The organism is Brevundimonas sp. M20 (assembly GCF_006547065.1).
Classification (GTDB): Bacteria; Pseudomonadota; Alphaproteobacteria; order Caulobacterales; family Caulobacteraceae; genus Brevundimonas.
Genome location: NZ_CP041243.1, coordinates 277,824 through 334,234 on the forward strand (window position 1 = coordinate 277,824; position 56,411 = coordinate 334,234).

At 65.9% G+C, this 56,411-nt stretch carries 50 protein-coding genes and 1 tRNA gene (1 of these 51 only partly in view); 33 read left to right on the forward strand and 18 right to left on the reverse strand.

What is annotated here, in order from left to right:
• Nucleotides 1-6: 6 nt before the first annotated feature.
• Entirely contained in the window at nt 7-1,326 is a 1,320-nt protein-coding gene (locus FKQ52_RS01460) for a sorbosone dehydrogenase family protein (RefSeq protein WP_141625533.1), read from the reverse strand.
• Nucleotides 1,327-1,336: 10 nt separating this feature from the next.
• Nucleotides 1,337-1,885, reverse strand: coding sequence for a lipocalin family protein (locus FKQ52_RS01465; protein WP_141625534.1), 549 nt, complete (start codon nt 1,883-1,885; stop codon nt 1,337-1,339).
• 106 nt (nt 1,886-1,991) lie between these two features.
• On the opposite strand from FKQ52_RS01465, the gene FKQ52_RS01470 reads away from it, so the two are divergent.
• The 3 genes from FKQ52_RS01470 (at nt 1,992) to FKQ52_RS01480 (ending at nt 4,796) form a co-directional block, all read left to right on the forward strand.
• Complete coding sequence (locus FKQ52_RS01470; protein WP_141625535.1) at nt 1,992-2,930, forward strand: ABC transporter ATP-binding protein; 939 nt, start codon at nt 1,992-1,994, stop codon at nt 2,928-2,930.
• Complete coding sequence (locus FKQ52_RS01475) at nt 2,930-3,697, forward strand: ABC transporter permease (protein WP_141625536.1); 768 nt, start codon at nt 2,930-2,932, stop codon at nt 3,695-3,697. Before FKQ52_RS01470 ends, FKQ52_RS01475 begins: the two co-directional genes overlap by 1 nt.
• Nucleotides 3,698-3,782: 85 nt before the next feature.
• Nucleotides 3,783-4,796 (forward strand): hypothetical protein, encoded by a 1,014-nt coding sequence (locus tag FKQ52_RS01480; RefSeq protein WP_141625537.1) that lies wholly within the window; start codon nt 3,783-3,785, stop codon nt 4,794-4,796.
• 12 nt (nt 4,797-4,808) lie between these two features.
• Here FKQ52_RS01480 and FKQ52_RS01485 read toward each other — a convergent pair whose 3' ends face one another.
• A complete protein-coding gene (locus FKQ52_RS01485; RefSeq protein WP_141625538.1) occupies nt 4,809-5,186 on the reverse strand; it encodes a hypothetical protein in 378 nt (125 codons plus the stop codon).
• Between the two features lie 113 nt (nt 5,187-5,299).
• Between FKQ52_RS01485 and FKQ52_RS01490 the strand changes: the two genes are divergently transcribed.
• The 3 genes from FKQ52_RS01490 to FKQ52_RS01500 are packed head-to-tail and all read left to right on the forward strand — an operon-like array spanning nt 5,300 to nt 6,791.
• The gene (locus FKQ52_RS01490) at nt 5,300-5,641 is read left to right on the forward strand and encodes a helix-turn-helix transcriptional regulator (RefSeq protein WP_141625539.1); all 342 of its coding nucleotides are present in this window, start codon (nt 5,300-5,302) and stop codon (nt 5,639-5,641) included.
• Nucleotides 5,641-6,135 carry an SRPBCC domain-containing protein gene (locus FKQ52_RS01495; protein ID WP_141625540.1) on the forward strand — a complete coding sequence of 165 codons (495 nt, stop codon included), beginning with the start codon at nt 5,641-5,643 and terminating at the stop codon, nt 6,133-6,135. Before FKQ52_RS01490 ends, FKQ52_RS01495 begins: the two co-directional genes overlap by 1 nt.
• Entirely contained in the window at nt 6,135-6,791 is a 657-nt protein-coding gene (locus FKQ52_RS01500) for a glutathione S-transferase family protein (RefSeq protein ID WP_141625541.1), read from the forward strand. Before FKQ52_RS01495 ends, FKQ52_RS01500 begins: the two co-directional genes overlap by 1 nt.
• Here FKQ52_RS01500 and FKQ52_RS01505 read toward each other — a convergent pair.
• Complete coding sequence (locus tag FKQ52_RS01505; protein WP_141625542.1) at nt 6,788-7,258, reverse strand: PaaI family thioesterase; 471 nt, start codon at nt 7,256-7,258, stop codon at nt 6,788-6,790. The two genes, FKQ52_RS01500 and FKQ52_RS01505, sit on opposite strands and share 4 nt — an antisense overlap.
• Nucleotides 7,259-7,373: 115 nt before the next feature.
• Here FKQ52_RS01505 and FKQ52_RS01510 point away from each other — a divergent pair, with 115 nt between their 5' ends.
• Entirely contained in the window at nt 7,374-7,700 is a 327-nt protein-coding gene (locus tag FKQ52_RS01510; protein ID WP_141625543.1) for a zf-TFIIB domain-containing protein, read from the forward strand.
• Nucleotides 7,701-7,724: 24 nt separating this feature from the next.
• Here FKQ52_RS01510 and FKQ52_RS01515 read toward each other — a convergent pair whose 3' ends face one another.
• Nucleotides 7,725-9,440: a methylamine utilization protein MauJ gene (locus tag FKQ52_RS01515; RefSeq protein WP_141625544.1), complete on the reverse strand. Its 1,716-nt coding sequence runs from the start codon at nt 9,438-9,440 to the stop codon at nt 7,725-7,727.
• Between the two features lie 176 nt (nt 9,441-9,616).
• Between FKQ52_RS01515 and FKQ52_RS01520 the strand changes: the two genes are divergently transcribed.
• From FKQ52_RS01520 to FKQ52_RS01540, 5 genes are all read left to right on the forward strand, one after another.
• Entirely contained in the window at nt 9,617-10,321 is a 705-nt protein-coding gene (locus FKQ52_RS01520) for a response regulator transcription factor (RefSeq protein WP_141625545.1), read from the forward strand.
• Complete coding sequence (locus FKQ52_RS01525) at nt 10,290-11,927, forward strand: HAMP domain-containing sensor histidine kinase (protein ID WP_141625546.1); 1,638 nt, start codon at nt 10,290-10,292, stop codon at nt 11,925-11,927. Before FKQ52_RS01520 ends, FKQ52_RS01525 begins: the two co-directional genes overlap by 32 nt.
• Nucleotides 11,924-12,349 carry an HPr kinase/phosphorylase gene (locus FKQ52_RS01530; protein WP_141625547.1) on the forward strand — a complete coding sequence of 142 codons (426 nt, stop codon included), beginning with the start codon at nt 11,924-11,926 and terminating at the stop codon, nt 12,347-12,349. Before FKQ52_RS01525 ends, FKQ52_RS01530 begins: the two co-directional genes overlap by 4 nt.
• Nucleotides 12,350-12,438: 89 nt before the next feature.
• The gene (locus tag FKQ52_RS01535) at nt 12,439-12,843 is read left to right on the forward strand and encodes a PTS sugar transporter subunit IIA (protein WP_141625548.1); all 405 of its coding nucleotides are present in this window, start codon (nt 12,439-12,441) and stop codon (nt 12,841-12,843) included.
• Nucleotides 12,840-13,118 carry an HPr family phosphocarrier protein gene (locus FKQ52_RS01540; RefSeq protein ID WP_141625549.1) on the forward strand — a complete coding sequence of 93 codons (279 nt, stop codon included), beginning with the start codon at nt 12,840-12,842 and terminating at the stop codon, nt 13,116-13,118. Before FKQ52_RS01535 ends, FKQ52_RS01540 begins: the two co-directional genes overlap by 4 nt.
• A 10-nt stretch (nt 13,119-13,128) precedes the next feature.
• On the opposite strand, the gene FKQ52_RS01545 is transcribed toward FKQ52_RS01540, so the two are convergent.
• From FKQ52_RS01545 to FKQ52_RS01555, 3 genes are all read right to left on the reverse strand, one after another.
• On the reverse strand, nt 13,129-14,067 hold the full coding sequence (locus tag FKQ52_RS01545; RefSeq protein ID WP_141625550.1) for a rhodanese-related sulfurtransferase: 939 nt from the start codon (nt 14,065-14,067) through the stop codon (nt 13,129-13,131).
• A gap of 183 nt (nt 14,068-14,250) precedes the next feature.
• On the reverse strand, nt 14,251-16,878 hold the full coding sequence (locus FKQ52_RS01550) for an N-6 DNA methylase (RefSeq protein WP_141625551.1): 2,628 nt from the start codon (nt 16,876-16,878) through the stop codon (nt 14,251-14,253).
• 199 nt (nt 16,879-17,077) lie between these two features.
• Nucleotides 17,078-20,047 carry a DEAD/DEAH box helicase gene (locus FKQ52_RS01555; protein WP_205750820.1) on the reverse strand — a complete coding sequence of 990 codons (2,970 nt, stop codon included), beginning with the start codon at nt 20,045-20,047 and terminating at the stop codon, nt 17,078-17,080.
• A 362-nt stretch (nt 20,048-20,409) separates the two neighbouring features.
• Between FKQ52_RS01555 and FKQ52_RS01560 the strand changes: the two genes are divergently transcribed.
• Nucleotides 20,410-21,027, forward strand: a complete 618-nt coding sequence (locus FKQ52_RS01560) for a recombinase family protein (protein ID WP_141625552.1) — start codon at nt 20,410-20,412, stop codon at nt 21,025-21,027.
• On the opposite strand, the gene FKQ52_RS01565 is transcribed toward FKQ52_RS01560, so the two are convergent.
• Entirely contained in the window at nt 21,024-21,341 is a 318-nt protein-coding gene (locus tag FKQ52_RS01565; protein WP_141625553.1) for a hypothetical protein, read from the reverse strand. The genes FKQ52_RS01560 and FKQ52_RS01565 overlap by 4 nt on opposite strands.
• 85 nt (nt 21,342-21,426) lie before the next feature.
• Here FKQ52_RS01565 and FKQ52_RS16850 point away from each other — a divergent pair, with 85 nt between their 5' ends.
• Nucleotides 21,427-21,672, forward strand: coding sequence for a helix-turn-helix domain-containing protein (locus tag FKQ52_RS16850; protein WP_141625554.1), 246 nt, complete (start codon nt 21,427-21,429; stop codon nt 21,670-21,672).
• A gap of 489 nt (nt 21,673-22,161) precedes the next feature.
• On the opposite strand, the gene FKQ52_RS01575 is transcribed toward FKQ52_RS16850, so the two are convergent.
• Both FKQ52_RS01575 and FKQ52_RS01580 read right to left on the reverse strand, forming a co-directional pair.
• Nucleotides 22,162-23,754 carry a DUF6538 domain-containing protein gene (locus tag FKQ52_RS01575; protein WP_141625555.1) on the reverse strand — a complete coding sequence of 531 codons (1,593 nt, stop codon included), beginning with the start codon at nt 23,752-23,754 and terminating at the stop codon, nt 22,162-22,164.
• 91 nt (nt 23,755-23,845) lie between these two features.
• A tRNA-Ala gene (locus tag FKQ52_RS01580) sits at nt 23,846-23,921 on the reverse strand.
• Nucleotides 23,922-24,092: 171 nt separating this feature from the next.
• On the opposite strand from FKQ52_RS01580, the gene FKQ52_RS01585 reads away from it, so the two are divergent.
• The 5 genes from FKQ52_RS01585 (at nt 24,093) to hisS (ending at nt 28,834) form a co-directional block, all read left to right on the forward strand.
• Nucleotides 24,093-24,410 carry a YggT family protein gene (locus tag FKQ52_RS01585; protein WP_141625556.1) on the forward strand — a complete coding sequence of 106 codons (318 nt, stop codon included), beginning with the start codon at nt 24,093-24,095 and terminating at the stop codon, nt 24,408-24,410.
• 128 nt (nt 24,411-24,538) lie between these two features.
• A complete protein-coding gene (locus tag FKQ52_RS01590; protein WP_141625557.1) occupies nt 24,539-25,417 on the forward strand; it encodes a 3-hydroxybutyryl-CoA dehydrogenase in 879 nt (292 codons plus the stop codon).
• A complete protein-coding gene (locus FKQ52_RS01595; protein WP_141625558.1) occupies nt 25,414-25,995 on the forward strand; it encodes a phthalate transporter in 582 nt (193 codons plus the stop codon). Before FKQ52_RS01590 ends, FKQ52_RS01595 begins: the two co-directional genes overlap by 4 nt.
• A 74-nt stretch (nt 25,996-26,069) precedes the next feature.
• On the forward strand, nt 26,070-27,317 hold the full coding sequence (locus tag FKQ52_RS01600; protein ID WP_141625559.1) for a DUF418 domain-containing protein: 1,248 nt from the start codon (nt 26,070-26,072) through the stop codon (nt 27,315-27,317).
• Between the two features lie 38 nt (nt 27,318-27,355).
• Nucleotides 27,356-28,834, forward strand: a complete 1,479-nt coding sequence (gene hisS / locus FKQ52_RS01605) for a histidine--tRNA ligase (RefSeq protein ID WP_141625560.1) — start codon at nt 27,356-27,358, stop codon at nt 28,832-28,834.
• Nucleotides 28,835-29,301: 467 nt separating this feature from the next.
• Here hisS and FKQ52_RS01610 read toward each other — a convergent pair whose 3' ends face one another.
• Nucleotides 29,302-31,437: a M13 family metallopeptidase gene (locus tag FKQ52_RS01610; protein ID WP_141625561.1), complete on the reverse strand. Its 2,136-nt coding sequence runs from the start codon at nt 31,435-31,437 to the stop codon at nt 29,302-29,304.
• 155 nt (nt 31,438-31,592) lie between these two features.
• Here FKQ52_RS01610 and FKQ52_RS01615 point away from each other — a divergent pair, with 155 nt between their 5' ends.
• Both FKQ52_RS01615 and FKQ52_RS01620 read left to right on the forward strand, forming a co-directional pair.
• Nucleotides 31,593-33,452, forward strand: coding sequence for a cation:proton antiporter (locus FKQ52_RS01615; protein ID WP_141625562.1), 1,860 nt, complete (start codon nt 31,593-31,595; stop codon nt 33,450-33,452).
• 192 nt (nt 33,453-33,644) lie between these two features.
• Nucleotides 33,645-34,310 (forward strand): TetR/AcrR family transcriptional regulator, encoded by a 666-nt coding sequence (locus FKQ52_RS01620; RefSeq protein ID WP_141625563.1) that lies wholly within the window; start codon nt 33,645-33,647, stop codon nt 34,308-34,310.
• Nucleotides 34,311-34,477: 167 nt separating this feature from the next.
• Here FKQ52_RS01620 and FKQ52_RS01625 read toward each other — a convergent pair whose 3' ends face one another.
• Nucleotides 34,478-35,596: an aromatic ring-hydroxylating dioxygenase subunit alpha gene (locus FKQ52_RS01625; protein WP_141625564.1), complete on the reverse strand. Its 1,119-nt coding sequence runs from the start codon at nt 35,594-35,596 to the stop codon at nt 34,478-34,480.
• A 115-nt stretch (nt 35,597-35,711) separates the two neighbouring features.
• Here FKQ52_RS01625 and FKQ52_RS01630 point away from each other — a divergent pair, with 115 nt between their 5' ends.
• Together FKQ52_RS01630 and FKQ52_RS01635 are read left to right on the forward strand one after the other, a co-directional pair.
• Entirely contained in the window at nt 35,712-36,653 is a 942-nt protein-coding gene (locus tag FKQ52_RS01630) for an alpha/beta fold hydrolase (RefSeq protein WP_141625565.1), read from the forward strand.
• 121 nt (nt 36,654-36,774) lie between these two features.
• Complete coding sequence (locus FKQ52_RS01635; RefSeq protein ID WP_141625566.1) at nt 36,775-38,886, forward strand: transglycosylase domain-containing protein; 2,112 nt, start codon at nt 36,775-36,777, stop codon at nt 38,884-38,886.
• Here the strand turns inward: FKQ52_RS01635 and FKQ52_RS01640 are convergent.
• The 3 genes from FKQ52_RS01640 to FKQ52_RS01650 form a co-directional block, all read right to left on the reverse strand.
• Nucleotides 38,883-39,611, reverse strand: coding sequence for a M48 family metallopeptidase (locus FKQ52_RS01640; RefSeq protein WP_240811706.1), 729 nt, complete (start codon nt 39,609-39,611; stop codon nt 38,883-38,885). The two genes, FKQ52_RS01635 and FKQ52_RS01640, sit on opposite strands and share 4 nt — an antisense overlap.
• Nucleotides 39,565-40,845, reverse strand: coding sequence for a polyhydroxyalkanoate depolymerase (locus tag FKQ52_RS01645; protein ID WP_141625567.1), 1,281 nt, complete (start codon nt 40,843-40,845; stop codon nt 39,565-39,567). Before FKQ52_RS01645 ends, FKQ52_RS01640 begins: the two co-directional genes overlap by 47 nt.
• Nucleotides 40,846-41,087: 242 nt before the next feature.
• Nucleotides 41,088-41,705, reverse strand: coding sequence for an SCO family protein (locus tag FKQ52_RS01650; protein WP_141625568.1), 618 nt, complete (start codon nt 41,703-41,705; stop codon nt 41,088-41,090).
• 53 nt (nt 41,706-41,758) lie between these two features.
• Here FKQ52_RS01650 and FKQ52_RS01655 point away from each other — a divergent pair, with 53 nt between their 5' ends.
• The 5 genes from FKQ52_RS01655 to FKQ52_RS01675 all read left to right on the forward strand — a co-directional run bounded on the left by FKQ52_RS01655 (nt 41,759) and on the right by FKQ52_RS01675 (nt 46,474).
• Entirely contained in the window at nt 41,759-43,240 is a 1,482-nt protein-coding gene (locus tag FKQ52_RS01655) for an ActS/PrrB/RegB family redox-sensitive histidine kinase (RefSeq protein ID WP_141625569.1), read from the forward strand.
• Nucleotides 43,241-43,319: 79 nt separating this feature from the next.
• Nucleotides 43,320-43,874, forward strand: coding sequence for an ActR/PrrA/RegA family redox response regulator transcription factor (locus FKQ52_RS01660; protein ID WP_141625570.1), 555 nt, complete (start codon nt 43,320-43,322; stop codon nt 43,872-43,874).
• Between the two features lie 55 nt (nt 43,875-43,929).
• Nucleotides 43,930-44,373, forward strand: a complete 444-nt coding sequence (locus FKQ52_RS01665; RefSeq protein WP_141625571.1) for a hypothetical protein — start codon at nt 43,930-43,932, stop codon at nt 44,371-44,373.
• Nucleotides 44,374-44,529: 156 nt separating this feature from the next.
• A complete protein-coding gene (locus tag FKQ52_RS01670) occupies nt 44,530-44,952 on the forward strand; it encodes a DUF2141 domain-containing protein (RefSeq protein ID WP_141625572.1) in 423 nt (140 codons plus the stop codon).
• Between the two features lie 55 nt (nt 44,953-45,007).
• Nucleotides 45,008-46,474, forward strand: coding sequence for a carotenoid oxygenase family protein (locus FKQ52_RS01675; RefSeq protein WP_141625573.1), 1,467 nt, complete (start codon nt 45,008-45,010; stop codon nt 46,472-46,474).
• A gap of 34 nt (nt 46,475-46,508) precedes the next feature.
• Here the strand turns inward: FKQ52_RS01675 and FKQ52_RS01680 are convergent, their stop codons facing one another.
• Together FKQ52_RS01680 and FKQ52_RS01685 are read right to left on the reverse strand one after the other, a co-directional pair.
• On the reverse strand, nt 46,509-47,288 hold the full coding sequence (locus FKQ52_RS01680; RefSeq protein ID WP_168196759.1) for a LytTR family DNA-binding domain-containing protein: 780 nt from the start codon (nt 47,286-47,288) through the stop codon (nt 46,509-46,511).
• A 3-nt stretch (nt 47,289-47,291) separates the two neighbouring features.
• Nucleotides 47,292-48,020 (reverse strand): TetR/AcrR family transcriptional regulator, encoded by a 729-nt coding sequence (locus FKQ52_RS01685; RefSeq protein WP_141625574.1) that lies wholly within the window; start codon nt 48,018-48,020, stop codon nt 47,292-47,294.
• Between the two features lie 178 nt (nt 48,021-48,198).
• On the opposite strand from FKQ52_RS01685, the gene FKQ52_RS01690 reads away from it, so the two are divergent.
• The 5 genes from FKQ52_RS01690 to FKQ52_RS01710 all read left to right on the forward strand — a co-directional run.
• Complete coding sequence (locus FKQ52_RS01690) at nt 48,199-50,397, forward strand: TonB-dependent receptor (RefSeq protein WP_141625575.1); 2,199 nt, start codon at nt 48,199-48,201, stop codon at nt 50,395-50,397.
• A 127-nt stretch (nt 50,398-50,524) separates the two neighbouring features.
• Nucleotides 50,525-52,048, forward strand: coding sequence for an MFS transporter (locus FKQ52_RS01695; protein WP_141625576.1), 1,524 nt, complete (start codon nt 50,525-50,527; stop codon nt 52,046-52,048).
• Nucleotides 52,049-52,180: 132 nt separating this feature from the next.
• The gene (gene sucC, locus FKQ52_RS01700) at nt 52,181-53,371 is read left to right on the forward strand and encodes an ADP-forming succinate--CoA ligase subunit beta (protein ID WP_141625577.1); all 1,191 of its coding nucleotides are present in this window, start codon (nt 52,181-52,183) and stop codon (nt 53,369-53,371) included.
• 43 nt (nt 53,372-53,414) lie between these two features.
• Nucleotides 53,415-54,317 (forward strand): succinate--CoA ligase subunit alpha, encoded by a 903-nt coding sequence (gene sucD, locus FKQ52_RS01705; protein ID WP_141625578.1) that lies wholly within the window; start codon nt 53,415-53,417, stop codon nt 54,315-54,317.
• A 187-nt stretch (nt 54,318-54,504) separates the two neighbouring features.
• A protein-coding gene (locus FKQ52_RS01710; protein ID WP_141625579.1) for a 2-oxoglutarate dehydrogenase E1 component crosses the window boundary here: on the forward strand, nt 54,505-56,411 show its 5' portion. Its footprint extends 1,108 nt past the window's final position; the window shows 1,907 of its 3,015 coding nt (coding positions 1-1,907); the start codon lies at nt 54,505-54,507; its stop codon lies off the right edge, out of view.

The following is a 56,411-nucleotide window of genomic DNA, read 5'->3' on the forward strand; positions in this document are numbered from 1 at the left end:
GCCGGATCAGGCCGCGGGAGAGACCCGCCAGATGACATTGCCGACGTCATCGGCGACCAGCAGGCCGCCAAGGGCGTCGAACTGAACCCCAACCGGACGGCCCATTGCCTGACCGTCCTCGTTCAGGAAGCCGGTGAGGACGTCCTGCGGCGGGCCGTTCGGCGCACCGTTCGCGAAGGGCACGAAGATCACCTTGTAGCCGTTGCGCGGGATGCGGTTCCACGATCCATGCTGCCCGACAAAGGCGCCGCCACGATACCGGGCGGGGAACAGACTTCCTTCGCCGAAGGTCAGGCCCAGCGAAGCGGTGTGGGCGCCCAGCGCGTAGTCCGGCCGGACGGCGCGGGCGACGAGGGCGGGATCCTGCGGCTTCACCCGCTCGTCGACCGTCTGGCCGTAATAGCTGTACGGCCAGCCGTAGAAGGCGCCGGGCGTGACCGAAGTCATGTAGTCGGGGACCAGATCGTTCCCCAGTTCATCCCGCTCGTTGACCGCCACCCACAGCTTGCCGCTGTCCGGCTGCCAGGCCATGCCGACCGGATTGCGCAGGCCCGACGCATAGATGCGACGCGCGCCGGTGGCGGGATTGATTTCGAGAATGGCCGCGCGCTCGACCTCCTCGTCCATGCCGTTCTCGCCGATGTTCGAATTGGACCCGACGCCGACATACAGCCGCGAGCCGTCGGCGCTTGCGACGAGGCTCTTGGTCCAGTGATGGTTACGTCCGGCGGGCAGGTCCGCGATCTTGCGCGGGGGGGCGGCGATCCGCGTCTCGCCGGCCCGATAGGGGAAGGCGACGACGGCGTCGGCGTTGGCGACGTAGAGGGTGTCCCCGACCAGAGTCATGCCGAAGGGCGACATCAGGTTTTCGAGAAAGGCGGTCCGGGTCTCCGCCACCCCGTCGCCATTCGCGTCACGCAGCAGGGTGATGCGGTCGGCGCTGGCGGCGCGGGCGCCTGCACGGCGCATTATCAGGCCCTGCGCCCACGCCCGGAAGCCGCCGCCAGCGCCGTCATCCAGTCCCTCGGGCTTGGGCGGGGCGTTGCTTTCGGCGACCAGAATGTCGCCGTTGGGCAGCCGGTATAGCCAGCGGGGATGGTCCAGCCCGACTGCGAAGGCCTGCACGCGGAAGCCTGCGGCGGGAACGGGCATGCGCCCCTCGGGCCAACGGGTCGCCTCGGCGATGTTGACCGTCGGCAGCAGGGTCGTGCGGGGCGCCGGCAGCGTAGGGTTCGGGCCGAAGCCAACGGAGGGATCGAGCTTCGATTCCGTGCTGCACCCGACAAGGGTCAATACGGCGACGGCAGCGAGGGCGGCTATGCGCATGCGGTCTCTTTCACCTGGGGGGCAGGGCGGGAAACTCCAGACGGCTGACATCATAGCCCAGCGCGCGGGCGCGGCCAGTCAGCTGTTCGATCTGCGCCTGGGTCGGAACCTCGCGGGTGAAAATGAACAGCCGTTCGAAGGTCGGATCAGCCGAGATGAACCAGCTGTAGGCGTCGTCATGGTCCAGCACCCAGTAATCCCAGGTCACAAATCCGCCGAGGTAACGGACCCGAAGCTTGGTGTTGGTGCCGGGATCGAGGATCTCACCGCGTCCGCCGAGGGCTTTCTCGCGACCGCCCGGTTGGCCCTGCTCGCAGGTGTCACGGACGTCCACCCGGGTCGGCGATACGAGCACATAGTTCGACGCGCCTGCGACACAGCCGTCGGTCAGACGGTCGGGCAGCCGCGCGACCTCGATCCACCGACCGGACCAAAGGCGTTCGGCATCGACGGGTTTGAGCGGCTGGGGCGCCCGATATTCCGAGGGAGAGGGGGCGGTCACACAGGCCGAGAGGCCGGTGGTCAGCAGCAGGGTGACGGCAAGTGAACGCAAGGTCATGATGGTCTCCGCGCGATTTCAACACCGCTGATACGCCGCTGTTCCCGGATTGGACTTGTGGGGCGGCGCCGTCGCGCATATCTGCGGCGCCCACGGGAGAGGGCGTATGCAGCCGGCCATCGTTATTGAAGGTCTGACAAAGACCTATAAGTCGGGCGTGCAAGCGCTCAAACCGGTCGATCTGACCATCGGCAAGGGTGAGATCTTCGCCCTGCTGGGGCCGAACGGCGCGGGCAAGACCACGCTGATCTCGATCATCTGCGGGATCGTCAACGGCTCGACCGGCCGGGTGCTGGCCGACGGTCACGACATCCGCAAGGACTACCGGAAGGCCCGGACGGTCATCGGACTGGTGCCCCAGGAACTGACCACCGATGCCTTCGAGACCGTGCGGGCGACGGTGACCTTCAGCCGCGGCCTGTTCGGCAAGGCGCCGAACCCGGCCTACATCGAACAGATCCTTCGCGACCTCAGTCTCTGGGACAAGAAGGACGCCAAGATCATGACCCTGTCCGGCGGCATGAAGCGCCGGGTCATGATCGCCAAGGCCCTGAGCCACGAACCCGATATCCTGTTCCTCGATGAGCCGACCGCCGGCGTGGATGTTGAGCTGCGCAAGGACATGTGGGCCATGGTTCGCAAGCTGCGCGAGCGCGGCGTGACGATCATCCTGACCACCCACTACATCGAGGAAGCCGAGGAGATGGCTGATCGCGTGGGGGTGATCCTGAAGGGGCAACTGATCCTCGTGGAGGAAAAGACCGCCCTGATGAAGAAGCTGGGCAAGAAGACCCTGACCCTGCAACTGCAGGAGCCGGTGACGACGCTGCCCGCCGAACTGGCTGACTGGAAGGTCGAGCTGAAGAATGACGGCGCGGAGCTGGAATACGTCTTCGACGCCAATGCCGAGGACACCGGCGTGCCGGGCCTGCTGCGGCGGCTTGAGGCGATCGGGGTCGGCTTCAAGGACCTGTCCACCCGCCAGAGCTCGCTTGAGGACATCTTCGTGGGTCTTGTGCACCAGTCAAAGGCGGAGGCGGCGTGATGGCGTTCAACGGTTATGGCGTCTGGGCCATCTATCGTTTCGAGATGGCGCGCGCCCTGCGCACCTTCTGGCAGTCGATCATCACGCCGGTGGTGACGACAGCACTCTATTTCGTGGTCTTCGGCACAGCCATTGGCGGCCGGATCGAACAGGTCTTCGGCGTGCCGTACGGGGCGTTCATCGTTCCGGGCCTGATCATGCTGAGCCTGTTCACCAACTCGATCTTCAACGGGTCATTCGGCATCTACTTCCCGAAGTTCACGGGCACGATCTACGAGCTGCTTTCGGCGCCGGTTTCGCCGTTCGAGACCGTGCTCGGCTATGTCGGGGCGGCGGCGACCAAATCCTTCATTCTGGGGCTGGTCATTCTGGCGACGGCGGCCTTCTTCGTACCTTTGCAGATCCTGCACCCGGTGGCGATGCTGGCCTTCCTGATCCTGATCTCGGCGACTTTCAGCCTGTTCGGTTTCATCATCGGTATCTGGGCCCAGAGCTTCGAGCAGCTGAACTTCATCCCGATGCTGATCGTGACGCCCCTGACCTTCCTCGGCGGCGCCTTCTATCCGACCATCTGGCTGCCGGACGGCTGGCGGCTGGTCAGCCTGTTCAATCCGGTTGTCTATCTGATCTCGGGTTTCCGCTGGGCCTTCTTCGGCGTGGGCGATGTTTCGCTGGCTGTCAGTCTGGGCGCGACGCTGGGCTTCTTCTTCGTTTGTCTGGGCGTGGTCTTCTGGATGTTCCGCACCGGCTATCGCCTGAAGAACTGACCGGTCACGAAACCGGCCAGATCGGCCGCCACTTTCTGCGCGCGTAAGCGTTTGAAGGCGCGTCGGCCACGGCGCGGGAGGCGGTATGACGGACAACAAGACCCCCGAAGCGAACGGTGCCCCGATCAACGGACAGGCCCGGCCCGAGCCCTACCGGCGCGCCGTGACCTGGGGTCGTCCGCCCGAGACGGTTTTCCGTGCAGGGCCGCTTCCGTCCGGCGGCGTATCCCTCGCGCAGCCGCCGGCGTCGGCGCCGCGACCAGTTGTGACGCCCCCCGCCGCCCAACCGGTCGCCCCGCACCGCCCCTCGGCCATTCTGAGCGGCTCCCTGATCCCGCGCGCTGCGCCGCAAGGGGCCGCTCCCCAGGCCCGGCCGGCGCCCGCGACGCCGGTCGATCCCGATGCGCCGCGCTTCGTCGTGCCGGATGCGCCGCTGGTTCCGGCCGAGCCGGACCTGACGGTCAGGCCCCTGCCGGAGCCCGAGCCGCTTCCGGAGCCGGTAGTTGAGACGCCTCCCCCCGTTCACACGGCTTCGGCCGCGGAGCCTGTCGTCGCGGCTGTGCCGGATGCCGCCGCGCCACGGCACGAGCCCAAGGCGCTTTCGCGAGCGCGACCGGGTGGACGCGCGCCGCTGTTTGCAGGCGCAGCTATCGCGATCCTTGCCGTCGCCGCCGCCGGTTGGTGGCTCCTTGGGCGGTCGCCGGAGGCCGCCGCTCCGGCTGGGGCTCCTGTCATCAATGCGCCTGCCGAAAGTCCGGTCGAGGCGTCGGCGGTTCCGGATGCTCCGGCTGTGGCGCAGACCGTTGAGCAACCGACGTCTGCAGCTGAAACGCCTTCGCCTGTGACGCCCGCCCCCGTCGCGCCGACTGTCGCTCCGGCTCCCGCCTCTCGCGCGGCCGCGCCAGCCGTGACCACGCCTGCACCGACGCCGATGCGTCCGACGCCCGTTCCGGTTGAGCCGACGCCCGCGCCGCCTGCTGTGGTGGTGACCGCTCCGCCTATCGAGCAGGCGCCGGCCAGTCCGCCTCCGACCGCCGCCGAGCGGCCGTCGAGCGATCCGGACGCGCCGATCACGACGCGCCCACAGAGACTCGACTGATCCGGCTGGGCCTCAGCGCAGGGTGATGTAGCCGCGTTCCACCATCCGACGCAGGCCTTCATAGACCTCGGCCAGTTCTTCATAGGCGATCCGCGCCGCGGTCAGGCGCGCCACCTGGTCCGCCGTGGCCGGGGCTCCGGATTCGGACTGGCGCAGTCCCTCTGACACCCACTTGCCCCGGGCGGTGGCGGTCATGACCGCCAGTCTCTGGAAGGTCGCGGGGTCCAGCGCGGGGACCATCTGGCCCAGCACTTCGCGGTTGGCGATGAAGGCCGAGTAGTCGATCTGCTCCAGCAGGCCGCGCAGGCGGCGCTGTTCCTGCGGATCGATGTCCTGCGGCTCGAAATGGTCTCTTTGCCGACGATAGCTGCCGGTCTGCATGGTCGACATCGCGCTTCTCCCAACACGATCGGGTCTGAAGCCTGCGCTGCGTCGATTAACGGGGCGTTGCACTGATGGCGGGAGACGCTTGCCATCGCCGCTTCGGGGGGATACTTAAGTACATGCTTCAGTATCAGGAACCGCTTGATCTCGCCTTCCAGGCTCTGTCGGATCCGACCCGCAGGCGGATGGTCGAGCGGCTGTCGGCGGGGCCGGTGTCGGTCAGCGCCTTGGCCGATCCCCTTCCGATGTCGTTGTCGGCCGTGATGCAGCATCTGAAAATCCTTGAGGCGGCGGGGCTCGTTCGCTCCGAAAAGGTCGGACGTGTCCGCACCTGCCGGGTCGAGCCCGATGCGCTGACCGCCGCCGAACGCTGGCTGAACGCCCGGCGCCAGTCCGTCGAGCGCAGCCTCGACGGGCTGGGCGTCTTTCTGGACGAGACCAAACCCGAGGAGGACTTGTGATGACCGCTGAAACCCCGAGTGTCGCCCATGGAACTTTCGTCCTGAAGCGCCGCTATGACGCCGCCGCTGAGCGGGTGTTCCGTGCCTGGGCCGATCCGATCTCCTTCCGCCGCTGGTTTGTCGAGGCGCCGGGCGCGACGGTTCATGAGTGGCGGCATGACTTCCGCGTGGGCGGGAAGGGTGGCGGTCGCTATCGTTTCGGAGGACCCCAGAATGTTGATGGCTTCAACGACACCCTCTTTCTGGACATCGTGGAGAACCGTCGGATCATCCTCAGCTACGTCATGGGCACGGAGGTCGGCGGTGAACGGACGAGGTCTTCGGCCTCGCAGGCGACCATCGAACTGGTTGCGGACGGCGCGGGCGTGCTGCTGACCTACACCGAGCAAGGCGCCTATTTCGGAGAGGACGGAGCCGCCCACATCCCGCTTCGCGAGGAGGGGTGTGCGCAGATGCTGGAAAACCTCGCCCGATTTCTGGAGGGCGTCGCCTGATGTCCCTGATCCTGTGGTCTCACCCTTATTCCGGCTACGGCCAGAAGACGGCCGTCGCCCTGTATGAGCTGGGCCTTCCGTTCGAACTGAAGCTGGTCGACGGCTCGCCGGAGGTCATGGACGGTTTCCTCGCCGTCTCCCCTTTCGCCAAGATGCCGACCCTGATCGACACGGCGGCGGGCCGGACGGTGATCGAGTCCAGCATCGTGATCGAGTATCTCGACCGGCTGGCGGGCGCAGGGCGGTTGATCCCGGATGACCCCGAAGCGGCGCTCGAGGCGCGCTTCATCGACCGGGTCCTGGACACCTACGTCGGCGGCAACATGAACCGGATCGTGTTCAATCGTCTGGGCCGGGCGGGCGCGCCGAACGAGACGGCGATGGCGCAGGACGCGAAGGAGCTTGAGACCGCCTGGGACATGCTGGAGACCAGGCTGGCCGATGGCCGCACCTGGGGCGCGGGCGAGAGCTTCACCCTGGCCGACTGCGCGGCGGCGCCCCTGATGACCTATGCGCGACGGCTGGTTCCGTTCGGCGACAGGCCACGGATCAGAGCCTGGCACGCGCGGTTGATGGCGCGGCCGTCCTTCTTGCGGGCGCTGGAGGACGCCGCTCCGTTCGGTGACCTGATGCCGGCGCCTCCGCCGGAAGATTAAGGCCGGGGCTGAAGGACCATCAGAGTCGACTGGCCGTGAGCCAGAAGACGACCTTCGCTGTCCTTGATCGTCGCCTCGGCGGTAATGATCTGACGTCCGACGTTGATGACCCGGCCCTCGCAGACGACCTTGCCGGTCTGGACCGTGATCGGTCGGGTGAAGTTGGTCTGGGTCGAGATCGAGGTATAGCCCACGCCCGCAGGCAGGGTGGAGTGGGCCGCGCAGCCGGTGGCGCTGTCGATCAGCGTCAGGGCCCAGCCGCCGTGCACCATGCCCTGCGGGTTCAGGATGTGCGGCCCGGTGTGTCCTTCAAAGATCGCGATACCTTCGCTGACCTCAGTCAGCGCGAAGGACATGGTTTCCCCGATGGTCGCGGGCGGTATGCGACCGTCGAGAACGGCTTGCAACAGTTCGATGCCGGGCATGCGGCCCATGGCCTCGGCGGTTGATTTGGGGAGGTCGGTCATGGCCTGACTGTGGGGAGTGTCGCCGGGCCCCGCAAGCACGCGGCGGATCGCCGCGCGGGGGTTACCGCAACGGCGCCCGGCACGTAGCTGTTGATGGAAACGCGAGGAGACCTGCATGCCGCTTCTGATGTGCCCCAATGACAACGCCGCGATGCAGACGCTGGAGCGCGGCGGCGTCCAATTCGACATGTGCCCGACCTGCCGGGGCGTCTGGCTGGACCGCGGCGAGCTTGAAAAACTGATGGAGTCCGCCACCGCCGAAGGCCGCGCCTCCGCCCCGCAGGTCGCGCCTGCTCCGGCGCCTCAGCCCCAGTACCCGCCGCAACAGGCCCAGCAGCCATGGGGCGGTCAGCCCGGCTATCGCGACGACCGCTACCGTCGGGACGACGAGTACCGGTACAAAAAGAAGAAGCGTGACAGTATCTTCGACATCTTCGACTGAGGCCGCTTCGGCTTGAAGTGATGCTCAGGCGGCCAGCCCGGCCGCCTTCATCAGTGTCTTCAGCGGCGCCAGCGTTTCGGGCGCGGCCGCGAGCGCGGCGCGGGCCTCCGGCGCGCGGAACAGCTTGATCGCCTCGGCCTTGGCCCGATCCGCCGCCGGACCGAGCGGAGCGGTTTCGCCCGCCGCCATTCGCAGCAGGACCGACAGCTTCTGCGGTGGCGGGGCCGGCGAGCGGGCCAGCTGGCTGACGATACGGGCTTCGGCTTCGATCACGCCGCCGACCAAGCCGATGGCGACGGTGACGTCCCCCTCGTCTTTGTCCGACAGACCACAAAGTCGCGCGGCCCGTTGCAGGTTCGCCAGTACGCCCAGCTTCTGGGCCACGGTCTGGCCGTTGGACTGGCGCATCTCGGTTTCAAAGCGCAGGGAACCGACGGAGGCGGACAGCCACCGCGCGGCGGCGCGCTTGTTGGCGACCCCGGTCACGTTCTCGCACAGCCGGGTCAGGGCCTCGGCCTCGCAAAGGGCTGTGCTGCAGGTCCTCATGAAGGCGCCGACGAAATCGGCGGTGACCAGCGCCTTGGAGCGCTCATTGAAGGCGTTCTGCACCTCTTCCAGGGTCAGCAGCCGGCCCGCCGTCGCCGTCAGGCCTGTGGCGAGGGTGCGCAGAATGTCGATCTCGCCCGCCGCATCGCTGGGGCGCAGGCGACGGGGGCTCATCAGTTCGCGCAGGACCATCCGCGCCAGGGCGGCGGACAACAGGGGCAGTTCCGCGCTCTGGATACGCTCGCCCAGCCGCGCAGCCGGACCTTCGACTGCAGGAATCTGCAACGCCATGCGGGGGTCCTGGCGGATCAGCAGTTCGACCTCGCGCGGCGCCACCATCCGGACGACCGCCGCCATGGCGGCTCCCTGATCCAGCGACGGACCCAGAATGTCGGTCAGGCCGCCCCGCGACCCCAGCATTTCGCAGAGAATCTGTTCGATCGGCACCAGCACCATCGCCCGGGGCTGGCCGTCGCTCGGCGCCTGATCGGCGAGGTCCATGAGCCTGGCCAATCGCGCGCGGCCGTCCTTCAGCCCGGTCAGGGCTGCGGCGATCACCCCGCCCATGATGAAGGCGCGGTCGTTCTGGCCTTCCAGCCGGTGGGCGAGGTCCGCCAGCGAGTGATGCTCGAGGCTGGGGAAGCGGGTCTTGCGCCCCGCCGTCACCAGGCGCTCGATGGCGACGTCCGACAGCCGTTGATAGTGCCGGACCAGATCGTGAACCGGCTTCCCGTCCGCCTGCGCCTCGGGGACGGCGACCTTCTGGATCGCGTGTTGCAATTCGACGCCGGACGCATCCAGCCGCTCCGCCATGTCCGGGCGGTGCAGCAGTTCGAAGGCGGTCACGCCTTGCCTTTGCAGCCAGTCCTCCAGCACGCGCCCGATCTGTTCACGGGCCATGGGCGCATAGAGGTCATAGGGCGTGGCGCAGCGCGGACCGGCGTCATCTTCTGTTGTGGTGCGCCGGGTCTGCACCTCGGGAACACCCTTGGTCATCAGGGTGACGCTGTTGAACTCCATGGTGTCGGGGTCCAGCGTTTCCTTGGTCACCCGGACGGCGGCCGCGTAGCCGTCACGCAGCAGGTCCTCCGCTGTATCGATGGCGTGGGCGCGGTGCTCGGTCGCAATCTCGAGCGCCCACGATGATGGCGCGGTCCTCCGGATATAGACTTCGTAGTGGATCGGGCCGGCCATCGAGCGCTCGCGTAATTCGCCCGTATCTTACCCCCGGAGACTTTAAGGGCGGGTTTCATTGCGGATTTGTACGGACCGGCCCATCTTTTGCGCCGTAATCTAACCGCGATGACATAGAACGGTTACGCTTGCCGTGCGTTGAAGGCGCGGAAGACCGGACTGCAAGGAGAGCCGACTTGGCCAATATTACCCTGGTGGACGACGACGAGAACATCGTGGCGTCGGTTTCGCTGGCGCTCGAGAGCCACGGCCACAAGATCACCGCCTATCACGACGGCGCCTCTGGCCTGGAAGCGCTCGAGACGTCGCCGCCCGACCTCGCGATCCTCGATGTGAAGATGCCGCGCATGGACGGGATGGAGGTGCTGCGTCGCCTGCGTCAGACCTCGCAAATTCCGGTCATCATGCTGACCTCGAAGGACGAGGAGATTGACGAAATCCTCGGCTTCAACCTCGGGGCGGACGACTACATCCACAAGCCGTTCAGCCAGCGCCTGCTGATCGAACGGGTGAAGGCCCTGCTGCGCCGGACGGGCGTGGACGGCGGCGAGCCTGAGCCGGCCGGCGAGAACTCGAACAAGGCCATCAAGCGCGGCAAGCTGAGCATGGACCCGGCCCGCCACGAGAGCACATGGGACGGCAAGCCGGTGAAGCTGACGGTCACCGAGTTTCTGCTGCTGCAGGCGCTGGCCCAGCGTCCCGGCTTCGTGAAGAGCCGCGATAACCTGATGGACGCCGCTTACGACGATCAGGTCTATGTTGATGACCGCACCATCGACAGCCACGTGAAGCGCATGCGCAAGAAGTTCCGGGTCGTCGATCCCGAGTTCGACGCGATCGAGACCCTGTATGGCGTCGGATACCGTTACCGCGAGAGCTGAGCCCGACGTGGCGTCCCCGAGCGGCTCCCGCCGACCCAAGCGGTTTGGCGGGTCGCGGCTCGGCGGCCTCATTCTGGCGCTCAACCTCCTCAGCCTGCTGATTCTTTTCGTCGGCGCCCTGGCGCTGAACGAGTGGCAGCGTGGGCTGATCGAGGCGCGTCAGGAAACGTTGAAAGCCCAGGCCGAAATGCTGGTGCGAGTGCTGGGCGAGCCCCAGATCGGCGTCACGCGCGGATCGCCGGTTCCCTACCTCGACTCCATCGAGGCCAGTCGGTGGCTGCGCGACAACTTCATCCCCGAAGGCCAGCGGGCGCGGTTGTTCGACGTCGACGGCATCCCCGTCGCAGACAGCTATGAAGTCACGGAAGCGATCCCCGGGCGTCCCCTGCCGCCGGCCCGCCCGGCCGGAACGCCGGAGGCGACGCCGGACGCCAAGGTCATCGCCGGGACCACCCGCAAGCAGGAGCAGGCCCGCCTCGCGTTGGCGGCCGAGGTCGAGGGCGCGCTGGAAGGGCAGACGCAGGCGCAGGTCCGCCTGTCCGAGACGGGAGATCGCGTGGTCTCCGTCTCCACCCCCGTACGCCATGTGCAGCAGGTGCTGGGCGTGCTGACGCTGGAGGCCGGGGATGTCGACGAGACCGTCGGCGCCCAGCGGCGGGCCCTGATGCCTTTCGCCCTTGTGGCGCTGGCGGTGAACCTGCTCGGTTCGCTGCTGCTGCACCTGTTCGTGGCCCGGCCGGTCATGCGCCTGTCCGCCGCCGCCGACGAAGTGCGGTTGCAACGCGCGCGGGCCATTTCCCTGCCGGATCTGGAGGGTCGTAAGGATGAAATCGGCGATCTGGCGCGGTCGCTGGAATCCATGACCGAGACCCTGTCCGCGCGGATGGACGCCATCGAAGCCTTCGCCGCGGACGTCAGTCACGAGATCAAGAACCCCCTGACCTCGATCCGGTCGGCGCTGGAGACCCTTCCGCTGGTCAAGACCGAGGCCCAGCGCGAGAAGCTGACCGCACTGCTGCAACAGGACGTCCGGCGTCTGGATCGCCTGATCACCGACATCTCCAACGCCTCGCGGCTGGATGCCGAGTTGAACCGGGATCGCCCGCGGATGGTGAACCTGACCAGCCTGCTGACCGACATCGTCAGCGTCTATGAGGCGGGTCGGAAGCCGGGCGAGGCGCGCGTGGTCTTCACCCCGCCAGCCGGGGAGGATGCGCTGATCGTCGGTCGGGACGGTCCCCTGGGGCAGGTCTTCCGCAATCTGATCGACAACGCCCGGTCCTTCAGCCCGCCCGGCGGCGAGGTCCGGCTGATCCTGAAGCGCGATGATCTGGACGCCCGTCCGATCCGTGTCCTGATCGAGGACGACGGCCCCGGTATTCCGCCCGAGAATCTGGAGACGGTGTTCGAGCGTTTCTACACCTCCCGCCCGCGCGGCACGGCCTTCGGCGCCAACTCGGGCCTGGGTCTGTCGATTGTGCGCCAGATTGTCGAGGCGCACGGCGGCACGGTGCGGGCCGAGAACCGGCCGGGTGAGGACGGTCCCGCCGGTGCGCGCTTCGAGGTCGCCTTGCCCGTGGCCGCTCCGCCCGCGCGACGCGCGTGAGTTCACCTCTGCACGCCACCGTGGTCGCTCGATGGTTTTCGGGGCAGGGCTGGCGCGCGGTGGTGCTCCGGGGGGCGTCCGGCGTCGGAAAAAGCGATCTGGCCCTGCGTCTGGTCGGCGCGGGCTGGCGTCTGGTCGCCGATGACTACGCCCACCTCTTCGCTTCGGGAGATGGGCTCTACGCCTGTCCGCCGGACAGAATTCGGGGGCGGATCGAGGTGCGGGGTGTGGGAATTCTGTCGATCCCGACGCTTGATATCGCGCGGGTGGTTCTGGTCCTGGATCTGGCCGCGGGACCGGTAGAACGGCTGCCGGAACACGAAACGGCGACGATTTGCGGCGTCGTCCTTCCACGCCTGCGGCTCGATCCGCGAGAGGCTTCGGCGGGCGAAAAGGTCGCGGCGGCGATCGCCCGACTTTAACCCGGCGCGGACTTGGGCTATTCCGCGCGGCTTGCGGTCAGCTCAGGGAGCGGCCGGAACGCGGGGGCGTAAGTCTTGGTGAAGCCTTCATGATCGGGCTGGTGATCGTCACCCACGGGGGTCTGGCCTCCGAATTCCTGTCGGCGATGGAGCATGTCGTGGGCCCGCAGCGCGGGGTCGCGGCCATCTGCATCGGCCCTGAAGATGACATGGAGCGCCGTCGTCGCGACATCGTCGACGCCGCGCGTGCGGTCGATGACGGCGAGGGCGTGATTCTGCTGACCGACATGTTCGGCGGCACCCCGTCCAACCTTGCCATTTCGGTCATGGAAGAGACCCATGCCGAGGTCATCGCGGGTCTGAACCTGCCGATGTTGATAAAGCTGGCCAGCGTGCGCGGTCGCGAGCCGCTGGAATCCTGCGTCGCTCACGCCCAGGACGCCGGGCGCAAATACATCTCCGTCGCCAGTTGGGTCCTTCAGGGCGAGAAATGACCGACACCGTCAACGCCACCGTCGGCATCTGCAACCAGCGCGGACTGCACGCCCGCGCCTCGGCCAAATTCGTCAAGCTGGCGTCCAGCTTCGAGAGCGAAATCCGGGTCACCCGGGACGGTGTCACCGTCAACGCCCTGTCGATCATGGGCCTGCTGATGCTGGGTGCGGGCAACGGCTGTGATGTTCACATCGAGGCCGAGGGGTCTGACGCCGCCGAGGCTGTAGAGGCCCTGTCCGATCTGGTGAACCGCAAGTTCGACGAGGACCAGTAGCCGTCGGGTTTCAGGTCTGTCGGGGCGGCGCCGCGCCGACGTGGTCCAGCCCCCGGCTTTCGGCGATCTCCATCTGACGCGCCCGTTCACGCGCGCCGGCCTTCTGCGCCTCCGAGCGGGTGTCGTGGCAGCGATCGCAGCTGACGCCCTCGACATAGTGGGGTGACGTTCGCCCCTCCGCACTGACCGGCATCCGACAGCCCCGGCAAAGGGTGTGGGTTCCCTCCGTCAGGCCGTGACCGACGGCGACCCGTTCGTCGAAGACGAAGCACTCGCCCCGCCACAGGCTTTCCGGCTCCGGCACGGTCTCGAGATACTTCAGGATGCCGCCTTCCAGATGGAAGACGTCCTCGATTCCTTCTGACTTGAGGAAGGCGGTCGACTTCTCGCAGCGGATGCCGCCGGTGCAGTACATGGCGACCTTCGGCGGGTTGGGGCGCTCAAACAGGGCGCGGCCCTCGGTCCGGAACCAGTCGGGAAAGTCACGGAAGGTGCGGGTATTGGGCTGGATCGCGCCTACGAACGCGCCCACGGCGCCTTCGTAGTCATTGCGGGTGTCGATCACGATGGTGTCCGGGTCCGCGATCAGGGCGTTCCATCGGGCAGGCGTGACATAGGTCCCCGCATTGGCCACAGGGTCGAGGCCCGGCTCGCCCATGGTCACGATCTCGGCCTTGATGCGAACCTTCATGCGATAGAAGGGCATGACGTCGGCGGCGGCGAACTTGATTTCCAGCGTGTCGAAGCCGGGCAGGGCGCGGATGCCGTCCAGCACCCGGTCTATCGCATCAGACGGACCGGCTATGGTGCCGTTCAGCCCCTCATGCGCCACCAGCAGGATGCCGCGCACGTCCGGTGCGCACAGGTCGCGCAGCCGCGCCTGCACGGCCTCGCGGTCGTCGATGCGCGCGAACCGGTAGAGGGCGGCGATGCGTACAGGCTGGGTCATCTGATGATCGGGACCATCGGTCCTGTCCTGTCTTCATCCCGCGAGACGGGATGGTGGAGCCGAGGGGAGGCTCCCCGGTCACCGGAAAATCAACCACTTAGCTCAGGTCAAGCGCCCTCTGTGGAAGGTTACAGTGTAGCATTGCCTCCTCGCCAAGCAAAGACCGCAGACAAAGCCAGCGGCCTAGCCTCGCAGCATCTTCGCCAACTTCGAAAGGGCCTGACGGCGCGAGCCGATGCGGTCGGCGACCGCACCTTTCGGCATCTGAAGTTCCAGTCCCTCAAGGGCGGGCTTCGTTAGGGTCGCGGAACCACTTTGGTTCGATGCCAGCCGTCGGAGTGCAGGCTCTGCTATTTGAGCGAACGCCCACACGTTCACGCCTTGCTTGGGCTTTAGTACCGCGCCGTGGTGATTGCAGAAGAACTTTCCGCTTTCCACGACTTGGATGCTTCCCGACGATCCATCCATCGAAACGATGACGGCGGGTCCCTCGAACAGGGAGGCGGCTACTCCGTTGGAACGAGTTAGCTGAGCAGCGGCATGGAACTTGGGCCGTCCTCCTCCTCCGCCGTAAACGGGGTAACCCTTAGGATCGAAGGATTTGTAGATCGCCGCTTCCGTCAGGCTGGTGTCACCTTTTCGAATGGGGTCGAAAAGGTCGCGGATCGGCTTTGAGGGTGAGAGCGACGAGGGGGCAAGCTCAAGGTGGTAGTCTAGGAGGTGCCCCAGTTCCTCTTTGAAGCTGGTGGGGAGGGCGACGTCTTCGCCGCGACTGTAGGCGAGAAGGTCGTCGACCCGCTTCTCCCATTGCTTGAGGGCGATGGATCGTAGTTCCGCCCTCAGAGGGATGTCTGGGAGAAGCGCGACCCCGCGCTCATGATCCGCAAGAGCCGCGAGCGTGAATACGCCATGCTTGGCCTCAAGGGGCTGGCCAACCTCATCGATTGCATCCTTGGGCGCTTGTCCATGGACAAGGGCCATGAAGACTTTGCTCTCCCGGAGAACGCCATCGGTTCCGATCCAAGGGGCCAGGTCGTTATGCATCCATTCCCCGGCAGTGTTCCGAAGGTCGGTGGCGTATCGCTTGTCGCTGTTCGCAAACCCATCATTGTCCACGATGAACATGTTCACCTTCTCGTGCCCGGCGGCGGCCAAGAGGTCCGCCCAGCTGGCGCTCTTAGCGACCAGCGGGTCCTTCCGGCGCTGAGCGATCACGACTGCCGTACGCTGCTGGGTGTAGGGAGCGAAGGCGTGCTTCGGCAACGAAATGACATCCGTCACGCGCGCCTGATTAAGCAGGGCAAAACGGGCTTTGCTTGATCGGGGGTTCTCGAGGACCCCCGTAGGCAGCACGACTAACGCCCAGCCGCTACCCTTGCGGATGCTCTCGATTGTTCGTTCAAGGAAAGCTTCTTCGAGCCGCCCGTAGGACGACTTTCCGTATGGAGGGTTCGTCGCGATTATGTCGAAGCCCCCGCTCGGGAACTGTGCCGGAGCGTGTTTAGAAAGGCTATCGAAGCCTCCGCTGATGACACTGAAGCCGTCCCCTGCGAAGTACATGTTTACCCGGGCTCTCGAAGCGTTCGCATGTCCGAGGTCGTACCCAAAGAAGGACTTCTTCGAGAACTCCTTAATCTGATCGGGAGCAAGCGAGTGCTCCTTCTTGAGGAAGCGAAGGATTTCCGTAAGAAAGCCGCCTGTGCCGCAAGCTATATCGGCAATGCGCAGTTTTTCTATGCCGTCAAAACTTCCAGACAATCCCGTGCGGTCAAACAGTACCGGGAGAACACCTGCAATAATGTGACGACCAGTGAAGAACTCGCCTAGTTTTTTCTTGGTCGCCTCGTCTCCGATAGACTGGTAAACTTCTCCGAATATATCGAAGTCAGCGCCAGTTAGCGGCGGAAGCTCATCAAGTAGCTGGAACAGTCTCGAAAAATGGCCCGTACCCTTTGGGATCGTGGATAGGGTATCAGAGAACGAGAAGGCAATCTCAAGTGTATCGCTCTTCTCGTGGAAGTCGAAGATGTCGCCATATTTTCTTCTGAGTTCGACATCACTCATTACCCTCTTCGTGAGAGTTTCAAACCTCTCACCAATGGCGTGATCTTCAGTGGTGCTGCCGGGCGAGAAGCGGGGTATTTCGCTCCACGTGCCCCAGTCTGGGCTTTGTTCTACGATCAACTTAAGCGTAAGGAGCGCGATCGTGAAATCGATCGGCGTCCGTCCAGAAGCGAGCGTCGGTATATTTCGGTAAAGGGTCTTGAGCTTCGGAAGCAACGCTCGGAGGTCGTGCGCTGAGGCGGAGCCATTGGCTGCCGTAAACTCGCCCGTTGAGGAGATGCCGATCGAGGCGACCTCCGCGATAGGGAAGGCGTCTCGCAGTTCTTTCCCGTTGGCTCGCAGCGGCACCCACTTGCCGTCGTTCGTATAGACCGACACAAGCAGTTCGGACCCATTGTATCCGGCTGCAATGAACGGCAGGGCTGGCTCGTTTGGCAGCGCGAGCCTCAGGCCCTCAACATAGAACTTCGCTTCTCTGAGCCCGAGCATAGCGGTCTCCGTCGGCGATTTATTCTCCCAGACACCAATCGGCTTCTCGCTGTTGGCGAGGTGCAACAGCATGTCCGGGAAACCTGCTGCCTTCCCAACCTTGGCCTTGCTCGGCCAATGCTTCTTTAGAAGCGGGCTCCGCGATGCTCGCATCGTCAGGTCATAACCGGCAGCTTTGAGCTGAGCGGCTGCGAAAATCTCCGCATCCGCCTCGTTTGCTGGCGGGGTGTCGGGAATGAGCGAGATAATGGCGGACACAGAACCCCCAAGAAAGGACGCGCCAAGCCGTCTCAGTTTGTCGTTCGTGTTTCGTTAACGTGATTGCAGACCGGCGGCTACCATCCTCACTCCGCGACCCAATGTCGGAAGGCTCAAGCGTGGGCCATCAGGCGCACTGCGATCGTATGAGTTCCCTCGCGCCCCGGCCTTGCGATTTGGCTCGGAGTGATCGCGGAACCTACCTCGGATGCGGAAGGTCTTCACGCAGCGCCACGCCCGGCGTGGTCAGCCAGTTGTACAGCCCTTCGCGTGTAAGGCTCCCCTCGCGGAGACGAAGAATAGCCTCTGCCAAATCGGAGGTCGAAACGACACAAAGCCTTCCACACCGCTCAATAATACCCGGCACGTTCGGTTCGACGCCGGGGCTGCAAACAGTGACGCAGAAGCTGCCGCCGAGCCCAATTAGTTCGGATGCACTGAGCACTTCCGTGGCTGCGTTAAGAGGGACAAGCGCAGCGTCGTTGGCCTTCGTCTTCAACTCGACGACGATCGACGGGAATTCCTCTATGGTCACGAGGAAGTCGGGATGAGCTTGGTTCCCGGGCTGATCAAGACGTTCGCACCCTACCGCCACTAGCGACATGGCCTGTTCGAACACAGCTTCGAGAGCGTCGCCTCTCGCATCATACATGGCCGCAATTATCGCCTCTGCCTGCATTCTCTCGGCCCGGCGAACATGTAGCCGTCTAAAATGCTCGCGCTCGTCCTGTTTCCAAATGCGGGCTGCATCCCGAACTTGATTGGCGAGCGCTGGACCTTCCTCCCCGGCTACAAGAGCCAGCCGGCGTCTCTCGTCGGCTGGCGCGCCGCCATCCATCAGTTCGTGCGGCCTCGTGAGCCCTTGATGTCGTAGGGCAAGCATCTGGGTCCGCGTCAAACGGCGGCGAGCGGCATTGCGAAGCTCAAGACTAGTCATCCAAAGGATGTCAGACGGCAGTCCGGAAGCGATGCGAGAGGCGACGCGTCTAAACGATCGCGCGAGCCTTCGCGCAGCCTGCGTCTGCGCACCGCTCCCCCGTAGTGCTTCCGGCTTGCTTTCATCCGCGAGCACGGGCGAGGTCATCTCCGCAATGATTTCTGCGATCCCCGTGAGTATCCAAGCCACGTCCCGGGCCGTGGCTTCGATGACCCCGAGGCGTACGCCGGGCACCCGCGCGTCTAGCTGAAGCCTAGTCTCCCCAGCGGCCCACCCGGTGACCAGCAAGGCACCGTTGGACGCCGAGACGTCGGCCTGCCACGGTCGCTCCCACAGGAGGCGGTCGAGCCGCCGCGCGAAATCGTTGCCCACCAGCATTCGTCCGACGCGCCAGTTTATGCGGCGAGTTGCTTCGCCACCTTCAGAATTAAACTCCGGCGACGTAAGAGCTGCGTGTGCGAGTACGAACAGCAAATCATCTTCGGTGCCTGGCTCCTCGTCGCTAGGTAGCATTTCGGAAAGTTCGACTGAGCGACGAACCAAGCCTTCTATGAAGAAGAGGACGGTTTCGGGTTTCAAACCACTCCGAGCGACAGCCACACCAAACGCCGTTGCCGATACCTGCGAGCGCCCCTCAATCAAGCAGCCTGCTCTCACCAGCCGGTCGATTTGGGCGTTCAGCTCGGGTTCCCAATGGTTAACGGTTCCGTCTCCCAGCGCCGCTTCTCGGGACGCGCTCAATGTCGATGCAATGAGGTCAAAGGCGTCTCTGCGGTTTGCGCAGAGCCTACCAGCGAAGAGCTGAAGGGTGAGGCTTCCGAAGTCTTCCGGATGGATCCCGATACCGAGTTCGTCTTGGGCTGATAGATCCATCAACTGCGAGGCTTGGTTCGCAGATGCGCCTCCATCGGCGGCTAGTATAACCAGCCCCTCGGCAGCAGCTTGGCCCATTCGACCGACGCGACCAGCCATGTTTTGGAACTCGGCCCGGCCTATAGGCTCCGCGCGGCCCCGATCAAAGTTCCAGCGCTTCCAAGCGGCAAACACCGCGCTTCCAAGAGGAAAGTTCACCCCGGCGGCCAAGGTGCTCGTTGCGAAAACCACATCAACGAGACCGCTAGCGATCCGTTCTTCTACGTAGAGCCGCTCATCCTCGCCAAGTTCAGCGTTGTGGAAGGCTGCGCGCCGACCGAGGGCGCTCCTCAGTTGGGCATCCAACTCCAGTCCTTGAGGGACGACGACGCGCATTGTTTCAGGCCTTCTGGCGGACCAATCACGGCACAGCTCGTATGTCTGGTCCACCTTCATGCAGAACGTGATGACGGGACCCGCGCCCGGCCTCGCGAGAAGTTCCCCTACGATGTCCAGCGGCCCTTGGTTTGCTCGACCCTCTCGCTGGGTAAGCTCGCCCACATGGCCGGGCGAGGCTGATACCTCCAGGATATGGGTCGGCGTTCGGCATTCAATTCTGAGGGCCTTCTCTCGTGTAACGTTCCGCACGAGGCCGAGACGAAGCCAATCGGCCAACGATTGCCCGTCATCGGCGCTTATCACCGCCGACAGGCCAACAAGCTGCCGCCAACCTGACCGCCGAAGCAGGGTCAGGAGAAGCTCAACGTTTCGACCCCGGTGAGCATCTCCGATTAGCTGGATTTCATCGCAGACGATTGCAGTGTCAGTGAGGTCCTTCGGCGGGCCCCCGACGGACAGGCATCCCAAGAATTTCTCGTATGTCGCAACCACGAGAGAAGCCGCGAGAGGTGCATTGGTCTTTCGGCCGGATGCATCTTCCACCCCGTCACCGGTGGCGCAAACGATAGCGGATCGGTCTCCTGCAAACAGGCCATTGAGAAAGAGCCGCTGAGCTTCTTCAAACTTCTGCTTGGCGAGGGCTCGGTGAGAGACGAGATAAACGGCGCGCCCCCCGGACTTTATTGCCGAAGCGATTGCCCACCATCCAATTAAGGTCTTCCCGGTTGAGGTCGGCGCACTGACTAACAGGTCGGCCCCCGTTGCTACACCAGCTTCCAACGATGCGAACTGAACATCTGTCAGCAGCGGTTCGCCAGCAGCTCGGGGCAATAGCTCCGGCACACCTAGGACGAAGTCTGAAAGCCCGTTGTTTGCTGGGAGGCCTTGCTTCATCGCTTCCTCGATACGGCAAAGGCCGAACCTTAGCCTTGTGAAGGTGGTACGTGCAAACCTCCTCGCCCCAGAGTAGCGCGCTGTCACCAGAGCGTGACGGAGCTACTTGGCGGCCAAAATTTGATGTTGCCGTGCGAGAGCCCACTCAGAGCTATTTACGAGCCAGTATCCCCCCGTTGGGGTGGGGCGGTTCCTATTTCCGTGAAGGGGCTCAGAACCTGTAGGCTCTGAACCGCCGCGACGGGTAGGATCAAAAAATTTCTTGGTCATGCGCGAGAAGGATCCGAGCATCACGCAACAGCGATGCCCCGTGCCCCGGCCTGCTAGCGTCGCACTTCGGCCCGGCTCTAAAGTTCTAACCTGTGAGCCATGGCTCATAAGATATGTTGACAGAAATTTGCGCCACCCTTATGAGCTAGGGAAACGTCAGCCCTAACTTGTGAGCCACCATGCATCGCCTCGCCTACTACCGGGTCAGCACCGGGGACCAGACCATCGACGCCCAACGCACCGCACTTGGTGGCGGGTTCGATCAGGAGTTCGCCGACGAAGGTGTGAGCGGGGCCACCCTCGCCGCCTCCCGTCCGGGGTTTGCTGATCTTCTGTCCAAGGCTCGCAGCGGCGATACCCTGTATGTCTATGCCGTTGACCGGCTAGGCCGGGATGCGCTGGACGTGCAGGCCACGGTACGCCGCCTGCTCGACCTGGGGGTCACTGTCCACGTGCATGGATTGGGCCCAATCGGTCGCGGCGTCGGCGAACTGATCCTCGCGGTGCTGGCCCAGATCGCGGACATGGAGCGCCAGCGCATCGCCGAACGAACGCGAGCTGGCCGGAACGCGGCGAGAGCGGCGCTGGAGGCCACAGGGAGGACGCACAGGGGCAAAGAGGGGCTCGGGCGACCCAAGGCAGCGGACGGCGCTGCCGTCGCCCTCTGGAGGCGGGAGAACGGGGCCAGTATCGCGGCGACCGCCCGGCAGTTCGGATTGTCCGTCGCGACAGTGAAACGGTACTGCGCACAGCGCCCTACCGCCGCTGGCGATGCGAGCCTAGCGAAGATGGGCTAGGCGCGGGACGGTGAGTTGAACATCCGCCTCACCTCGATGGAGGCATGGGCGCTCCGGATAAGAGCCTGCTTCAGCATTCTATCGGCGCGCTGACGAGACATAGCGCCAGATGTCACTTGCGCCTTCGTCTCCGCTTCGAGCTTGAGAGCCTGCTCGCCGAGCAAGACTAGTTCGTCTTCACCCAGCGTCGCCTTGGCCTCCCGCATCGCTGAGTAGAACGCATGATCCAGCGCCTCGTCGGCCTTCTTGCCTTGATGCGAGATGAACGCCCACACCGCGAGCGCTACGACGATCCCACCGACAACGAACTCCACCTAGGTTCTCCTCCAACCAACAAGCGTCACGATTGGTGCATAGATCAGGTGGTGCGTAAATCCAACATCCGGTGAGCCTCGCCATGTGCCAAGGCTCGCTGTCGGTCAGGATCAACAACGCTCGCTCGTCCGTCTGGGCGACGCAATCCGTGCGCGCAGGCAGTCGCTCAAGCTGTCTCAGGAAGCGTTGGCGGATCAGGCAGGCATCAACCGAACGCACATGGGCGAAGTGGAAAGAGGCAAGCGCAATCCAAGCCTTGTCGCCCTTATGGCGATAGCCGATGCACTCCAGTGCAGTGTCGCCGCGCTTGCCGGCGAAGCACGACTTTAGGCTTGAGCGCGTCACGGACCGCCGAAACGCGATACCTGGACTACACAGAACGACAGAAAATTCGTGGAGGCCAACTCCCTTGCTGGCAGCCCTAACCGCTTCCAACCGTCGCGCGGTCTAGGAGACGATACCTATCGTTTCTGAGGGTGGGTTAAATCGATACCGTTACGAACAAGGGAAACACCCCTTGGCAATGTCCGCCATCAGGCGGGGGCCTTACATTAGAACAGGCATGATCGCACGGGAGAGGCCAGCCTAGCGCTAGCCGCGATCAACGGGCTTCCTTACGCAGCGCACAACGCAGCCGATGGTAAGATAAAACCCGTCTGAACCCTCTTCATACCCCCGGAACATCAACCTCTGGAGGACTGCGCCTCTGTTGTAGGAGTAGGAAGAGGGAGAGACGGACTAGCCTACGAGCAACACACACATACCATGGTAAGTTTGGTTGTGGGGGTGGTGGGGGTAACCGAGATTAAAACTGGAGTACTAACTGGATATGAGAGACGTATTCGGTTGAGGGGGTGACGCTAGCTTCAGTCTCGGAATACGATATCTCGATATGGCTTTGACCATGGCGAGAGTGCTGAACCCGTTGCCGTAGCCGTCCGCAACGTCTCTTGCGCTGTGCCCCATCATCTGACGTTGGACGCCTTCCTCAATTCCGCTTTCGCGGCAGAAGTCTTTGAAGGTGTGGCGGAACGAGTGGAAGTCGACACGTGGATCGGTAATGCCGCACGCTCGGCGGTACTCCCTGAACCACTCACCCCATTTTTCCGTCAGGCGGCCGTCTCGATTGGGTTTGAGATCAAACAGAAGCTCATCCGTTCCCCGTGTGTCCACGTAACGAAGAAACCCCAGATCAATGATCTTTGGGTGAAGGGGAACCATCCGCTCGCTGGATGCCGTCTTGAGGCGATTGCGCCCTTGTGCGTCCTGCCCAATCTTGATGTGCCAAGCGACTTTGTCGGTGCCGTCGTCATCATAGGGGACCTGCACAATGTCACTATGTCTCAGCTGTCCTAGCTCTTCGCGACGAGCGCCTGTGAAAAGCCCGAGAATAGGTAGCCAGTAAGCGGCCTCACCCTTGCCCCGTACGGGGCGTGCGCCAGCGGCGTGTACCTCTCCAGCGAAAAGGGCATTCAAGTCGTTCGTTGACCACGGCAGGCGAGCTTTTCCGCTCTTCGACGGTGGTGCTTGAACGTCCTTGGCGGGGTTTGTGGTGATCGTCCCTTCTTGCTCCGCAAAGCTCATAATAGTGCGGAGGCGGGATAGCTTTGTCTTGATGTTCGGTGCCGACGTGCCCTCGCTGATAAGGGTGCGCTTGAAATGCTGGACATGGTTGGGCTCGACCATGTCTGCACGATCAACCCCCGTTCGGGCGATGAACCAGTCGATCACAGAGATATGTGCCCTGACCGTCTTATCGGTAGGCTGACGCTCCCTCGCCCATCGGTCGATAACATCCTTGAGGGTTGATGTCTGAGATACACTGGCTGTCGCCACCGGAGCGGGGCCGGGAGCATCTAGCGGTGCGCTTCGGTTCTCAGCCGAGGTCAGTTGAGCCTTCGTTTGCTCCAGATCCCATTTGGCATCCGAGAGAAGGTCCCGAAGCGCCATTTGCTCCTCTGACAAGATGTCTGGATCGGCGACGTTCAGCACGGCGAGAAGCTTGAGGCGTGCGAACTCTCGCTGCTCGTATCGGGCTTCTTCCTCGAAACATTCCCGGAAAGACAACTCCGCTTGTTCGACCTGATAGGTGGCCTCGTCGGGGGTCAGCAGCGGGCGGGGCTTGCCAGCGTTTGCGGCGAGTATCTGTCTTATTTTTTCCCGCATCCCTACTTCGGGAGTAGGGGGCGGCGCAGGGTCTGGTCCGGCTGTTTGGCGCGCACTGGCGAACTCGCGATCCAGCGCCACCCAAGCCTCGGCGTGAAGTCGTTTGGCTTCCTCGCGATCCTTGGTTCCCAAGGCGCGGACGATCTCTTTCCGACCTTTGTAAGTCGCAATCAAGTCGAGAGGGATGCGACGCCGCAGGCTGTAGCTGGCATTCCTGCGGATTAGTCCGGTTGGCATGTCACTCATTGCTCCATGTGTAGCAGACACAGGGCGTTCCGACAGGCTAAGGTATTGATTTCGCCGGATTGTCCTTCCATCTCAACCGCTTGGGTTGGGATGGTGGAGCCGAGGGGAGTCGAACCCCTGACCTCGTCATTGCGAACGACGCGCTCTACCAACTGAGCTACGGCCCCCCAAACCCCACGGGATCGTCGGGTGCAGGCGAGCGGGCGACATACGAGCGGCGGGCCGGTGGTGTCAACCGGTCGCATGCGCGTAGGGCCGCCGGGCGACGGAAATGTTGGCGATAGAGCGCCGGTCCCGCTAGAAGCGCGGATCAACTGACGGCTGGAGCGTTCCGCGGCATGGCGGCGATCATCGAGTTTCTGTTCTTCATCATCGAGACGCTGCTGCGCCTGTTCGTGCTGGCGCTGATCGTCAACGCCGTCCTGAGCTGGCTGTTCGCGTTCGACGTGATCAACCACCGGAACCGCTTCGTGTCCTCGCTGGCGATGGCGCTGGACCGGATCGTCGGCCCCGTGCTGGCTCCGCTGCGGCGGATCATCCCGTCGCTGGGCGGCATCGACATCACGCCGATCATCGCCTGGATCCTGATCACCGGCGTCCAGACCTATCTGCTGCCCGCCTCCAAGGCAGCGCTGTTGAGCCTGGTTCCTTACTGACCGGCGCGGCGCGGAGGTCACGCCTGTCAGTCTTCGCGGCTGACTCGACGTTCCGCGCTTGCACCGTTCGGCGACCGTCCTAAGGTGCCCGCCCACGGGGCCGCTGGCCTGACAGACGACCGGACTACATGACCACGATCAAGACAGTCGCCATCATCGGCGCGGGCCAGATGGGCGCGGGTATCGCCCAGACGGTGGCCGCGGGCGGCTATGACGTGAAGCTTTACGATGCGGCCGGCGATCGCGTGCCGCAGGCGCTGGGCGCGATCGCGGCCAGCCTGTCGCGCCAGATCGGTCGCGGACTGACGACCCAGGCCGACGCCGACGCCGCGCTGTCGCGCATCACCGCCACCTCTTCGCTGGCCGAGGCCGCCAAGGCTGATCTGGTGATTGAAGCCGCCGTCGAGGACGAGGTCGTCAAGAAGGCGATCCTGCTGGACCTCGTGCCGCATCTGGGCGCGGACACCCTGCTGGCGTCCAACACCTCGTCGATCTCGATCACCCGTCTGGCCTCTACCACGGATCGCCCCGAGCGTTTCATCGGCCTTCACTTCATGAAGCCGGCGCCGGTAATGAAGCTGGTGGAGATCATCCGGGGCATCGCCACCTCGGCGGAGACCTACGAGACCGCGGTCGCCTTCGCGGAATCGCTGGGCAAGACCACCACCAATGCCGAGGATTTCCCCGCCTTCATCGTGAACCGGATTCTGGTCCCGATGGTCAACGAGGCGATCTACACCCTGTACGAGGGCGTCGGGAACGTCTCGTCGATCGACAAGGCGCTGAAGCTCGGCGCCAACCATCCGATGGGGCCGCTGGAACTGGCCGACTTCATGGGGCTGGATGTCGTTCTGGCGATCATGAACGTGCTCTACGACGGGCTGGCGGACAGCAAATATCGCCCCTGTCCGCTGCTGGTGAAGTACGTCGAGGCCGGCTGGCTGGGCCGCAAGTCGGGCCGGGGCTTCTATGACTATTCCGGCGAAACGCCGGTTCCGACCCGATGATCTCCCGCTTCGAAAAGCCCGAGACCTTCCCGGGCCAGCAACGCGTGGCCTGGCGCAAGGAGCCGCAGCGGACGGTGCTGGCGGTCGTCGCGGCGGTCTGCTGGCCCCCGCTGTGGATCACGCTGGCGATCTGGAGGCCGCATAACTGGATGCCGGGTCTCGAGATGGACTGGCGGCTGCAGTTGTTCATCCTGGGCCTGATCGGGGTGCCGGCGATCCTCTGGCTGCTGGCGCGTGAGCGCAGGCGGTCGGGACGACCGGCCACCCGGCTGGGCGTCGTCTGGCGCTTCATGTTCTACGGCGGCCTGTTGGCGGTCATTCTGGCCGCCCTGTTCACGGTCTGGCAGCTGGTTCTGCAGTGGATCAACGCCGCCAATCTGGGCGAGGGCGTCGGCAGCAGCGAGACGACCTTGTTGATCTACGGCGTGGCGGGCATGCCCTTCGCGGCCGTGATCGGGGTGGCCTACGCCCTGTGGGCAGGCCTGTGCGTGGCCTTCATCGCCTTCTCGCCCCAGCCGGAGGTGCGGGATCGCCTCGGCGTCATGGGCCGCGACCTGTATCGCGACGGGGCCGCCTGAAACCTTACGGCGAATTGGTTTGACGGTGTCCGGTCACGCGGCGACTTTTCCGGCCCTACTCGGGGGAGCAATTCATGACCGCCACAGACGCCGGTTCCAGCGCGCGGCTCGCGCCGATCGCGGTCAAGGACCGCATCTTCACCCTGGACATGCTGCGGGGTCTGGCGATCCTGGGCATTCTGGGTGTCAACGCCATGGCCTTCGCTTGGCCTATGGCGCTGGAGATGGACCCGACCCTGCCGCCGATGTGGGCGCACGACACCGCGAACATAGCGGCGGAGTGGGCAAAGGATGTCTTCTTCCAGGACAAGTTTCGCTCGCTGTTCTCGATGCTGTTCGGGGTGTCGATCTTCCTGATCGGCGGCGAGCGGTTCGATGAGGCGCGGGGCCGCCTGTTGTGGCGGCGCTTGCTCTGGCTGGGGCTGTTCGGCCTGATCCACGGGTTCGCCCTGTGGTTCGGCGACATCCTGCTGCACTACGCCTACAGCGGCATGCTGGTGATGATGGCCCGGTCCTGGTCGGCCAGGCGGCTGCTCTGGACGGGGGCGGCGCTGAACGCCGTCTTCGCCGTGCTTTCGGTCGGCTCCGCCTTGCTGGCGGGCCTGATGGCGGGCGATGCGCAGGCCGCGCAGGGCGGCAATCCCTTCGCCACGACGCCGGAGCAGCTGACGGCGATCATCCAGGCCTATCAGGCGGGCTGGCCGGGCGCGCAGATCGAGAACCTGAAGGCGGCGGTCTTCCTGCAGTTGATGAGCCTGACGCTCGTTCCGATCACGGCGGGGCTGATGATGCTTGGGCTCGGCCTGTTCAAGTCGGGTTTCCTGACCGGGCGCTCGCCGACATGGGTCTATGTCCTGCTGTTGCTGATCGGAGGCGCCAATCTGGCGGCCTTCGGCTGGTACGACTGGCAGTTCTACGCCGCCCCGCACGGGACCCCGGACCCGACGAAGGGGCTGGCCGGGGTGCTGGGCAGCTTCGCGCCGCTGATCACCCTGGCCTATGTCAGCCTGCTGATCCTGATGACCCGGTTCGGGCTGAAGGTCGTCACCGGCGTTTTGGCGCCGGTGGGGCGGATGGCCTTCACCAACTACCTGACCCAGACCCTGATCATGGCGACCCTGTTCTACATGCCTTGGGGGCTGCACTGGTTCGGAACCGTGCCGCCCGCGCAGCTGTGGCTGGTGGTTGGCGGCGTCTGGATCGCCCAGCTGATCTGGTCGCCCCTGTGGTTGTCGGTGTTCACCATGGGGCCGCTGGAGTGGCTGTGGCGCTGCCTGACCTATGGCCGGGCGGTGCCTCTTTTGAAGCGCGAGGCCGCCTGATCGTTGCTCGCGCGCGGCCTTTGGCTTAAGCGCGCGGCATGACCGACAACGCTCCCATCCGCCCCGAAGCCCGCAATCCCCGTGGGTTCGCCGACCGCCGCGGTCGCGATCTCGTCGCCGAGCGCCGCCTCGTGCATCGGGTGTCGGAAGTCTATGAGCGCTGGGGTTTCGAGCCGCTGGAGACGCCGGCCTTTGAATATGTCGACGCCCTCGGCAAATTCCTGCCCGATACGGACCGTCCGAACGAGGGCGTGCTGGCGCTTCAGGACGACGATGATCAGTGGATGGCCCTGCGCTATGACCTGACGGCGCCGCTGGCCCGCTTCGCGGCGCAGAACTGGGAGACCCTGCCCAAACCCTTCCGTCGCTATGCCTTCGGGCCGGTGTGGCGCAACGAGAAGCCGGGGCCGGGCCGCTTCCGCGAGTTCGTCCAGTGCGACGCCGACACCGTGGGCTCGGATCGCCCGGAGGCCGACGCCGAGATCATCGCCATGGCCTGCGAGGGCCTGCGGGCCGCCGGTCTGGCTCCGGGGCAGGCGGTTATCCGTGTCTCGAACCGCAAGCTGTTCGACGGCCTGTTCGAGGCCGGCGGCGTGACCGATCCGGTCCAGAAGCTGACCGCCCTGCGAGCCATCGACAAGTTCGACCGTCTGGGTTGGGAAGGCGTCGCCGCCCTGCTGGGCGAGGGGCGTCTGGATGAATCCGGCGACTACACCAAGGGTGCGCAGCTGCCGTTGGCGGTGGCCTCGACCATCGAAGCCTTCCTCGCCTCGGCGGGTGACGCCGCCCTGGGCCGGGCGGAGACGCTGGAGGCCGTGGCGCGGGCGGGCGGGCTGGGCGCCGTCGGCGAGGGGGCGTTGGAGGAACTGGCGGCCGTCGACAGCGCCCTGAACGCCATGAAGGTCGGGCAGGACGCCGTCCGCTTCGACCCGACCATCGTGCGGGGGCTGGAGTACTACACCGGCGCCGTGTTCGAGGCCGAATTGCTGCTGGAAACGACCGACGAGAGGGGCCGCGCCGTGCGCTTCGGTTCCATCGGCGGCGGCGGTCGCTATGACGACCTGGTGGCCCGCTTCACCGGCGAGCGTCTGCCGTCGACGGGCTTCTCGTTCGGCGTCTCGCGCCTGGCCTCGGCCCTGCGCGCGGCGGGGCGCGGCGACGAGGATGCCATGCGCGGCCCGGTGGTCGTGATCGTCTTCTCCGAGGCCGACATGCAGCACTACCTCGACGCGGTGTCCGAGCTGCGCAATGCCGGGATCGCCGCTGAGCTCTATCTCGGCAAGGCGGGGCTGAAGGCCCAGATGAAGTACGCGGATAGGCGGGGCGCGCCCGCCGCCATCATCCTCGGCGGGGACGAGATCGCGGCCGGAACCGTTACGGTCAAGGATCTCGACGCGGGTCGCGCCGCCGCGGCCGGAGTGGCCGACAACGAGGCCTGGAAGGCCGAGCGGCCGGGTCAGCGGGTCGTTCCTCGCGGTGAACTTGTGGCCACGGTCCGGCGTATCGTCGGTCACTGACGCACAGCTGCGTGAGTTATCGCTGATAACAAAGGAAAAATCCCTGACGGCGTCAGGGTCTTGATTGACTTGGGACGGGAATTGTCGTCTTTCTGACGCACTCGGGAAGCGCAGCGTTTCGACGCAGCTGCAGCCCGGAGGCGTTTCGGGGAGGAAACGTCCGCTCGACAAGAGCGAAAGAAAGCCCGCCGCGATGTATCCCCCGCGGCGGGCTTTTTTATTGTCTCATACTTGGTGGCGCTAGCGCTTGCGACGCGGTCGCTCGCTGCTTGAGCGCGGCTTCCGGCGCTATCGCGCGGCTTGCGGAGCCTCGCTGCTCGAGCGCGCTCCGTCACCGCTGCCTCACGGTCAGCCTGCACCAAGCGCCAGGCCGCGTCGGATCGGGAAGGCGGAGCCTTCTGACCGCAGCCAAACAAAAAAGGCCGGAGCGTGCGCTCCGGCCTTTCTGTCTTTTCAGCGCGATCCGCTTACCAGATGCGGACGCGGTCTTCCGGAGCCAGGTAGTATTTCGTGCCCGGCTGAACGCCGAAGGCGTCGTACCAGGCGTCGACGTTACGGACCGGGCCGATAACCCGGAACTCGGCCGGGCTGTGCGGATCGGTGGCGATCTGGTTGCGAAGGGCGTCGTCGCGGTACTTCGACTGCCAGACCTGGGCCCAGCCGTAGAAGAAGCGTTGGTCGCCTGTCGTGCCGTCCAGCACCGGCGCCGGGCGACCGCCCAGCGACAGGTGGTAGGCTTCCAGACCCACGGCCACGCCGGCGGCGTCGCCGATGTTCTCGCCCATGGTCAGGCCGCCCTGGACATGGAATCCCGGGATCGGCTCGAACTGGTCGTACTGGGCGCCCAGGCGGGTGGTCAGGGCGTCGAAATTCGCCTTGTCCGCGGGGGTCCACCAGTTCCGGAGCACGCCGTCGCCGTCGGACTTGGAGCCTTGGTCGTCGAAGCCGTGGCCGATCTCGTGACCGATCACGCCGCCGATGCCGCCGTAGTTGACGGCCGGGTCCGCGTCCGGATCGAAGAACGGCGCCTGCAGGATGGCGGCCGGGAAGACGATCTCGTTATTGGCGGAGTTGTAGTAGGCGTTGACGGTCTGCGGGGTCATGCCCCACTCGTCCTTGTCCACCGGCTGGTTCAGGCGGTTCAGCTGGTACTGCCATTGGAACAGGCCCGCGCGCTCGCCGTTGCCGAACAGGTCGTCCGGGCGGATTTCCAGCGCCGAGTAATCACGCCACTTGTTCGGATAGCCGATCTTGACGGTGAACTTGGCCAGCTTCTCCTGCGCGGCGGCGCGGGTTTCCGGGCCCATCCAGGTCAGGTTGTCGATGCGATGGGACAGGGCCAGACGCAGGTTGGAGACCAGTTCTTCCATCTTGGCCTTGGACTCGGCGGGGAAGTACTCGGCGACGTACTGGCGGCCGACGGCCTCGCCCAGCATGCCCTCGGCGAAGCTGATGCCGCGCTTGTCGCGCGGACGCTGGGCCGGCTGGCCGTTCAGGTCACGCGAGCGGAACTCCCACTGGGCGTCCGAGAAGCGTTGCGACAGGCGGGGAGCCGCGTCGTCAACGGTGTGGAAGGCCTGCCAGGCCTGAATCACCGACATCGGCGTCTCGGCATAGATGGCCGCGATCTTCGGCATCGCGGTGTCCTGCCGGACGATCAGGCGCGGGACTTCGCCCACCCCGACAGCGTTGTAGTAGGCCTGCCACGGGAAGCCGGGCGCCTCGGACGCCAGCTGGCTGATGGTGTACTCATTGTAGGTCTCGTCGCGGTTGCGGTTCTGGATCGGGGTCCAGTGCGCCTCGGCGATTTTGGTCTCGAAGGCGACGATGTCGGCCGCGGCCTGTTCAGGGTTGGCCCAGCCGATCATGCCCAGCATGCGCGCCACATAGGCCTGATACAGCACCTTCTTCTCGGCCCAGCGCGTTTCCAGATAGTAGTCGCGGTTCGGAAGGCCGATGCCCGACTGGCCGGTCGAGACGACGTAGCGGGTCGGCGCCTTCTGGTCGATGGTGATGCCGGTGCCGAAGATGGAAGCGCCGATGCGGCCCTGGCTGGACCCCATCAGGACGGCCATCTTGTCGTGGGTGTCCGCCGCCTGGATGGCGGCGAGATAGGGCTGCAGCGGTTGTTCGTCCAGCGCCTCGATGCGGGCCACGTCCATGTAGGAGCGGTAGGCGTCGGCGATCTTCTGCTCGTCCGAACCCGGCGTCAGGTCCGAGCGGGCGACCAGTTCGTCGATCATTTCCTTGACGCGGTTGTCGGACAGTTCGCGCAGCAGGTTGAAGGAGCCGTAGGAGGTGCGGTCCGACGGAATCTGCAGTCGGTCATAGGCGGCGCCGTTGGCGTAGCGGAAGAAGCTGTCGCCCGGGTTCACCGAGGTGTCGCGACCGTTGAGGTCGAAGCCCCAGGTTCCGTAGCGCGGGGCCACGGTGCCTTGATAGCCCTGAACAGCGGCGCCCTGGGTCGGCGCCTGGAAGAGTTCGAAGACGGTGCAGGCCTCATCGATACAGGCGTGGTCGTCAGTGTCGGTCCAGGACTGGGCCTGGGCGGCGGCGGGCAGGAGCAGCGCCCCGAGGGCGGCGCCGATAAGCAGCTTCTTCATGCGTGGGTTTCCGGACTTCTTTTCACCAACCTTAAAGGGGCGGCGCGGACCCTACGCCCGCCTCAGAAGCTGTCGCCTGAATTATTTGTCATGAATCGACGGAAACCCGGACATGGCGTCGTTTCAGCCTGTAGGCTGAACCGTACGGAGGGCGAATGACTCATCACGGCGGTGGCGGCGAGTACAAGGACCTTCTGGTCTTCCTGGCGGCGGCCGGGGTGGTGGTTCCGCTCTTCAACCGGTTCAGGATCAGCCCCGTTCTGGGCTTTCTGGCGGCAGGGGTTCTGCTCGGGCCGGACGGTCTGGCGCGTTTCGCGGATGCGGTTCCATGGCTGGGCTGGCTGACGATTTCGGACGCCAACCAGTTGCGCGCCCTTTCGGAACTGGGCGTCGCCTTCCTGCTGTTCATGATCGGTCTGGAGCTGTCGTGGGAGCGGCTGAAGGCGATGCGCCGCATGGTGTTCGGTCTGGGGCTCAGCCAGGTCGCGGTCTGCACGGTCGGGCTGGCGGCGGTCTTCATGCTGATGGGGCAGCCGCTGGTGTCCTCGGCGGTGCTGGGCATGGGGCTGGCCCTGTCCTCGACCGCCGTGGTCATGCCGGTGCTGGCCGAGCGGGGGCGACTGAGCGGCGCATCGGGCCGGACGACCTTCTCGGTCCTGCTGGCGCAGGATCTGGCTGTCGCGCCGATCCTGATCACCGTTACGGTTCTGGCGGCGCTGGCGCAGAGCGGGGCGACCGATGGGGGAGAGTTCGATCCGGCGGTGCTGCGGCCGGCCCTGTTCACCCTCGTGCCCGCCGCGATCGGTCTGGGGCTTCTCGTGGTGCTGGGGCGGCTGGTGCTGCGGCCGCTGTTCCGGTCGGTGGCGAAGACCCAGACCGGCGGACGCGGGCAGGAGATGTTCGTCGCGGCCTGTCTGCTGGTCGTCGTCGGCGCGGGTCTGGGCGCGCAGGCGGCCGGGCTGTCGATGAGTCTCGGCGCGCTGGTCGCGGGCCTTCTGCTGGCCGAGACCGAGTTCCGGCGGGCGATCGAGGTGTCCATCGAGCCGTTCAAGGGGCTGTTGCTCGGCGTCTTCTTCGTGGGGGTCGGCATCGGGCTGGATCTGGACGCGGTCGCGGCCGATCCGGTGGCGGTCTTCGGACTGGCGATTCTGCTGACCCTGCTCAAGGCCGGTCTGATCTACGGAACGGCGCGGCTGTGGGGCGTGAAAAATCGCACGGCGATCGAGACCGCATTGGTGCTGGGCCCTGCGGGGGAGTTCGCCTTCGTCATTCTGGGGGCCGGTCTGGTCGAAGGCATCGCCTCGCCCGGATTCACCGGGACGGTGATGCTGGCCGCGACGATAAGTATATTTACTGTCCCTCTGATGGCGATGTTTGCGGATCGTCTTGCGAACAAGGTGGCGCCAACTCAACCCGATCTTGCGCCCGAGGCGATGCATATCCCTTCGGTCGAGGGGCAGGTTCTGGTCGTCGGCTTCGGGCGGGTTGGTCGGCTGGTTGGAGAGTTGTTGGCCGAACACGGACAAAAATTCGTGGCCGTGGACGCCAACGCCTCGACCGTTTCGAAGGGGCGGTCCGAAGGCTCGAATGTCTTCTACGGCGATGCGGGTAACGTCGACATGCTTCAGCGGTGCGGGATCGCAAAGGCCCGCGCGATGGTGGTTACAATGGATTTTCCCGCAAAGGTTGATGAAGTCGTGTCGGCGGCGAGGTCGCTGCGCCCGGACCTGATCCTGATCGCCCGCGCCCGGGATTCGAAGCACGCGGAAAGATTGTATCGACTGGGCGTCACCGACGCGGTTCCGGAAACCACCGAGGCCAGCCTGCAGTTGGCGGAGAACACCCTGGTCGACCTGGGTGTGCCCATGGGGCTGGTCCTGGCGTCCATTCACGAGCGCCGGGACAGGTTCAGGAAACTGTTCCAGGACGCCATGCCCGAAAGTAAAGGGGAGCGCCTCCCGAGGGCGCTCAGGTCAACAAATCGTCGTCAGGGCGCGACGGAGCAGCAAAGCTGAACCGTTAACCGAGCAACGAGTCTGGCTGTTAACCTGTGCACCCAAATTTGGTCATCGTTGCGTGATGAGTGCGCACCTTCGCCGGACAATGGTCTGGCGGAGGGCGCGCTTCCCCGCGTCTGAATCCCGCCCTTGAGGCGTTTTTTCGTGCCGGCGGTCCTCCCCCGCTGCTTAGTCGAGTAACCGTTTTTCATGCGAGATATCGCCCTGAGCTCCGTCCAGACCGCCTCCGATAGCGAGGCTGAAGCCCCCCGCCTCAACCGTCGCCAGGCCGCCAAGGTCCGCACCCGCCAGAAGGTTCTGGACGCCGCCCGCGCGCTCTTCGCCGAGCGCGGCTATGAGCCCGCCACCATCCGGGACATCGCCAAGGGCGCCGGTATGTCGACCGGCGCCGTGTTCGCCAACTTCCAGGACAAGGCCGAGCTGTTCGAAGCCGTTCTGGCCGAGGACATGGGCCGTCTGGCCGACTCGCTGAAGGCCGCCGTGGCCGCCGAGAGCGATCTGCGGAGCCGTCTGTTGGCCGCCCTGACCGCCGCCTATCACGCCCAGCTGGAGCATCTGCCGCTGGTTCAGGCCGTGGTCGCCCGCTCGTGGTTCCAGCCGGTCGCCGCCGAGATGCGCAGCCGCGCCGCCCTGCGTCCGGTCACCGGCATCATCGCCGAAGTGATCCAGACCGGTGTTCGTGAGGGCGAACTGGGGCAAGACACCGACGTGCGCCTGCTCAGCGAGCTGGTCTATGTCGCCTACGTCGGCAACTACCGCTTCGCCGCCTACGACAACTGGGGCATCGAGCAACTGACGGCCCAGATCGGCAAGCAGATCGACCTGATCCTCGCCGGCGTGATCTCGCGACAATAGCAAGGGCCGCGGACCATCGGCCCTTCGGGACCTGCCGACCCGACGCGGCCTGGTGCTTCGCGCACATCTGATTGATTGAAGGCCGCAGCATCCGCTGCGGCCTTTGTCATTTCGCGCTCAAGCCGCGAACGCCCGCGTCGTGAGGGATGGCGCCCTTTGGAAGCGCTTCAGCTTTTCCAGCGTAGCGTCGTCGCCTTGACCGGGTTCTCGAAGGAACGGCCCTCGGCGCGGCTTCTCGCCCATTCCCGCTTCAGCTGCTGGTACCATTTGGCCTGCTTGTCGGCGTCGTCGATCCAGATCAGCGCCGGGTCGTAGCGCAGGCCCTCGTTTTGCAGGTTCACCATGCCGCCGTCCTGCTTCAGGAAGGCGACCACGCCCATGCGCAGGAAGGGGCGGATCAGGTCGAAGATCCAGTGATCGGACCAGAAGATCTGGGTGATTCGGGTCTTCGTCTCGGTGACCGGGGTCAGGCAGGTCAGGGCCAGCACCTGTTTCGGGCCGACCTGGATATGCTCCCAGCGATAGCCGGGCAGACGGAAGGTGATCTCGGTCGCCGGGGCCCCGCCCAGAATCCTGTAGGCGCGGCTGTTCGATGAAGGGGCGTGACGCACCATCGAGAAGCCCAGCTCGCGCGGTTCGAAGGCCTTGGCCTTCTCGTGCATCGAATGCTCCGAGCGCCACCACCATTGCTGATGGACGAAGGGGCCGTGGGCGGGGTCCATCAGGCCGACGACGGCGTGGTCGATGTGGCTGTCGAAATCCATCCACTCGACCAGCTTGGCCTCGCCGGTCGCGCCCGGGAAGATCGGCGGCTCGTGATCCGGCTCACCGCCGAGGCGGGCGTCGGCGCTGACCCAGACGAAGACCATCCCCTGGCTCTCGCGGACGGGATAGGCGCGCACCTTGATCCGATCGGCCTCGAACGCCTGATCCTCAACCAGTGACGGGATGCTGGCGCAGACGCCGTCGGGCCGGAAGCGCCAGCCGTGATAGGGGCACTCGACCGTTTCGCCCTCGCCGGGCTTGTTCACGACCCGCCCCGCCGACAGGGGCGCGGCGCGGTGTGGGCAGATGTCGCGCATGGCGAAGATCTTGCCCGCCTTCGTCCGGCCGATCAGAACGGGTTCGCCCAACAGTTCATGGCGCTTCAGCGATTCCGGCTTCACGTCGCGCGACAGGGCGACGAAATACCAGGTGTCCAGCACGAAGCCTTTGCCGAAGGCGGTCGGCGGGGCCTTGGCCTCGGGTGTTCTGGGAGAAACCGGAGCGGGATCGGCGAGGGTCATGGTTTCTCTTTAGCGCCGCCGGAACGGGAAGTCTTGACCGCGCGCATCCAATCACGCCCCCTGTGCCGACTAACCGACAATGGCGGGTGATCGGCCCGCCCAAGGGGGAAACGCCATGAAGACCATGACCGCCATCGCCGCTTGCCTTCTGATGGGGCTCGCCGCGCCCGCGCTCGCCCAGGAACACGGCGCGCATGCCGCCCACGGCGACCAACACGGCCACCGCCATGCCGACTTTGAGTCCGGTCGCTTCCACGTCCGGGTGGATGGGCCGGAGCATCCGGTGGGCGACATCATCCTGATCCCGGGCCTCAGCTCCTCGCCGGAGGTCTGGGACGGCCTGACCGATCAACTAAAGGATCGCTACCGCATCCACCGAATCCATGTTCAGGGCTTCGCCGGCGCGCCGGCCGAGGACAATGCGACGGGCCCTGTCGCGGCGCCGGTGGCCGAGGACCTGGCGCGCTATATCGCCGAGCAGGGCCTGAACAAGCCGATCGTCATCGGTCACTCCATGGGCGGCACGATGGGCATGATGCTGGCGGCGCGCCACCCGGACAGCGTCGGCAAGCTGATGGTCGTGGACATGATCCCCTTCATGGGTGCCATGTTCGCCGCGCCGGGCGTCAATCCGACCGTGGAGAGCGTCACCCCGGCCGTGAACCAGTTCACCGCCATGAGCGCGGGGATGAGCGACGAGCAGTATCGCGCCCGCGCCGCCGCCACCGTCACCGGCATGATCAGGACCGAAAGCCTGCGCGCCGGTCCGCTCGAGGACGCCGCAACCAGCGACCGAACGACCTCGCAGAACGCCTACCGTGAGCTGTTGCTGACCGACCTTCGTCCGGAGCTGGCCCGCATCACCGCGCCGGTCGAGGTTCTGTATGTCGCCTTCGAGGTTCCCGGCATGACGGCGGAGTTCACCGACAACATCTACCGCATGTCCTACGCCACCCTGCCGGGCGTTCAGCTGAAGCGGATCGACAACAGCGCCCACTTCATCATGCTGGACCAGCCCGCCGCCTTCGCCGCCGAGGTGAACGCGTTTTTAGAATAGGGCCCGGTAAGGTCATCCTTTCGGCGGAAATCGCCTTCACGGTCCTGTGAAGACAGGTTCTGGATTTCCGTGCACCGTCTGATCGGCTAAGGCCGGTTGGACGGGTTGGGTGAGGTTATAGATGGCCGGTGGCTTCAGCTTCGGACGGGGTGGTGGCGGCGAGAAGCCGGCGCGGACGCCGTTGCAGCGCGTGCTCTACTGGGGCGCCGTACTGGGCGTCTGGGGCGTCATCTTCCTGGTGGTGTTCTTCGCGGTGTTCGCTCGCGACCTGCCGGACACCTCGACCCTTTACAACGTCGATCGCCAGCCCTCGATCACCTATCTGGATCGCAACGGCGCCCTGATCGCGGTGCGCGGCACCCAGCAGGCGCCGCCCGCCGATCTGGACGCCCTGCCGGACTATGTGCCGGAAGCCTTCATCGCCATTGAGGACCGCCGCTTCTACCACCACCCGGGCTTTGACCCGATCGGCATGAGCCGGGCGGTGGTGTCGAACATGCGGGCCGGGCGCGTGGTGCAGGGTGGTTCGACCCTGACCCAGCAGCTGGCCAAGAACCTGTTCCTGTCTCCCGACCAGAACATGAAGCGCAAGGTTCAGGAGCTGATGCTGGCCGTCTGGCTGGAGATGAAGTTCACCAAGAAAGAGATCCTCGCCCTCTATCTGAACCGGGTCTATTTCGGCGCCGGCGCCTATGGCATCGAGGCCGCGTCGCAGCGTTATTTCGACAAGTCGGCCAAGGATCTGTCGGTCGGCGAGGCCGCCCTGCTTGCGGGCCTGCTGAAGGCGCCGTCGCGCTACTCCCCGGTATCCGAGAGCGAACGGGCGGCCAACCGCGCCACCGTCGTGCTGAACGAGATGGTCGATGCGGGCGTCATCACGCCGGAACAGCGCGCCCAAGCCGTGACCGAGCCGGTGCGCGTCTCGCGCACCCTGGCGACCCAGCACGCCCAGTACTTCATCGACTGGCTGGACAAGCAAATCCGCGAGCTGGTCGGCGAGCCGACCGAGGACATGGTGGTGGAGACCACGCTGGACCTGACCCTGCAGACCCAGGCTGAACGGTCCGTCCGCCGCATCCTTGAGCGGGATCGCTCGAAGGGCGTGGAGCAGGCGGCGCTGGTGGCGCTGGACGGCGAGGGCCGGGTGCGCGCCATGATCGGCGGCAGCTCCTATGCCGACAGCCAGTTCAACCGCGCCACCGAGGCCCGGCGTCAGGCGGGTTCGGCGTTCAAGCCCTTCGTCTATCTGACGGCGGTGGAGAGCGGCTACACGCCCGAGACCCGCGTCAACGATGCCCCGATCCGGATCGGCAATTGGTCGCCGCGCAACTACTCCGGCACCTTCAACGGCGAGATGACGCTGGCGAACGCCGTGGCGCAGTCGACCAACACCGTCGCCGCCGGGGTCGCCGATCAGGTCGGACGCGACAACGTGGCCCGCACCGCCCGTCGTCTGGGCGTGACCAGCCGCATCGGTCTGGAGCCCGCGATGGCGCTGGGCGCGGTCGAGGTCTCGCCCATCGAGATGGCGCAGGCCTATGACGCCTTCGCCAACGGCGGCCGCCGGGTCGAAGCCTACGGCATCAGCCGCATTCGAACGCCGGAAGGCCGGGTGATCTATCAGCGCGCCAGTCGCGCCGATGGGCCGGTTCAGGCGATCAGCAACCCTTATCTCTACTACATGAACCAGATGCTGCGGGGCGTGATGACCTCCGGATCGGGCCGCGGGGCCGCGATCAGCGGGCGCGATGTGGCGGGCAAGACCGGCACCACCTCGGACTACAAGGACGCCTGGTTCGTCGGCTACACCGGCGGCTTCGTCACGGCCGTCTGGGTCGGCAAGGACGACAACACCCCGATGCGCGGCGTGACCGGCGGCTCGTCCCCGGCGGCCATCTGGAAGGGCTTCATGGAAGCGGCCCTGCCGCGCCTGAACGCCCCGGCCATTCCGGACGGCCCGCCCATGCCGGAAGGCTGGACCCCGCCTAGCCCGGTCGAGAGCCTGATCGGCCAGATCGGCGACCTGTTCGGCGACAATCCGCCCGCCGACGCCGGCGATGATCCACTGGACGAGCGGTTGATCGAGCCGCAGCCGGCCCAGCGGCCGACCGCCCCGAACCGGCAGGAGACCCCGCCGGTGGTTCGCCCGACCCAGCCCCAGCCGCGTCGCGATGAGCCCCGGCCGGAGCCCGCGCCGCAGTCCGAGAAGAAGTCGGACCCGCTGTTCTTCTAGCGCCCGACCGCGTGCAGGGCGGGGCCGTGGTCCCGCAGCCATTTGCGGTAGGGGCGGTGGTCGCCGACGAGGGTGTGGACGACCGACCAGTAGGCGGGACTGTGGTCGGCATGGACCAGATGGGCGACCTCGTGGGCGGCCAGATAGTCGGCCACGGCGGGCGGGGCCAGGATGACGCGCCAGCTGTAGCGGATCGACCGGTTGTGCGGGCTGCACGAGCCCCAGCGCGAGCGGGTGTCGGCGATGGAGACGGTCACCGGGCGCTGACCGAGGGTCCGCAGGTGATGCTCGGTGCGCTCGACCAGCACCTGCCGGGCCAGCCGTTTGAACAGGTTTTCGACCCGGCGGGAGAAGGCCTCGCCCTCGCCGCCGGACTGGATGACCGGGCCGTCCGGCCCGTCGATCAGTTGGGCCGCGCCCGCGCCCCCGACCGCGACCAGCAGGGTCGGGCGACCGTAGAGGGGCACCACGGCGCCGGGCTCCAGCGGGGCGCTGTCGGGCCGCTCGGCCAGCCGTTCGCGCATCCAGTCGGCCCTGGTCCGGGCGAAGGCGACGACCTCGCCCAGCTTGCGCTCGGACGGGGCGACCAGCACGGCCTCGCCGGCCCGTCCGTCAATGCGGATCGACAGGCGTCGCGCGCGCGGATTGACCGACAGCCGGACCGGGACGCCGAGCGTCTCAGGCGGCAGTCGCTGGCCGTTCCGGTACTGCACAGAGAGCCTCATTGGCCGCGATGAAGTCGCGGACGCGGGGGTAGATTTCGTCGCGGAAACGACGGCCGTTGAAGACGCCGTAGTGGCCGACTTCGGGCTGGACGTACAGGACGCGGCGCTCGTTGGGCAGGTTGGGGGTCAGGACGTGGGCGGCCTGGGTCTGGCCGACGCCGGAGATGTCGTCCTTCTCGCCCTCGACCGTCATCAGGCCAATGTCCGTGATCTTCGACAGATCGACCTTGCGCCCGCGGTGCTCCAGCAGGCCGCGCGGCAGCAGGTGCTGCTGGAAGACGATGTCGATGGTCTGGAGATAGAACTCTTCCGACAGGTCCAGCACCGACAGGTACTCGTCGTAGAACTCCTCGTGCTTCTGGGCGCCGTCGCCGTCACCGGAGACGAGGTCCTCGAAGTAGCGGCGGTGGGCGTCGATGTGCTTGTCCTCGTTCATCGACATGAAGCTGTAGAGCTGGACGAAGCCCGGATAGACCCGTCGACCGAAGCCCGGATAGGGCCAGGGCACGGTGTGGATCATGTTCGACCTGAACCAGGTGAAGGGCTTTTCCTCCGCCAGCTGGTTGGTGACGGTCGGCGACAGGCGGGCGTCGATGGGCGAGCCCATGAAGGTCATGGAGGCCGGACGGTTCGGGTCCTCGTCCTCGGCCATCAGGGCGCATGCGGCCAGCACGGGCGGTCCGGGCTGACAGACGCCGACGACGTGGGCGCGCGGGCCGATCTGGGCCAGCATGGTGCGGACGTGGTCGATGTAGTCGAAGAAGTCGAACCGGCCCTCGAGCATCGGCACCTGACGGGCGTTGGACCAGTCGGTGACGTAGACGTCGTGGTCCTGCAGGAAGCCTTCGACGGTGCCACGCAGCAGGCTGGCGTAGTGGCCGGACAGGGGGGCGACGATCATCACCGCCGGGGCGGAGGCCGGCTTGCCCGCGCGCTTCAGGTCGCCGACGTGACGGGCGAAGCGGACCAGACGGCACCAGGGCGAGGACCAGATGACCTGCTCGGTGGTGCGCACGGGCCGGTTGTCGATGGTGATGACATCCAGACCCCAGGCGGGCTTGCCGTAGCGGCGCGTGATGCTCTCAAACAGCTCGGCCGAGGCGAACGCCGTCCGTCCGAGGGCGGTGTCGGCGGCCGGGTTGAGCGGCGAGGTCCAGAAGTCCCGGGCCATCTGGGCCCCGATCCGGAAAGGAGCGGCCGAGGCGTAGGCCAGCTCGTGAAGCGTATACAGCATGCGTGTCCTGAGACGGCCCCCGCCAAAGAGTGCGGCAAGGCATCATAGATTATACCGCACTGCAAAAAGATAATCAGCGATCACTGAAATCGTGAACGCGGTCGCGGTTGCGGTCGGTGGGACGCCATTCAAATTTTTTCCGAGTGCACTTTAGTGCACTTTTCGCGAGGCCGGGCGCGGGGAGCGGCCGTCCATGACCACACACTACACCCCGCCTGCGTCATTATTGGACGTATGGAAGGTCAGCCCCGCGCCATGTTGCGCTTGATGATATCGGCGGCGCGGGCCGGGCCGATGTCGTGACCCAGAGGCGCGCGGAACTTCCCGTCAGGGCCCATCAGATAGATCGTGAGCGAGTGGTTCATGGTGTAGTTCTCGCCCTCGCCGACCTTCTCATACAGCACGCGATAGGCGTCGGCGGCGGCGCGGACCTGTTCGGGCGTGCCGGTCAGGCCGACGACGTCCATCGGATAGGTCGACAGATAGTCCTTCATGGCCTTGGGCGTGTCGCGCGCCGGATCGACCGAGATGAAGATCAGCTGCACATCATCGGCCTGATCGCCCAGCCGGGCCTTTGTCGCCTCCAGCATCGAGAGGGTCGTGGGGCAGAAGTCCGGGCAGTAGGTGAAGCCGAAGAAGACCAGCGACCATTTGCCGTTCAGCAGGGTCTCATCGACCGGTTGCCCCTCCTCATTGACCAGTTGGAACGGGCCGCCGACCTGCGGCTGGCCGGTCGAGGTCACCTCGGCGGAGATCGGGGCGGACGGCTGGCGCCCGACCAGTACCATGGTGACGACCGCGAGGGCGGCGGCGATGGCGATACAGGCGCCGGCGAAGATCAGGATGGAACGGCGCGGCATCACGGCCCTCTCGAAATGGCCCCACGCGGGCCGAACGGGTCTATAGAAGAGACGTGAGCTCTACAGAAGATCATCCGACGCCGCAGTTCGCGGACCCTGCCGAGGCCGGAGGCCGGTTCGCGAATTGGCGCAACCTGCCCCGACGCAGTCGCGGTCTGTCGCTGCGCACGCTCGTCATCGTCCGCTGGATGACAATCTTCGGGCAGAGCGCGACCATCTTCGTCGCCACCGCCTGGTTCCATTTCGACCTGCCGCTGTGGTCCTGTCTGGCCGCGATCGCCGCCAGCGTGATCATGAACCTGAACGCCACGGCGCGGCTGAAACGCAGCGACGGCTCGACGCCGGACGGCGCCCTTACGGCGGCGCACCTCGGTTTCGACATCCTGCAGATTTCCGTCCTGCTGGGTCTGACCGGCGGGCTGCAGAACCCTTTCTGCCTGCTGCTGGTCGCGCCGGTGACGGTGGCGGCGGCCTCGTTGCCCGGACGGCAGGCGGTGCTGATGGGCCTGCTGGTGCTGATCGCGACGGTCTGCCTGTTCTTCATCTCCCTGCCGCTGCCATGGCAGGCGGGGACCGAGCTGAACCTGCCGCCACTGTACAAGTTCGGCATCGGCATGGCGCTGACGACAGGGGTGGTGTTCACCTCGGCCTATGCCTGGCGGGTGGCGGCGGACGCCGAGAAGCTGGAGCTGGCGCTGGCGACGACGCAGGACGTGCTGCAACGCGAGCAGCGCATGGCCGCGCTGGGCGGACTGGCGGCGGCGGCGGCGCATGAACTGGGCACGCCGCTGGCGACGATTCAGGTCGTGGCCAAGGAGCTTCTGCGAGCCTCCGCCAAGGACGGACCTGCGGCGGAGGACGCCGCCCTGATCCTGCAACAGGCCGAGCGGTGCCGGGAAATCCTGAAGCGCCTGTCGCAGCAGCCGGAAGAAGAAGGCGGCATTGTCTTCGCCGAGGTCGGGCTGAAGGCGCTGCTGGAAGAAGTGGTCGAGCCGCACCGTGGCTTTGACCTGGAGTTCAGCGTCTCGGTCCATACGGCCTCGGGCGAGAAGCCGCCGCGCGTGCGCCGCCTGCCGGAGGTCCTCCACGGCCTGTCCACCCTGGTCGAGAACGCCGCCGACTTCGCCGGCAGCAAGGTGCGGGTACGGGCCCTGGTCGACGCGGGCTTTATCGAGATCGAGGTCGTGGACGACGGCCCCGGGTTCCCGCCGGACATCCTGCCGCGTCTGGGCGAGCCCTATGTGACGAGCCGCCCGCAAGGCAAGGCGCGCCGCGCCCTGACCGCCCAGATCGCCGCCTCTGTCGCCGCCGCCGCCCCGGGCCGCAAGACGCGAAAGGTCGTCGCGACGCCCGCGCCGGAAGTCATCGCGCCCAGTCAGGGCGGCATGGGGCTGGGCTTCTTCATCGCCCGGACCCTGCTGGAACGAACCGGCGGAAAGGTGAGCGTGGGGCTGGGCGACGGGGGCAGGGGGCAGCCGCGTGGCGCGCGCGTGACGGTGCGCTGGCCGCGTCCGGCGCTGGAAGTCGCGGCCTGAGCCCTGGTGTCGCACCCCCGCGCTGAACCTTGACCGCAGGGCCGGCGTTACCGACTTGGACAGGATGGAAACGACCAAGATGCCCGATACCGAAGCTCGCATCGCCGCGCTGGCGGACAAGACCCTCCTGCTGCTGGACGATGACAACGCCCTGCGCACCCGTCTGGGCCGCGCGCTGGAGAGCCGCGGCTTTGAAGTGACGACCGCCGGATCGGTCGGCGAGGCGACCGACGCCCTGCGCGTCTCGGTCCCGGCCTTCGCCGTGCTGGACATGCGCCTTGAGGACGGCAACGGCCTGAAGGTGGTTGAGATGATCCGCGACCGTCGCGAGGACAGCCGCATCGTCATGCTGACCGGCTACGGCGCCATCGCCACGGCGGTCGCGGCGGTGAAGGCCGGCGCGGTCGACTACATGCAGAAGCCCGCCGATGCCGATGATGTGGTGAAGGCCCTGCTGATGACCGGCGAGGCCCCGGAGCCGCCGGAAAATCCGATGAGCGCCGACCGGGTCCGCTGGGAGCATATCCAGCGAGTCTATGAGCTGTGCGACCACAATGTCTCCGAGACGGCCCGCCGCCTCGGCATGCACCGCCGGACCCTGCAGCGCATTCTCGCCAAGCGCGCGCCGCGCTGACATTGACCGCTTCCCGTGTCCGCGCCAACGTCGGCGCGACAGGGGAGGGTGGATCATGAAGCGCTATATCGGGGTGTTGATCCCGGCGGTCGGCTTCATCGTGTCGGCCGGGATCGCGGCGTGGCTGATCCACGGCTACATGCCTATGGATCGGCTGATCTATCTGATCCTGCCCCACCGCATTATCCGGTCGGTGGTGATCGCCGTGATGCTGTGTCTGCTGATCGCCGCCGTGGTCGTCGGTATCAAGGCGCTCAGGGATCGCGACGGGCGTTTCAATCGCAAGCTTCTGACTTTGGCGCTCTTGCCGATCCTGCCGGGCGGGCTGGCGGTTTATGAGCGCGTTGAGTCAAGCCGGTCCTTCCTGAGCCAATACGATGTCATCACCTTCGCGGTTCGAGCGCCGCTGCTGATCGAGGCGTCTCTGATCGCGGCGATGGCCTTCCTCATCTCGACCGTCGCCATGACCTTCCGCGCCCTGGGCGACCGTCGCGGCTGAACAGGGTGTCCGTTCGCGTTTCGCGAATGAACACCGGTGGCGATTGGCGAAATCGGGGCGTCCTTTCCTGCAAACGGCGTGGCGGCCGGTGAAGGTCGCCGTCACGGTCAGGGCATCGGAGGCCCGGTCGTCGGGTCTCTCGCAGGAAAGCCCGACATGATCCGCATCGCCACCCTCGCCGCCGCCGCCCTGCTGGGCCTGACCGCTGTCCCGGCTCACGCCGAAGGCGACACCCTGACCCTGACGTTCGAAACCGGCGCCCACACGGGCAAGGTCATGGTCGCCCTGTTCAACTCGGAAGACGCCTACAAGGGCGGTCAGCCGGTGGCCTCGGCCGAAGCCGACGCCTCGGGCGAGACGGCGGTGGCCGTGTTCAACAACCTGCCCGCCGGCGACTATGCGGTGCGCGCCTTCCACGATGTGAACGGCGACGGCCGGATGAACACCAACCCGTTCGGCATGCCGGTCGAGCCCTATGCCTTCTCGAACAACGCCGTCGGCATGATGGGCCCGGCGACCTGGGAGCAGACGCAGTTCGCCGTGTCGGGCGTGACCGCCCAGACGATCCGCATCAAGTAAGCCCCGTCCCCTCCCGATAGCCCTGCCTCCACGTCCTGTCAGACGGAGATCCGCCATGCTTGCTTCACGCCGTAACTTCCTGATGGGCGCCGCCGCCCTGTCGGCCGCGGTCGTCACGCCCGAGACGGTCCGGGCCATGGCCGCCATGCAGGTCGCCGCCGACTGGTCGATGGCCACGGCCGATCTGGAGGGCGATGTGGCGCGCCGGGCCATGCGCCGGGTGCACGGACGGGCGCCGGCGGCGCTGGAAGGGGCGCTGTTCCGCAACGGGCCGGGCAAGTTCCGGCGGCCGGGCGGTTCCGCCACCCACTGGTTCGACGGCGACGGCCTGATGCGCGCCTTCCGCGTCCGGGACGGGCAGGCCACCCTGGAGGCCCGCTTCGCCGATACGCCCAAGCGCCGCTGGGAGAGTGAGATCGACGCGGTGGTCACGCCCGGCTTCGGCACGGTCGGCGACAGCCGCGCCCGCCTCGGTTCGAACGATGACGCCAATGCGGCCAACACCGCCGTCATGGTGGCGGGCGACGAAGTCTGGGCGCTGTGGGAGGGCGGCTCGCCGCTGGCCATGGATCGCGCGGACCTGTCGACCAAACGGTTCGTCAGCCTGCGGGACGACCTGAAGGGCATGCCCTTCCAGGCGCACCCCCGCTACGATCAGGACGGCACGATCTGGAATGTCGGCCTGCACGGCGACCGGATGATCGTCTGGCGGCTGAACGCCGACCGCAGTCTGAAGGCCTCCGGCATCGTGCAACTGCCGCGCGCCAGCTACATGCACGACTTCACCGCCACGGCCCGGCATCTGGTGATCGTGATGCAGCCTTGGGTCTTCGATCACAGCGGCATGCCCTACGCCAGCCAGTTCGCGTGGAAGCCGGAACTGGGCACGCAGGTGATGGTGGTGGACAAGGCGGACCTGAGCCGGACCCGCATCTTCGAACTGCCGGCGTTCAGCTATTTCCATCTGGGCGATGCCTGGGAGGACACCTCGGGCACGATCCGCTTCGACGTGGCGGCGGGGAAGGACATCACCTTCGTGGTCGAGGGCGCGCGGGTGCTGGTCGAGGGGCGCGGGACCGTACCGGGCGCGCCGTCGGAGCTGTCGCTGATCACCCTGCACACGGACGGTCGGGCCGAGATGGTCTCCTCGGGCATCGCGGCGGAGTTCCCCAAGAGCGACCCGCGCCGGGCCGGTCTGGCGCGCCGCCGCACGGTTCACACCGCAGGCGAGCGGGGCGGGCGACCGCTGCCGAATGGTCTGGCCGTGCATGACTGGGAGACCGGGCGGTCCGACGCCTTCTCGTTCGGCGACGATGTGATCATGGAAGAGGCGAACTGGGTTCCCAAACCGGGCCGCTCGGGAGAGACGGACGCCTGGCTGGTGGCGCCGGCGATCAACCTGCGCGAAGGCGTGACCGAGCTGCACGTCTTCGATGCCGCGCGGGTCGCGGACGGGCCGGTGGCCAGCTGGCGCGCCGACATCGCCCTGCCGGCCGGCTTCCACGGGATCTGGGCGGGTTAGGCCTCAAGTAGCGCGAAGCGCGGCAGGCCGACGATCAGTACCAGCCGGCGTCGCGCAGTGCCCTGGCGTAGCGACGGCTGACGGGAGCCTCAATCCCGCCGGGCAGGGTCAGGGTGGCGCGGCCTTCGCCCCGGGCGACCTCGCGGACCGCGTCCCGGGCGACCCACCAGCTGCGATGCGTCTGCGCGCCTTCGAGGCCTTCCAGTTCGGTCAGGGCGTCGGACAGGCGCATGAGGATCAGGTCCGAGCCCCGGTCGGTGTGGATGCGAAGATAGTGGTCCTCGGACTCGACGGCGTGGATCGTCGCTCCGCGCAGCTTCGGCGGCAGGCGGTCGGGGAAGCGGGCCGGGGCGGCGCCCTGCGTCGCGGCATGGGTCTGGACGGGCGTGCGCGCGAGGAAGACGTTGAGCAGAGAGAGGGTCCCGGTGACGATGAGGACCGGGACGAAGAAGTTCGGCAGGCTGGACAGGTGCAGGGTCCGGTCGCCGTTGAACACCAGACTCGTCACCGCCCAGACCGAAACCGCCGTGGGCCCCGAGATCAGCGCCGTCAGGGCGCCGGCCATCAGCCAGGGGCGCCGGTCCAGATCAATGTGCTTCTCGATCAGACGGGAGGCCAGAATGCCCCACAGCGCGCCGACCAGCATCATCGGACACCAGTAGGCGAGACGGACCCACAGCGGGACCTGATCCATACCAAAGGCGCCGGTCAGCGCCAGGACGAGGGCGGCGCCCTCGGCGATGAGCAGGCCCCGGATCAGGCTGCGATCAATGGAGATGCTGAAGGTCCGGGCGGACCGATCGGGACGGGTCATGGGTCAGGCCCGCTCGCGATCCTCGACGGCGCACACCGCGCGGAAGCCCGCCGCCGCGAACCGGACCATGTAGTCGCCCGCTGTCTCGAGGTCGCCTGACTTGCACAGGCCTCCGGACAGGCGATCCAGACGCCCGGTCTCGCCCAGGGTCAGCGTCAGGGCCCCCGAAAGATTGTGGTAGGCCCAGTAGAGATCGACCTCGCGGGCGTCCGGAAGAACCTGTTTGATCAACTCGATCAGACGGCGGATGGCGGGGTCGAAATAGCGGGCCATGGTCTCGCCGCCGAAGGCCGGGTTGGCGTTGGTCTGGGCGACGAGGGCGGAGTAGTGCTTCCAGCCCGGCCCGCCCTTGAGCGACCACTGGAACGGCGGTCGCAGGAAGGCTTCGAGCAGGCCTTCCAGCGTCATCGCCTCACCGGCTTCGCGCGCATAGCGGTTGATCGCGTCGACCCGCTCGTTGTTCCAGACCTCGGCCCGGCGCAGGAAAACCGCGTCGAACAGGCCGCGCTTGGCGCCGAAATAATAGTGCACCAGCGCCGTATCGACCCCGGCCTCACGCGACACCTCGCGAATGGTGACGCCATAGAAGCCGTGCTTCGAGAACAGGTCCTCGGCCGCGTCCAGGATTGATTCGCGGGTGTCGGCGGTCCCGGCCGCGCGGGCCTTGGGCGGCCGTCCACGGCGTGCGGGGCGGTTTTCATCCTGGGGTGCGGGGGGCTCGGGCTCGCTCATCCCCGCAAGCTAGGCTTCCACGGCCCGACTGTGCAACGGCGCCACAGGCCCGGGGACGTGTTTACGCCACGGAACCGCCACCGTTTGACAGAGGGCCGAAAACGGTTAGGTTCCCGGAAAATCATTGAACGCTGAATAAAAGCGTCAGGATCGGAAACATCAGGGAAGAGGGCTACCAATGAACAGACTCGTGAAATCCGCCTTGCTCGCGGGCGCCGCCTGGAGCGCCATGTCGACGCTCGCTCTGGCGCAGGATGTCGTCCCGCAGGACGGCGCGTCGGACCTGGGTGAAATCGTCGTCACCGCCCGTCGTCGTGACGAAGCGCTGAAGGATGTGCCGATTTCGGTTTCGGCTCTCGGCGAGGAACGTCTGGAGCAGACCGGCGTCGCCGACATCACAGCCCTGCAACAACAAACCCCGAACGCCACCGTTCAGGTCGCCCGCGGTTCGAACTCGACCCTGATCTCCTTCATTCGCGGCATCGGCCAGCAGGACCCGCTGTGGGGCTTCGAGCCCGGCGTCGGCCTGTACGTCGACGACGTCTACATCGCCCGCCCGCAGGGTTCGGTGCTGGACGTCTACGACGTCTCGCGCATTGAGGTGCTGCGCGGTCCGCAAGGCTCGCTGTACGGCCGCAACACGGTCGGCGGCGCGGTGAAATATGTGACCTCGCGCCTGTCGCAGGATCCTGAAATGACCCTGCGCGGGTCATACGGCAGCTACAACCAGGTCGATCTGCTGGCCTCGGGCAGCGTGCCGCTGGCCGACAATTTCCGCATCGGCGGCGCGATCGCCAGCTATACCCGCGACGGCTACGGCGCCAACCTGAACACCGGCGCGGAGCACTACAACAAGGACGTGCTGGCCGGTCGCGTGAGCGCCGAGTGGGAGCCCCAGGAAGGCGTCCAGGTCCGTCTGGCCTACGACCGCACCGAGGACAACTCCAACCCCCGCCACGGTCACCGTGAAGTCGCGGGCGTGGGCGCCGGCGCCGGTATTCCCGACAGTGTCTATGACACCTACGCCGGTCTGGGCGACAGCAACTCGGTCATGAACCAGGGCCTGTCGGCTACGGTCCAGATCGACCTGAACGACAACCTGACCTTCAAGTCGATCACCGCCTGGCGCGAGGGCGACACGGACACCGTGATCGATTTCGACAACACCCCGGCGCCGACGCTGGACGTTCCGGCCTACTATTCGGACGACCAGATCACGCAGGAATTCCAGCTGCTGTTCGACTACGACCGGATTCAGGGCGTCGCCGGCCTCTTCTATCTGGACGGCCATGCCGAAGGCGCCTTCGACACGATCGCGGGCAACCTTGGCCTGGTCATCGGCACCGCGGGCTACGTCAACACCACCAGCTACGCCCTGTTCGCGGATGTGAACCTGGACCTGACCGAGCGTCTGCACCTGGGCCTGGGCATGCGCTATACGCTGGATGAGAAGACCGGCCGCGTGTTCCGCGCCAACTACGCCGGCGCCACCCGCAGCCCCCTGCTGGGCGGCACGTCGCGCGCGCCGACGCTGGTCCGCACCGATTACGTCCGCACCAAGGACTTCGACCAGTTCACGCCGAAGGTCTCGCTGTCCTTCGATCTGACCGACGATCTGACGACCTACGCCTCGTACTCGCGCGGCTTCAAGTCGGGCGGCTTCGACATGCGCGGCGACGCGATCCTGACGCCGAACACGGTCAACGGCTATAACCCCGAAACCGTCGACTCCTACGAGATCGGTCTGAAGGGCGCGCTGAGCCGCTTCTCGTTCGCCTCGTCGATCTTCTACAACGAGTACAGCGACCAGCAGGTCACGACCCAGGTTCCGGCCGTCGGCGGCATCGCCTCCTTCGTCGACAACGTCGGTTCGTCGACCTTCTACGGCGCCGAATTCGAAGGTCGCCTGCAAATCCTTGACAGCCTGTCGGCCAACTTCGCCGTCGGTTACCTGCACTCCGATTTCGAGGAGTTCCTGCGCTACAACCTGACGACCATGTCCTATGAGGACATCTCGGATCAGGTGGTCCTGCAGAACGCCCCAGAGTGGACCGGCTATCTGGGCCTGACCTGGATCGGCAATGTCGCGGGCGGTGAGCTGGCCGTCACCCCGTCGGTCTCGTACCGCGGCGACTACAGCCAGTTCGAGTTCCCCAATCCGATCCTGGATCAGCAGGCCTATACCCTGGTCGATCTTTCGGTCGTCTGGACCGACCCCAGCGACCGCTGGACCTTCGGTCTGTACGGCAAGAACCTGACCGACGAGGAATACAAGGTCGGCGCCTACAACTTCGCGGGCGCGACCTTCAACAACTCGCTGATCGCCTACTACGGCCCGCCGCAAACCGTGACGGCGACGGTCCAGTTCAAATTCTGATCTCCTGAAGCCTGATCGATCCTGATCAAGGGCGGCGGTTCTGGTGAGCCGCCGCCCTTTTCTTCTGGCGTCGGGCCACGGCGCCGCTACGGTTCGTTCCAAGAAAAGTACAGTCGAGGGAAACGCCATGACCGCCACGGACGCACCTGTCCCCGGACAGCCGACCGACCGACCCGGATATCGCTTCTACGTCCTGGCGATCCTGATCCTGATCTACATGCTGAACTTCCTGGACCGGCAGATCATCGGCATCCTCGCCGCGCCGCTGAAGGAACATTTCGGCATGTCGGACACCCAGTTCGGCCTGCTGGGCGGCATCGCCTTCGCCTCTGTCTATTCGACACTCGCCATTCCGCTGGCCTGGCTGGCCGACCGGTTCAGCCGGGTCTGGATCATGACCGGGGCGCTGGCGGTCTGGTCCGGCTTCACGGCCCTGTGCGGCGTGGCGGGCTCCTTCACCCAGCTGTTCCTGTTCCGCATGGGCGTCGGCGTCGGCGAGGCGGGCGGTGTGGCTCCGGCCTATTCGCTGGTCGCCGACTATTTCCCGCCGCACCAGCGGGCGCGCGCCCTGGCGGCCTTCGCCTTCGGCATTCCGCTGGGCACGGCGGCGGGCACGCTGGTCGGCGGCCTTCTGGCGGCGACCTACGGCTGGCAGATGGCCTTCATCGTGGTCGGCCTGCTGGGCCTGCTGGTCGCGCCGGTGCTGCGTCTGACAGTCAAGGATCCGGCGCGGGGCGGCACTGACGCCGCCAAGGCCGCGCCGGTCGCAGCGGCCGGGGCCCCTGTCGCCGCGCCGCCGCTGAATGACGGCCGTATCGGCAAGCGCGTGGCGCAGGGCCTGCTCGGCCTGGCCGCCGGTCTGGTGGTTCTGGCCGGTCTGGCGCAGTTCGGCGTGATCGACGCCAATCCGCTGGTGCTGGTCTTCGCCGGTCTGCTGGCCGGTGTGATCGGCGCGTCCATCATGATCGCGCGGGTCACGGCGACCACCCTCGTTCCCAAGCGCAGCTTCTGGCTGCTGGCGCTGGGCGCCGCCTCATCCTCGGTCTGCGGCTACGGCGTGGCGGGATGGCTGCCGCTGTTCTTCATGCGCAGCTTCGAGCTGAATCTGAAGGAAGTCAGCTGGTACTATTCGGGCATCGCCCTGATCGGCGGCATTCTGGGCATCTGGGCCGGCGGCGCCATCGCCGACAAGCTGGCCAGGCGCGGCAAGGGCGCCTATCCGCTGGTTCCGGCCATCGCCTTCCTGATCTCGGCGCCCTGCTTCATCCTGGCGATGAACTCGCCCTGGCTGATCGGCCTGATCTTCCCGGGCGGCGGCAGCCAGGTCCAGCAACTGACCGTGGCCTTCCTCATCTTCCTGATCCCGACCGGCCTGAACCTGGCCTGGCTGGGGCCGGTGACGGCGGCGGTCCAGCATCTGGCTCCGGCCCCGATGCGCTCGACCGCCTCGGCCCTGTTCCTGCTGATCAATAACCTGCTCGGCATCGCCGTGGGCTTCTTCTACTTCGGCTGGATGAGCGACCTGCTGGCTCCGCGCTTCGGCGACGAAAGCCTGCGCTGGGCGATCTACACGGGCATGGGCTTCTATGTGCTGGCCTCGATCCTTCTGATGGGCGCCTCCCGCACGCTGAAGAAAGACTGGGTGGATTAGGCTTTGAAATCGCCGGATTGGCCCGTCCCGGCCCGGCGTGGCCGCCCCTCACGCGGCGTGACGGTTGCACCTGCGAAGGCGGGGGGCCTATAAGCCCCGCAACTTTCCCCAGCAGGTGGCGGCGGTCTCCCAATGAACATTCACGAATATCAGGCCAAGCAGGTTCTCAAGGGCTTCGGCGCGCCCGTCGCGGCCGGCGTCGCCGTCACCTCGGTTGATGAAGTCGAAGCCGCCGCGAAGTCGCTGCCGGGCCCGCTCTATGTCGTGAAGTCGCAAATCCACGCCGGTGGCCGTGGCAAGGGCAAGTTCAAGGAACTGCCCGCCGACGCCAAGGGCGGCGTCCGTCTGGCCTTCTCGGTCGAGGAGGCCGTGGCCCACGCAAAGGAGATGCTGGGAAACACCCTCGTCACCGCCCAGACGGGCGAGGCCGGCAAGCAGGTGAACCGCCTGTACATCGAGGACGGCGCCGACATCGAGCGTGAGCTGTATTGCTCGCTGCTGGTCGACCGCGCCTATGGGCGCATCTCCTTCGTCGTCTCGACCGAAGGCGGCATGGACATCGAGACCGTCGCTCACGACACCCCCGAGAAAATCCAGAACATCGTCATCGACCCGGCCACGGGCGTGACCGAAGCCGACGTCGCCAGGATCAACGCCGCCTACGGCCTTGAAGGCGCGGCGGCCGAAGACGGCAAGTCGCTGTTCCCGGCGCTGTACAAGGCCTTCGTCGAGAAGGACATGGACATGCTGGAAGTGAACCCGCTGATCGTCATGAAGAACGGTCACCTGCGCGTTCTGGACGCCAAGGTCTCGTTCGACGGCAACGCCCTGTTCCGCCACGAGGACATCAAGGAACTGCGCGACGAAACCGAGGAAGACGCCAAGGAAATCGAGGCCTCGAAGTGGGACCTCGCCTACGTCGCCCTGGACGGCAACATCGGCTGCATGGTCAACGGCGCCGGTCTGGCCATGGCCACGATGGACATCATCAAGCTGTACGGCAAGGAGCCGGCCAACTTCTGTGACGTCGGCGGCGGCGCCGGCAAGGACAAGGTCGCCGCGGCCTTCAAGATCATCACCGCCGACCCCAAGGTCGAAGGCATCCTGGTCAACATCTTCGGCGGCATCATGAAGTGTGACGTCATCGCCGAGGGCGTCGTCGCGGCCGTGAAGGAAGTGGGCCTGAAGGTGCCGCTGGTCGTTCGTCTGGAAGGCACCAATGCCGAGCTGGGCAAGAAGATCCTCAACGAGTCGGGCCTGACCATCCAGGCCGCCGACGACCTGGACGACGCCGCCCAGAAGATCGTCGCGGCGGTCGCGTAAGCGCCGCACCGCCCAGCAGACACACAGATTTCAGAGCACAGACATGTCCATTCTTGTCGACAAGAACACCAAGATCATCGTGCAGGGCCTGACCGGCAAGACCGGCGGTTTCCACACGGAGCAGGCGCTGGCCTATCACGGCACCCAGATGGTCGCGGGCGTGCACCCGACCAAGGGCGGGACCAACTGGACCGGTTCGCACGGCGAAAGCCTGCCGATCTACGCCTCGGTCGCTGAAGCCAGGGACGCCACGGGCGCCGACGCCTCGGTGATCTACGTCCCGCCGTCGGGCGCGGCCGCCGCCATCATCGAAGCCATCGACGCGGAGATCCCCTTCATCACCTGCATCACCGAAGGCATCCCGGTGCTGGACATGGTTCAGGTGAAGCGCCGTCTGGAAAACTCGAAGTCGCGCCTGCTGGGCCCGAACTGCCCGGGCATCCTGACCCCGGACGAGTGCAAGATCGGCATCATGCCGGGCAACATCTTCAAGAAGGGCAACGTCGGCATCGTGTCGCGTTCGGGCACCCTGACCTATGAAGCCGTGTTCCAGACCTCGAACGAGGGCCTGGGTCAGACCACGGCCGTCGGCATCGGCGGCGATCCGGTCAAGGGCACCGAGTTCATCGACGTGCTGGAGATGTTCCTGGCCGACGAAGCCACCCAGTCGATCATCATGATCGGTGAAATCGGCGGCGGCGCCGAGGAAGACGCCGCCCAATTCCTGATCGACGAAGCCAAGAAGGGCCGCAAGAAGCCCATGGCCGGCTTCATCGCGGGCCGCACCGCGCCGAAGGGCCGCACCATGGGCCACGCCGGGGCTGTCGTCTCGGGCGGCAAGGGCGATGCGGAATCGAAGATCGCCGCCATGGAGGCCGCCGGCATCCGCATGTCGCCCTCGCCGGCGCGCCTCGGCAAGACCCTGGTCGAGGTTCTGAAAGGCTGATTTCGCCCCGGATCGCTGTTTGAAGACGCCCCCGGACTCGTCCGGGGGCGTTTTTATTCGCCTGAGACGAAAAAACCCGCCCTAGCGCCGCTATTCGGTCATGACCCATAAGGAAACAGCGCCTATATGAGCGCCGTCGCCTCCGCGCAGACGTGCGCGCGCGCTTATAGGGACTGTGACGAGAACGATGGCGGACGATGCCGGTCGGCTGAACCAGGTCTTTGCCGAGACCAGCTTCCTGTATGGCTCCAATGCCTCGTTTATCGAGGACCTGCACGACAAGTGGGCCGACAATCCCGCCTCCGTGTCGGCCGAATGGCGGGCCTTCTTCGACCAGTTGCGTGACAATGCGGAGCAGGTGAAGGCCGCGGGCGCCGCTGGTGGCTGGGGCCGTTCGGTCACGACCGAGCCGACCGAAGCCACCGGCGTGTTCGACGGCCGTTGGCCGGCGCCGAAGCCCGATCCGAAGGCCGCCGCCAAGTCGGGCGCCGCCCCGGCTCCGGCCGCCGCGCCTGCCGCCTCGGTCGATGAAATCCGCGCCGCCGCGCACGATTCGATCCGCGCCCTTATGCTGATCCGCAGCTATCGCGTGCGGGGCCACCTGCAGGCGACGCTGGACCCGCTGGGCATCGAGCAGCCGACCCACAACCCGGAACTGACCCCGGAATTCTACGGCTTCACCGAAGCCGATCTGGACCGCCCGATCTTCCTGGACGGCGTGCTGGGCCTGCAGACGGGCAGCATCCGTCAGGTGCTGGACCTGCTGAAGCGCACCTACTGCGGCAATATCGGCATCCAGTTCATGCACATCGCCGAGCCGGAAGAGAAGTCCTGGCTCCAGCAGCGCTTCGAAGGGCCGGACAAGTTCGAGCAGAACGCCTTCTCGAAGGAAGGCAAGCTGGCGATCCTGAACAAGCTGATCGAGGCCGAGGGCTTCGAGCGCTTCCTGCACAAGCGTTTCCCCGGCACCAAGCGCTTCGGTCTGGACGGCGGCGAGGCCATGGTCCCGGCGCTGGAACAGGTCATCAAGCGCGGCGGCAATCTGGGCGTGGACGAAATCGTCTTCGGCATGGCCCACCGCGGTCGCCTAAACACGCTGGCCGCCGTGATGGGCAAGCCCTATCGCGCCATCTTCCACGAGTTCCAGGGCGGTTCGACCGTGCCGTCGGACATCGAGGGTTCGGGCGACGTCAAATACCACATGGGCGCCTCGTCGGACCGTGAGTTCGACGGCAACACCGTCCACCTGTCGCTGACCGCCAACCCGTCGCACCTCGAGATCGTGAACCCGGTGGTGCTGGGCAAGTCGCGCGCCAAGCAGGCGTTCGACATCCGTGAGGCCAACGCCGGCAAGCCCGAGGAAGACTGGGTGCTGGACCGCAGCCACGTCATCCCGCTGCTGATCCACGGCGACGCCGCCTTCGCCGGCCAGGGCGTGGTGGCCGAATGCTTCGCCCTGATGGGACTGAAGGGCTACCGCACCGGCGGCACCCTGCACTTCGTCATCAACAACCAGATCGGCTTCACCACCAGCCCGCGGAACTCGCGCTCGTCGCCGTATCCGTCGGATGTCGCCCTGATGGTCCAGGCCCCGATCTTCCACGTGAACGGCGATGACCCCGAGGCGGTCGTCTTCGCCGCCAAGGTGGCCACCGAATTCCGGCAGAAATTCCACAAGGACGTGGTGGTGGACATGTTCTGCTACCGCCGCTTTGGCCACAACGAAGGCGACGATCCGACCTTCACCCAGCCGATCATGTACTCGAAGATCCGCGCCCTGCCGTCGACCCGCGAAATCTACGCCGCGCGACTGGTCGCCGAGGGCGTGGTCTCGCAGGCCGAGGTGGACGCCGAGGTCGCGCGCTTCGAGGCCTTCCTCGACGCCGAGTTTGACGCGGGCAAGGCGTTCGAGGCCAAGAAGGCCGACTGGCTGGACGGTCAATGGACCGGCATCGGTCTGGCCGAGGGCGAGGAACGTCGCGGCGAGACCGCAGTGCCGGCGGCCAAGCTGGCCGATCTGGGGCACCGCCTGACCACGATCCCGAACGCCGTCGACATTCACAAGACGCTGAAGCGGGTCATCGACGGCCGTCG

Bases quoted from the DNA above. Each gene is read 5' to 3' on its own strand.
- FKQ52_RS01625 (WP_141625564.1), bottom strand. From the start codon at position 35,596: ATGACCCTCGCCGATCCCGCTCCGGTTTCTCCCAGAACACCCGAGGCC.
- FKQ52_RS01615 (WP_141625562.1), top strand. From the start codon at position 31,593: ATGACTCATCACGGCGGTGGCGGCGAGTACAAGGACCTTCTGGTCTTC.
- FKQ52_RS01610 (WP_141625561.1), bottom strand. From the start codon at position 31,437: ATGAAGAAGCTGCTTATCGGCGCCGCCCTCGGGGCGCTGCTCCTGCCC.
- FKQ52_RS01470 (WP_141625535.1), top strand. From the start codon at position 1,992: ATGCAGCCGGCCATCGTTATTGAAGGTCTGACAAAGACCTATAAGTCG.
- FKQ52_RS01685 (WP_141625574.1), bottom strand. From the start codon at position 48,020: ATGAGCGAGCCCGAGCCCCCCGCACCCCAGGATGAAAACCGCCCCGCA.
- FKQ52_RS01670 (WP_141625572.1), top strand. From the start codon at position 44,530: ATGATCCGCATCGCCACCCTCGCCGCCGCCGCCCTGCTGGGCCTGACC.
- FKQ52_RS01475 (WP_141625536.1), top strand. From the start codon at position 2,930: ATGGCGTTCAACGGTTATGGCGTCTGGGCCATCTATCGTTTCGAGATG.
- FKQ52_RS01635 (WP_141625566.1), top strand. From the start codon at position 36,775: ATGGCCGGTGGCTTCAGCTTCGGACGGGGTGGTGGCGGCGAGAAGCCG.
- FKQ52_RS01630 (WP_141625565.1), top strand. From the start codon at position 35,712: ATGAAGACCATGACCGCCATCGCCGCTTGCCTTCTGATGGGGCTCGCC.
- hisS (WP_141625560.1), top strand. From the start codon at position 27,356: ATGACCGACAACGCTCCCATCCGCCCCGAAGCCCGCAATCCCCGTGGG.
- FKQ52_RS01640 (WP_240811706.1), bottom strand. From the start codon at position 39,611: ATGAGGCTCTCTGTGCAGTACCGGAACGGCCAGCGACTGCCGCCTGAG.
- FKQ52_RS01590 (WP_141625557.1), top strand. From the start codon at position 24,539: ATGACCACGATCAAGACAGTCGCCATCATCGGCGCGGGCCAGATGGGC.
- FKQ52_RS01690 (WP_141625575.1), top strand. From the start codon at position 48,199: ATGAACAGACTCGTGAAATCCGCCTTGCTCGCGGGCGCCGCCTGGAGC.
- FKQ52_RS01525 (WP_141625546.1), top strand. From the start codon at position 10,290: ATGGCGTCGGATACCGTTACCGCGAGAGCTGAGCCCGACGTGGCGTCC.
- FKQ52_RS01545 (WP_141625550.1), bottom strand. From the start codon at position 14,067: ATGACCCAGCCTGTACGCATCGCCGCCCTCTACCGGTTCGCGCGCATC.
- FKQ52_RS01585 (WP_141625556.1), top strand. From the start codon at position 24,093: ATGGCGGCGATCATCGAGTTTCTGTTCTTCATCATCGAGACGCTGCTG.
- FKQ52_RS01560 (WP_141625552.1), top strand. From the start codon at position 20,410: ATGCATCGCCTCGCCTACTACCGGGTCAGCACCGGGGACCAGACCATC.
- FKQ52_RS01665 (WP_141625571.1), top strand. From the start codon at position 43,930: ATGAAGCGCTATATCGGGGTGTTGATCCCGGCGGTCGGCTTCATCGTG.
- FKQ52_RS01510 (WP_141625543.1), top strand. From the start codon at position 7,374: ATGCCGCTTCTGATGTGCCCCAATGACAACGCCGCGATGCAGACGCTG.
- FKQ52_RS01490 (WP_141625539.1), top strand. From the start codon at position 5,300: ATGCTTCAGTATCAGGAACCGCTTGATCTCGCCTTCCAGGCTCTGTCG.
- FKQ52_RS01535 (WP_141625548.1), top strand. From the start codon at position 12,439: ATGATCGGGCTGGTGATCGTCACCCACGGGGGTCTGGCCTCCGAATTC.
- FKQ52_RS01620 (WP_141625563.1), top strand. From the start codon at position 33,645: ATGCGAGATATCGCCCTGAGCTCCGTCCAGACCGCCTCCGATAGCGAG.
- FKQ52_RS01485 (WP_141625538.1), bottom strand. From the start codon at position 5,186: ATGTCGACCATGCAGACCGGCAGCTATCGTCGGCAAAGAGACCATTTC.
- FKQ52_RS01500 (WP_141625541.1), top strand. From the start codon at position 6,135: ATGTCCCTGATCCTGTGGTCTCACCCTTATTCCGGCTACGGCCAGAAG.
- sucC (WP_141625577.1), top strand. From the start codon at position 52,181: ATGAACATTCACGAATATCAGGCCAAGCAGGTTCTCAAGGGCTTCGGC.
- FKQ52_RS01600 (WP_141625559.1), top strand. From the start codon at position 26,070: ATGACCGCCACAGACGCCGGTTCCAGCGCGCGGCTCGCGCCGATCGCG.
- FKQ52_RS01515 (WP_141625544.1), bottom strand. From the start codon at position 9,440: ATGGCCGGCCCGATCCACTACGAAGTCTATATCCGGAGGACCGCGCCA.
- FKQ52_RS01650 (WP_141625568.1), bottom strand. From the start codon at position 41,705: ATGCCGCGCCGTTCCATCCTGATCTTCGCCGGCGCCTGTATCGCCATC.
- FKQ52_RS01680 (WP_168196759.1), bottom strand. From the start codon at position 47,288: ATGACCCGTCCCGATCGGTCCGCCCGGACCTTCAGCATCTCCATTGAT.
- FKQ52_RS01465 (WP_141625534.1), bottom strand. From the start codon at position 1,885: ATGACCTTGCGTTCACTTGCCGTCACCCTGCTGCTGACCACCGGCCTC.
- FKQ52_RS01540 (WP_141625549.1), top strand. From the start codon at position 12,840: ATGACCGACACCGTCAACGCCACCGTCGGCATCTGCAACCAGCGCGGA.
- FKQ52_RS01645 (WP_141625567.1), bottom strand. From the start codon at position 40,845: ATGCTGTATACGCTTCACGAGCTGGCCTACGCCTCGGCCGCTCCTTTC.
- FKQ52_RS01480 (WP_141625537.1), top strand. From the start codon at position 3,783: ATGACGGACAACAAGACCCCCGAAGCGAACGGTGCCCCGATCAACGGA.
- FKQ52_RS01460 (WP_141625533.1), bottom strand. From the start codon at position 1,326: ATGCGCATAGCCGCCCTCGCTGCCGTCGCCGTATTGACCCTTGTCGGG.
- FKQ52_RS01660 (WP_141625570.1), top strand. From the start codon at position 43,320: ATGCCCGATACCGAAGCTCGCATCGCCGCGCTGGCGGACAAGACCCTC.
- FKQ52_RS01595 (WP_141625558.1), top strand. From the start codon at position 25,414: ATGATCTCCCGCTTCGAAAAGCCCGAGACCTTCCCGGGCCAGCAACGC.
- FKQ52_RS01505 (WP_141625542.1), bottom strand. From the start codon at position 7,258: ATGACCGACCTCCCCAAATCAACCGCCGAGGCCATGGGCCGCATGCCC.
- FKQ52_RS01495 (WP_141625540.1), top strand. From the start codon at position 5,641: ATGACCGCTGAAACCCCGAGTGTCGCCCATGGAACTTTCGTCCTGAAG.
- FKQ52_RS01675 (WP_141625573.1), top strand. From the start codon at position 45,008: ATGCTTGCTTCACGCCGTAACTTCCTGATGGGCGCCGCCGCCCTGTCG.
- FKQ52_RS01575 (WP_141625555.1), bottom strand. From the start codon at position 23,754: ATGAGTGACATGCCAACCGGACTAATCCGCAGGAATGCCAGCTACAGC.
- sucD (WP_141625578.1), top strand. From the start codon at position 53,415: ATGTCCATTCTTGTCGACAAGAACACCAAGATCATCGTGCAGGGCCTG.
- FKQ52_RS01695 (WP_141625576.1), top strand. From the start codon at position 50,525: ATGACCGCCACGGACGCACCTGTCCCCGGACAGCCGACCGACCGACCC.